Source organism: Pseudomonas sp. GW821-FHT07F05 (genome assembly GCF_059418765.1).
In genome coordinates this window covers 115344-173014 of record NZ_JBWKQL010000012.1, presented here as the reverse complement: position 1 = coordinate 173014, position 57671 = coordinate 115344, and the positions used below count along the sequence as shown (strand labels likewise).

At 62.9% G+C, this 57671-nt stretch carries 49 protein-coding genes and 1 pseudogene (2 of these 50 cut by a window edge); 28 read left to right on the top strand and 22 right to left on the bottom strand.

Annotated elements, in window-relative coordinates; all coding sequences use genetic code 11:
• The 7 genes from treZ to AC07RO_RS21780 form a co-directional block, all read left to right on the top strand.
• Positions 1-1313, top strand: partial view of a malto-oligosyltrehalose trehalohydrolase gene (treZ, locus tag AC07RO_RS21810; RefSeq protein ID WP_495087063.1) — the 3' portion only. Its footprint begins 514 nt before the window's first position; only the last 1313 of its 1827 coding nucleotides appear in the window; its start codon lies off the left edge, out of view; it ends in the stop codon at positions 1311-1313.
• On the top strand, positions 1303-3387 hold the full coding sequence (malQ, locus tag AC07RO_RS21805) for a 4-alpha-glucanotransferase (protein ID WP_495087062.1): 2085 nt from the start codon (positions 1303-1305) through the stop codon (positions 3385-3387). The genes treZ and malQ overlap by 11 nt, the downstream gene beginning before the upstream one ends.
• Positions 3384-6170 carry a malto-oligosyltrehalose synthase gene (locus AC07RO_RS21800; protein WP_495087061.1) on the top strand — a complete coding sequence of 929 codons (2787 nt, stop codon included), beginning with the start codon at positions 3384-3386 and terminating at the stop codon, positions 6168-6170. Before malQ ends, AC07RO_RS21800 begins: the two co-directional genes overlap by 4 nt.
• A gap of 16 nt (positions 6171-6186) precedes the next feature.
• On the top strand, positions 6187-6675 hold the full coding sequence (locus AC07RO_RS21795) for a DUF2934 domain-containing protein (RefSeq protein ID WP_192172128.1): 489 nt from the start codon (positions 6187-6189) through the stop codon (positions 6673-6675).
• A gap of 174 nt (positions 6676-6849) precedes the next feature.
• The gene (glgX, locus tag AC07RO_RS21790; RefSeq protein WP_192172129.1) at positions 6850-9036 is read left to right on the top strand and encodes a glycogen debranching protein GlgX; all 2187 of its coding nucleotides are present in this window, start codon (positions 6850-6852) and stop codon (positions 9034-9036) included.
• A 665-nt stretch (positions 9037-9701) separates the two neighbouring features.
• On the top strand, positions 9702-10031 hold the full coding sequence (locus tag AC07RO_RS21785) for a hypothetical protein (protein ID WP_282372688.1): 330 nt from the start codon (positions 9702-9704) through the stop codon (positions 10029-10031).
• Between the two features lie 221 nt (positions 10032-10252).
• Positions 10253-10558: a DUF6482 family protein gene (locus AC07RO_RS21780; protein WP_495087060.1), complete on the top strand. Its 306-nt coding sequence runs from the start codon at positions 10253-10255 to the stop codon at positions 10556-10558.
• Between the two features lie 159 nt (positions 10559-10717).
• Here the strand turns inward: AC07RO_RS21780 and adhP are convergent, their stop codons facing one another.
• The 5 genes from adhP to AC07RO_RS21755 all read right to left on the bottom strand — a co-directional run bounded on the left by adhP (position 10718) and on the right by AC07RO_RS21755 (position 15602).
• Entirely contained in the window at positions 10718-11749 is a 1032-nt protein-coding gene (adhP, locus tag AC07RO_RS21775; protein WP_495087059.1) for an alcohol dehydrogenase AdhP, read from the bottom strand.
• 381 nt (positions 11750-12130) lie between these two features.
• Positions 12131-12916 carry a sulfite exporter TauE/SafE family protein gene (locus AC07RO_RS21770; RefSeq protein ID WP_282372691.1) on the bottom strand — a complete coding sequence of 262 codons (786 nt, stop codon included), beginning with the start codon at positions 12914-12916 and terminating at the stop codon, positions 12131-12133.
• A gap of 146 nt (positions 12917-13062) precedes the next feature.
• The gene (locus tag AC07RO_RS21765) at positions 13063-13566 is read right to left on the bottom strand and encodes a cupin domain-containing protein (protein WP_495087058.1); all 504 of its coding nucleotides are present in this window, start codon (positions 13564-13566) and stop codon (positions 13063-13065) included.
• A gap of 71 nt (positions 13567-13637) precedes the next feature.
• Entirely contained in the window at positions 13638-14402 is a 765-nt protein-coding gene (gene tam / locus AC07RO_RS21760) for a trans-aconitate 2-methyltransferase (RefSeq protein WP_495087057.1), read from the bottom strand.
• 114 nt (positions 14403-14516) lie between these two features.
• Positions 14517-15602, bottom strand: a complete 1086-nt coding sequence (locus tag AC07RO_RS21755) for a glycoside hydrolase family 3 N-terminal domain-containing protein (protein ID WP_495087056.1) — start codon at positions 15600-15602, stop codon at positions 14517-14519.
• A gap of 301 nt (positions 15603-15903) precedes the next feature.
• Between AC07RO_RS21755 and AC07RO_RS21750 the strand changes: the two genes are divergently transcribed.
• The 4 genes from AC07RO_RS21750 to AC07RO_RS21735 all read left to right on the top strand — a co-directional run bounded on the left by AC07RO_RS21750 (position 15904) and on the right by AC07RO_RS21735 (position 19317).
• A complete protein-coding gene (locus AC07RO_RS21750) occupies positions 15904-16251 on the top strand; it encodes a hypothetical protein (protein ID WP_192172137.1) in 348 nt (115 codons plus the stop codon).
• Positions 16252-16461: 210 nt separating this feature from the next.
• Positions 16462-17025, top strand: a complete 564-nt coding sequence (locus AC07RO_RS21745; protein ID WP_192172138.1) for a type 1 glutamine amidotransferase domain-containing protein — start codon at positions 16462-16464, stop codon at positions 17023-17025.
• Between the two features lie 209 nt (positions 17026-17234).
• Positions 17235-17900, top strand: coding sequence for a glycosyltransferase family 2 protein (locus AC07RO_RS21740; RefSeq protein WP_495087055.1), 666 nt, complete (start codon positions 17235-17237; stop codon positions 17898-17900).
• A gap of 142 nt (positions 17901-18042) precedes the next feature.
• A complete protein-coding gene (locus tag AC07RO_RS21735) occupies positions 18043-19317 on the top strand; it encodes an Nramp family divalent metal transporter (protein WP_495087071.1) in 1275 nt (424 codons plus the stop codon).
• A gap of 263 nt (positions 19318-19580) precedes the next feature.
• Here the strand turns inward: AC07RO_RS21735 and AC07RO_RS21730 are convergent, their stop codons facing one another.
• Positions 19581-20066, bottom strand: a complete 486-nt coding sequence (locus tag AC07RO_RS21730; RefSeq protein WP_495087054.1) for a copper chaperone PCu(A)C — start codon at positions 20064-20066, stop codon at positions 19581-19583.
• Positions 20066-20674, bottom strand: coding sequence for an SCO family protein (locus AC07RO_RS21725; protein ID WP_495087053.1), 609 nt, complete (start codon positions 20672-20674; stop codon positions 20066-20068). The genes AC07RO_RS21730 and AC07RO_RS21725 overlap by 1 nt, the downstream gene beginning before the upstream one ends.
• Positions 20675-21114: 440 nt before the next feature.
• Here AC07RO_RS21725 and AC07RO_RS21720 point away from each other — a divergent pair, with 440 nt between their 5' ends.
• Genes AC07RO_RS21720 through AC07RO_RS21710 form a run of 3 tightly spaced genes read left to right on the top strand, consistent with a single transcriptional unit; the run spans position 21115 to position 23500 of the window.
• Entirely contained in the window at positions 21115-22146 is a 1032-nt protein-coding gene (locus AC07RO_RS21720; protein WP_495087052.1) for an acyl-CoA dehydrogenase family protein, read from the top strand.
• Positions 22143-22904, top strand: coding sequence for a PIG-L deacetylase family protein (locus AC07RO_RS21715; RefSeq protein ID WP_495087051.1), 762 nt, complete (start codon positions 22143-22145; stop codon positions 22902-22904). The genes AC07RO_RS21720 and AC07RO_RS21715 overlap by 4 nt, the downstream gene beginning before the upstream one ends.
• Complete coding sequence (locus AC07RO_RS21710) at positions 22901-23500, top strand: SAM-dependent methyltransferase (protein ID WP_495087050.1); 600 nt, start codon at positions 22901-22903, stop codon at positions 23498-23500. The genes AC07RO_RS21715 and AC07RO_RS21710 overlap by 4 nt, the downstream gene beginning before the upstream one ends.
• An 8-nt stretch (positions 23501-23508) precedes the next feature.
• Here AC07RO_RS21710 and AC07RO_RS21705 read toward each other — a convergent pair whose 3' ends face one another.
• Both AC07RO_RS21705 and AC07RO_RS21700 read right to left on the bottom strand, forming a co-directional pair.
• Complete coding sequence (locus AC07RO_RS21705) at positions 23509-24240, bottom strand: GNAT family N-acetyltransferase (RefSeq protein WP_495087049.1); 732 nt, start codon at positions 24238-24240, stop codon at positions 23509-23511.
• An 82-nt stretch (positions 24241-24322) separates the two neighbouring features.
• On the bottom strand, positions 24323-24670 hold the full coding sequence (locus AC07RO_RS21700) for a hypothetical protein (protein ID WP_192172147.1): 348 nt from the start codon (positions 24668-24670) through the stop codon (positions 24323-24325).
• Between the two features lie 550 nt (positions 24671-25220).
• Here AC07RO_RS21700 and AC07RO_RS21695 point away from each other — a divergent pair.
• The gene (locus AC07RO_RS21695) at positions 25221-27623 is read left to right on the top strand and encodes a glucose/quinate/shikimate family membrane-bound PQQ-dependent dehydrogenase (RefSeq protein ID WP_495087048.1); all 2403 of its coding nucleotides are present in this window, start codon (positions 25221-25223) and stop codon (positions 27621-27623) included.
• Between the two features lie 97 nt (positions 27624-27720).
• Here the strand turns inward: AC07RO_RS21695 and AC07RO_RS21690 are convergent, their stop codons facing one another.
• On the bottom strand, positions 27721-27969 hold the full coding sequence (locus tag AC07RO_RS21690) for a hypothetical protein (protein WP_346626323.1): 249 nt from the start codon (positions 27967-27969) through the stop codon (positions 27721-27723).
• Positions 27970-28445: 476 nt separating this feature from the next.
• Between AC07RO_RS21690 and AC07RO_RS21685 the strand changes: the two genes are divergently transcribed.
• A complete protein-coding gene (locus AC07RO_RS21685) occupies positions 28446-28991 on the top strand; it encodes a sterol desaturase family protein (RefSeq protein WP_192172293.1) in 546 nt (181 codons plus the stop codon).
• Here AC07RO_RS21685 and crtB read toward each other — a convergent pair.
• The 5 genes from crtB to fni are packed head-to-tail and all read right to left on the bottom strand — an operon-like array spanning position 28873 to position 34849.
• Complete coding sequence (crtB, locus tag AC07RO_RS21680) at positions 28873-29862, bottom strand: 15-cis-phytoene synthase CrtB (RefSeq protein ID WP_495087047.1); 990 nt, start codon at positions 29860-29862, stop codon at positions 28873-28875. The genes AC07RO_RS21685 and crtB overlap by 119 nt on opposite strands.
• Positions 29859-31349: a phytoene desaturase gene (locus tag AC07RO_RS21675; protein WP_192172151.1), complete on the bottom strand. Its 1491-nt coding sequence runs from the start codon at positions 31347-31349 to the stop codon at positions 29859-29861. Before AC07RO_RS21675 ends, crtB begins: the two co-directional genes overlap by 4 nt.
• A 1-nt stretch (position 31350) precedes the next feature.
• Positions 31351-32526 (bottom strand): lycopene beta-cyclase CrtY, encoded by a 1176-nt coding sequence (gene crtY / locus AC07RO_RS21670; RefSeq protein WP_495087046.1) that lies wholly within the window; start codon positions 32524-32526, stop codon positions 31351-31353.
• Entirely contained in the window at positions 32523-33797 is a 1275-nt protein-coding gene (locus tag AC07RO_RS21665; RefSeq protein ID WP_495087045.1) for a glycosyltransferase, read from the bottom strand. Before AC07RO_RS21665 ends, crtY begins: the two co-directional genes overlap by 4 nt.
• Positions 33794-34849, bottom strand: a complete 1056-nt coding sequence (gene fni, locus AC07RO_RS21660; RefSeq protein WP_495087044.1) for a type 2 isopentenyl-diphosphate Delta-isomerase — start codon at positions 34847-34849, stop codon at positions 33794-33796. The genes AC07RO_RS21665 and fni overlap by 4 nt, the downstream gene beginning before the upstream one ends.
• A gap of 198 nt (positions 34850-35047) precedes the next feature.
• Here fni and AC07RO_RS21655 point away from each other — a divergent pair, with 198 nt between their 5' ends.
• Entirely contained in the window at positions 35048-35977 is a 930-nt protein-coding gene (locus AC07RO_RS21655; protein ID WP_282373035.1) for a polyprenyl synthetase family protein, read from the top strand.
• On the opposite strand, the gene AC07RO_RS21650 is transcribed toward AC07RO_RS21655, so the two are convergent.
• Complete coding sequence (locus AC07RO_RS21650) at positions 35967-36443, bottom strand: hypothetical protein (protein ID WP_495007761.1); 477 nt, start codon at positions 36441-36443, stop codon at positions 35967-35969. The two genes, AC07RO_RS21655 and AC07RO_RS21650, sit on opposite strands and share 11 nt — an antisense overlap.
• A 238-nt stretch (positions 36444-36681) precedes the next feature.
• Here AC07RO_RS21650 and AC07RO_RS21645 point away from each other — a divergent pair, with 238 nt between their 5' ends.
• On the top strand, positions 36682-37497 hold the full coding sequence (locus AC07RO_RS21645; protein ID WP_495087043.1) for an alpha/beta fold hydrolase: 816 nt from the start codon (positions 36682-36684) through the stop codon (positions 37495-37497).
• Complete coding sequence (locus AC07RO_RS21640) at positions 37487-38683, top strand: PAS domain-containing sensor histidine kinase (RefSeq protein WP_495087042.1); 1197 nt, start codon at positions 37487-37489, stop codon at positions 38681-38683. The genes AC07RO_RS21645 and AC07RO_RS21640 overlap by 11 nt, the downstream gene beginning before the upstream one ends.
• A gap of 129 nt (positions 38684-38812) precedes the next feature.
• On the opposite strand, the gene AC07RO_RS21635 is transcribed toward AC07RO_RS21640, so the two are convergent.
• The 3 genes from AC07RO_RS21635 to AC07RO_RS21625 form a co-directional block, all read right to left on the bottom strand.
• The gene (locus AC07RO_RS21635) at positions 38813-39244 is read right to left on the bottom strand and encodes a RidA family protein (protein WP_495087041.1); all 432 of its coding nucleotides are present in this window, start codon (positions 39242-39244) and stop codon (positions 38813-38815) included.
• Between the two features lie 96 nt (positions 39245-39340).
• Positions 39341-40525 (bottom strand): DUF2252 domain-containing protein, encoded by a 1185-nt coding sequence (locus tag AC07RO_RS21630; RefSeq protein WP_192172160.1) that lies wholly within the window; start codon positions 40523-40525, stop codon positions 39341-39343.
• 137 nt (positions 40526-40662) lie between these two features.
• On the bottom strand, positions 40663-41580 hold the full coding sequence (locus AC07RO_RS21625) for a LysR substrate-binding domain-containing protein (RefSeq protein ID WP_192172161.1): 918 nt from the start codon (positions 41578-41580) through the stop codon (positions 40663-40665).
• Between the two features lie 224 nt (positions 41581-41804).
• Between AC07RO_RS21625 and AC07RO_RS21620 the strand changes: the two genes are divergently transcribed.
• The 5 genes and pseudogenes from AC07RO_RS21620 to AC07RO_RS21600 all read left to right on the top strand — a co-directional run bounded on the left by AC07RO_RS21620 (position 41805) and on the right by AC07RO_RS21600 (position 46813).
• Complete coding sequence (locus tag AC07RO_RS21620; protein ID WP_192172162.1) at positions 41805-42554, top strand: SDR family NAD(P)-dependent oxidoreductase; 750 nt, start codon at positions 41805-41807, stop codon at positions 42552-42554.
• A gap of 88 nt (positions 42555-42642) precedes the next feature.
• Positions 42643-43941: an MFS transporter gene (locus AC07RO_RS21615; RefSeq protein WP_192172163.1), complete on the top strand. Its 1299-nt coding sequence runs from the start codon at positions 42643-42645 to the stop codon at positions 43939-43941.
• 18 nt (positions 43942-43959) lie between these two features.
• Positions 43960-44808 carry a transketolase gene (locus tag AC07RO_RS21610; RefSeq protein WP_192172164.1) on the top strand — a complete coding sequence of 283 codons (849 nt, stop codon included), beginning with the start codon at positions 43960-43962 and terminating at the stop codon, positions 44806-44808.
• The gene (locus AC07RO_RS21605; RefSeq protein ID WP_495087040.1) at positions 44805-45812 is read left to right on the top strand and encodes a transketolase family protein; all 1008 of its coding nucleotides are present in this window, start codon (positions 44805-44807) and stop codon (positions 45810-45812) included. The genes AC07RO_RS21610 and AC07RO_RS21605 overlap by 4 nt, the downstream gene beginning before the upstream one ends.
• Before the next feature lie 57 nt (positions 45813-45869).
• A pseudogene (locus tag AC07RO_RS21600) lies at positions 45870-46813 on the top strand (alpha/beta hydrolase).
• Positions 46814-46823: 10 nt separating this feature from the next.
• On the opposite strand, the gene AC07RO_RS21595 reads toward AC07RO_RS21600, so the two are convergent.
• Positions 46824-49709, bottom strand: coding sequence for a sensor domain-containing phosphodiesterase (locus AC07RO_RS21595; RefSeq protein ID WP_495087039.1), 2886 nt, complete (start codon positions 49707-49709; stop codon positions 46824-46826).
• Between the two features lie 309 nt (positions 49710-50018).
• Here AC07RO_RS21595 and AC07RO_RS21590 point away from each other — a divergent pair, with 309 nt between their 5' ends.
• The 4 genes from AC07RO_RS21590 to AC07RO_RS21575 all read left to right on the top strand — a co-directional run bounded on the left by AC07RO_RS21590 (position 50019) and on the right by AC07RO_RS21575 (position 55373).
• Positions 50019-51083, top strand: a complete 1065-nt coding sequence (locus AC07RO_RS21590) for an NAD(P)-dependent alcohol dehydrogenase (protein ID WP_495087038.1) — start codon at positions 50019-50021, stop codon at positions 51081-51083.
• A 389-nt stretch (positions 51084-51472) separates the two neighbouring features.
• Positions 51473-52144: a (2Fe-2S)-binding protein gene (locus AC07RO_RS21585; protein WP_495087037.1), complete on the top strand. Its 672-nt coding sequence runs from the start codon at positions 51473-51475 to the stop codon at positions 52142-52144.
• Positions 52144-53127, top strand: a complete 984-nt coding sequence (locus tag AC07RO_RS21580) for an FAD binding domain-containing protein (RefSeq protein WP_495087036.1) — start codon at positions 52144-52146, stop codon at positions 53125-53127. Before AC07RO_RS21585 ends, AC07RO_RS21580 begins: the two co-directional genes overlap by 1 nt.
• Before the next feature lie 14 nt (positions 53128-53141).
• On the top strand, positions 53142-55373 hold the full coding sequence (locus AC07RO_RS21575) for a xanthine dehydrogenase family protein molybdopterin-binding subunit (RefSeq protein WP_495087035.1): 2232 nt from the start codon (positions 53142-53144) through the stop codon (positions 55371-55373).
• 145 nt (positions 55374-55518) lie between these two features.
• Here AC07RO_RS21575 and xylB read toward each other — a convergent pair whose 3' ends face one another.
• Positions 55519-57003 carry a xylulokinase gene (gene xylB, locus AC07RO_RS21570; protein WP_495087034.1) on the bottom strand — a complete coding sequence of 495 codons (1485 nt, stop codon included), beginning with the start codon at positions 57001-57003 and terminating at the stop codon, positions 55519-55521.
• Between the two features lie 27 nt (positions 57004-57030).
• A protein-coding gene (locus AC07RO_RS21565) for a LacI family DNA-binding transcriptional regulator (protein ID WP_495087033.1) crosses the window boundary here: on the bottom strand, positions 57031-57671 show its 3' portion. The gene runs 358 nt beyond the window's last position; only the last 641 of its 999 coding nucleotides appear in the window; its start codon lies beyond the right edge, outside the window; its stop codon occupies positions 57031-57033.

The following is a 57671-nucleotide window of genomic DNA, read 5'->3' as shown; positions in this document are numbered from 1 at the left end:
CCGCGCAGTCGTCCTATGGCACGCCCGACCAACTCAAGCACCTGATCGACACCGCCCACGGGTTGGGCCTCGCGGTCATTCTGGACGTGGTCTACAACCACTTCGGCCCGGACGGCAATTACCTCGGCGCCTACGCCAGTCATTTCTTCCGCAGCGACAAGAAGACGCCGTGGGGCGACGCAATCGATTTCCGCCGCCGTGAAGTACACGACTTCTTTATCGACAACACGATGATGTGGCTGCAGGACTACCGCTTCGACGGCCTGCGTTTCGACGCCGTGCACGCCATCGAAGACCCGACCTTTCTGCAAGACCTGGCAGAACACGTACGCGAGACGATTCCGTCGGAGCGTCACGTGTGGCTGACCCTGGAAAACGAATTCAACGAAGCTGGACGCATGGATCAGGGCTACGAAGCCCAATGGAACGATGACGGCCACAACACGCTGCACGTCCTGCTGACCGGCGAGACCGACGCTTACTACACCGACTTCGCCGAAAAACCCACGCAAAAGCTTGCGCGTCTGCTGGGCGAAGGCTTTGTCTATCAAGGCGAATCCACCCGTCATGGCCACGCCCGGGGCGAACCGAGCGGCCATCTGCCGCCGACCTCTTTCGTGCTGTTTCTGCAGAACCACGACCAGATCGGCAACCGGGCCTTCGGCGAGCGTCTGGTTCAGCTGAGCCCGGCCCCTGCATTGCAGGCGGCGACGGCGCTGTTGCTGCTGTCACCGATGATCCCGCTGATGTTCATGGGCGATGAGTGGGGCGCAAGCGAGCCGTTTCTGTTCTTCACTGACTTCCATGACGAGCTGGCAGATGCCGTGCGTGAAGGACGTCGTGGCGAGTTCAAGGATTTCGCCGCGTTCAAGGATCCGGCCAAGCGCGAGCAGATCCCTGATCCCAATGCTCTTAAAACTTTCGAGGCCTCGCGTCCGGCGTTCGATGCGCTGCTGCTGGAAACCGACAAGGGTCAGGACCATCGCAACTGGCTTGAGCTCTACAAAACCTTGCTGCAGATTCGCAAGACCGAGCTGTTCCCTCGCCTGCACGGCGCCAGTGCGTTGGGCGTGAAAGAGCTCGGCGACAAAGCCGTCAGCGCACGTTGGAAGCTGGGCGACGGCAGCGAGTTGCGCATTGATCTGAACCTCGGCAGCGAGGCGGTCGACACTGATGATCACACCGGCTACAGAGTGCTTCATCAATCCCGTGCCAAGTCCGCAGAACTTTCCCCATCCGCCACCCTCAATCCATACACGGCCATTGTCAGCCTGAAATCGAGTGACGTTGTGGAGGAACAGGATGAGCAATGAGCAACTGGAAAAACTGGCAGCCCAGGCGGGCCTGTCGGTTGACTGGAAGGACGCCAACGCCAAACCGCAACACGTAAGCCCCGAGGTCCTGCGCAAGGTCCTCAGCGGCCTGGGTTACCCCGCCGAGACAGAAGAAGACGTCGAAGCCAGCCTTAAACGCCTGAACGAAGAAAGTCAGCCCGCCACCCCGCCGCCGTTGATGACCGTCGACCATGGCAAGGATCTCGACCTGTCGAGCTGGTTCGCCCCAGCCACCGCGTTCACGCTGACGCTGGAAGACGGCTCGCTGCTTGAAGCGAAGCTCACCGACAAGGCTGGCCTGCCCGGCTTGGCCACAGTGGGTTATCACCAGTTGGACGTGGGCGGCCAGCAGTTGACCGTCGCCGTCGCGCCAAAGACGTGCTACAGCCTGAACATGGCCAGCAAGAAAGCAATCGCCCGCGACTGGGGCCTGACCACTCAGCTGTACTACCTGCGCCGTGAAGGTGATGGCGGTATCGGCGATACCCAGGGGCTGGAGGCTTTCGTACGCGCTGCAGGCACCCGTGGTGCCTCGGCCGTGGCGATCAGCCCGGTTCACGCGATGTTCTCCAACGACAGCGAGCGCTACAGCCCGTACTCGCCGTCCAGTCGCCTGTTCCTCAACGCGCTGTATGCGGCGCCGGGGACCATTCTCGGTGACCGCGCGGTTGAGCTGGCAATCGAGAAAGCCGGCTTGGCCGACGAGTTCAAGCGTCTGGAATCACTGGAGCTGATCGAATGGCCCGCCGCCGCCAAAGCAAAATATGCCCTGCTGCGCGAGCTGTATGCCGGCTTCATCGGCAGCGATCATCCCTTCCACGAGGACTTCAAGAGCTTCCGCCAAGCGGGCGGTGAAGCCCTGGAAAACCACTGCCGTTTCGAAGCCCTGCGTGATGCGGGCGACGAATTGGGCATTGGCGGCAACTGGCATGAATGGCCGGAGCAGTACAAGAACCCGCGTAACCCTGCCCTCGACGCGTTCGCCAAGGCGCACGGCGAAGAGATCGGTTTCCACGCCTTCGCGCAATGGCTGATCGCGCGTGGCCTCGAACGCGCCCAGACCGCCGCACGATCGAGCGGCATGAGCGTCGGTTTGATCGGTGATCTGGCTGTGGGTGCCGACGGTGCCGGCAGCCAGGCCTGGAGTCGTCAGGACGAGTTGCTCTCCTCGCTGACCGTGGGCGCACCACCGGACATTCTCAACCGCTCGGGCCAGAGCTGGGGCATCTCGGCGTTCTCGCCGACCGGCCTGAAGCGCAATGGTTTTCAGGCGTTCATCGAAATGCTGCGGGCCAACTTCGCCCACGCCGGTGGCCTGCGCATCGACCATGTGATGGGGCTGCAGCGCCTGTGGGTCGTCCCGTTGGGATCCCCGGCGAGTGAAGGCGCTTACCTGAATTACCCGCTGGACGACATGCTGCGGCTGTTGAGCCTGGAATCGTGGCGTCACGAAGCAATCGTTCTGGGCGAAGACCTCGGCACGGTGCCCGAAGGTCTGCACGAGAAGCTGTCCGAACGCGAGATCCTCGGGATGCGCGTGCTGCTGTTCGAACAGGACGACGCGACGTTCAAGCCCATCACCAAGTGGTCCAGAGACGCACTGGCCACCACCAGCACCCACGACCTGCCTACCCTCACCGGTTGGCTGAGCGAACTGGATGTCGACTGGAACAAAAAACTCGGGCTTGTCGATGACGACGCCGAGCAGAAGATGCGCGACGGCCGCGAACGGGAACGCAAGGGGTTGATCACGGCGCTCAAGCAGAACTACACCCTGCCGAGCAGCGGTGAAAGTGTGAGCGCCAAAGACGTCATCGACTACAGCATTGCGTACCTCGGCCACACCCCGGCGCCGTTGGTGCTGCTCCCGATCGAGGACGCCCTCGGCATTGATGAGCAGGCGAATTTCCCCGGCACCATCGACAGTCATCCCAATTGGCGACGTCGGCTCAACGGCGACAGCGGTTCTCTGCTGAACAACGCCGATGCAGCACGACGACTTGAAATTCTGGCAGCGGCACGGCAACAAGCCGCGGAGCGTGATCAAAAATGAGTACCCCTCTTAAATCCCTGCGCGCCACCCAGCGCCTGCAGTTTCACAAAGACTTCACGCTGGACGACGCCACCAAGCTGGTGCCGTACTTCGCCAGCCTGGGCATCAGCCACATCTACGCCTCGCCACTGCTGAAAGCCCGCGCCGGTTCCATGCACGGTTACGACGTGGTCGACCCGCGGGTGATCAACCCCGAACTGGGCGGTGAGCCGGCCTTGCTGCGTCTGGTCGCGGCGCTGCGTGAGCACGGCATGGGCCTGATTCTCGACATCGTCTCCAACCACATGGCAGTCGGCGGCAACGACAATCCCTGGTGGCTCGACCTGCTCGAATGGGGCCAGCGCAGCCCGTACGCCAAGTTTTTCGACATCCAGTGGAATTCCCCGGACCCGCTGCTCAAGGGCCAGCTGTTGTTGCCGTTCCTTAGCACCGACTACGGCACCGTGTTGCAGAAGGGTGAAGTGCCCCTGCGTTTCGATGCGGAGCACGGTACCTTCCACGCCGAGCACTATCAGCATCTCTTCCCGATCAACCCCGCCACGTACGCGCCGCTGTTGAAGGCAGCGAAGCGTTCCGAGCTGGATGAACTGGCCCAGCGCTTCGCCGACCTCGACAACTATCCGCAGGCCTACGAGCGTGCCCGTCAGGCCAAGGCTGAGCTGGCCGAAGCGGTGAAGGCCAAACCCGAGCTGGTCAAGGCCGTTGAAGAAGGTCTCGCGCAGTTTGATTCCAGCACCCCGGAAGGCTTCGACCGCCTGCACCGTTTGCTTGAGCAGCAGGACTATCGTCTGGCGAGCTGGCGCACCGCGGGTGACGACATCAACTGGCGGCGTTTCTTCGACATCAACGAGCTGGGCGGCCTGAAGGTCGAGCGTTCGCAGGTGTTCGAAGCAACCCACGGGAAGATTTTCGAACTCATCGCCAAAGGGCTTGTGGACGGTCTGCGCATTGACCACATCGATGGCCTCGCCGATCCGCGCGGGTATTGCCGCAAGCTGCGTCGTCGCGTCGACAGCCTGATGAAACTGCGCCCGGCCGGCACCGAACTGGAACGTCTGCCGATTTTCGTCGAGAAGATCCTCGGCCCCGACGAGCAACTGCGGACTGACTGGAACGTCGACGGCACCACCGGTTATGAATTCATGAACCAGGTGTCGCTGCTGCAGCACGATCCGAAAGGTGAAGCCGTACTGGGCGAGCTGTGGAGCCGCATCAGCGGACGCACGGCCGACTTCAATCAGGAAGTGCTGGAAGCCCGCGATCTGGTGCTCCATGGCACGCTGGCGGGTGATTTCGAAAACCTGGCCCAGGCACTGCTGCAGGTCTCGCGCAGTGACGTGATGACCCGCGACATGACCCTTGGCGCCATCCGTCGCGCGCTGCTGGCGCTGGTCAGCAACTTCCCGGTCTACCGCACCTACCTCACCGCCTGCGGCCGTTCTGCCGAAGACGAGCGCTTCTTCCAGCAGGCCATGGACGGTGCGCGGGAGATGCTCAGCGAAGGCGACTGGCCGGTGCTGGATTCCCTCAAGCTGTGGCTGGGTGGCGAGAAGCTGCGCGACTACCCGACGGGCCGGTTGCGCGAAATGCGCCGCAAGGCCGGCAACCGTTTCCAGCAGTTGACGTCGCCAGTGGCGGCCAAATCGGTGGAAGACACGTCGTTCTATCGCTCCGCCGTGCTGCTCTCGCGCAACGATGTGGGTTTCCACCCGCAACATTTCAGTGCGCCGGTGGAGGCGTTTCATGAAGTCTCCATCGAGCGGCACAAGAGCTTCCCGAACAACCTGCTGACCACCGCGACCCACGACCACAAGCGCGGCGAAGACACCCGCACCCGTCTGGCCGTGCTCAGCGAACTGGCGCCCTGGTACGCCGAGCAGGTCGAGCGCTGGCAGCAGCTGTCGGCGCCGCTCAAGGCGGGTGACACCCACATCAGCCCGGGTGACGAGCTGATGCTGTATCAAGCAATCATCGGCAGCTGGCCGCTGGACCTCGAAGGCGAGCCGGCTTTCGAAGCCTACGCCAAGCGACTGACCCAGTGGCAGGAAAAGGCCCTGCGCGAAGCCAAACTGCAGAGCAGCTGGAGCGCGCCCAACGAGCCGTACGAGACAGCGTGCCGCGAGTTTCTCCAGCACTTGCTGCTGAACGCCGACGGTCTGGCACTGCGTCAATCCATCGGTGCCACGGCCAATCGCATCGCGACGGCCGGCGCGCTCAACAGTCTGGCGCAAACTTTGCTGCGAATGACTGCGCCCGGTGTGCCTGATCTGTATCAGGGCACCGAGTTCTGGGACTTCAGCCTGGTGGATCCGGACAACCGTCGTCCGGTGGATTACCCCGCTCGCGAACGTGCGTTGCAGGCATCCGTGCCGGTCACCGAGCTGTTGAACCAGTGGCATGACGGCCGGATCAAGCAGGCGTTGATTGCTCAGGTGCTTAGCCTGCGCAATGAGTACCCCGCGCTGTTCAGTGAAGGCAAATATCAACCCCTTGAAGTGGTGGGTGAAAAAGCCGATCACGTCATCGCTTTTGCCCGGGTAACGAAAGAGATGCGGGCTATTGTTGTGGTTCCGCGCTTGCCGGCTGAACTATTGGGCACTGCGCAAACTCCATTCATCAATGCAGCAAATTGGGGCGATACACGAATCAACCTGCCGTTCGCTGATTCACATCCAAATTGGAAGGGACTTTTTTCTCAGGCTACAGTCACATCCAGCAAGGAAATGTTGCTCAGCGCAGCGCTCAAGGAAATTTCTGTAAACCTGCTTATACAAACCTTGTGATACCGGGAGTGTCGAGATGAGTGCCGACGATAAAAGAATCAGCGAGCTTGCCCACCAGATCTGGGAAACGGAAGGCAAGCCACATGGGCAAGATGCCCGCCACTGGGAAATGGCTAGCAAGTTGGCCGCCGCCGAGGCGAAGTCGCCTAAAAAACCGGCTGCTGCGAAGACGGCGAAGTCCAAGCTCGACGGCAAAGCGGAGCCCAAGGCTGCCGCTGCCAAACCCGCTGCGAAGGGTGCAGCCAAACCGGCGGCGAAATCTGCTGCCAAGCCTGCGGCTAAACCCGCAGCCGCATCAGCCGCAAAATCAGCAGGCAGCTCCGCTGATCAGGCTGCCAGCAAATCCGAGGCAAAAGCTGACGCCAAGCCTGCCGCTAAACCGGCAGCCAAGGCGCCCGCCAAACCCAAGGCTGCGGCGAGCGGTACCGATGCTGCCGCCAAACCGGCCAAGCCGGCGGCCAAGTCTTCTGCCAAGAAGCCTGCCGCAGCCAAGCCTGCGTCTTGATCAACTGCTTTAACGCGTCACTGTTGCGCCGCTAACACCCCTACCGCAGGGATCGCCTTAAAACGGTCGTCACCCTGCGGTAATTTTCAAACCTGTTGCATCGATGGCGCAGTCACGTACTGAGGCCACGGCTTTGTTCGCCTTCAGGAACTCATTCGAACGTCAGGAATACACATGAGCACGCAAGATAAAAGCACCGCTACACAGAATGAATCCGGCAACGCTGGCAGCCCCGAAGTCACGGCATCGCGCATTCGGGAAGGTCTGCCCTTCCCGCTCGGCGCCAGCTGGGACGGCCTCGGCGTCAACTTCGCCATCTTTTCCGCCAACGCCACCAAGGTCGAGCTGTGCCTGTTCGACTCGGCCGGTGAAGTGGAGCTTGAGCGCATCGAGCTGCCGGAATACACCGACGAGATCTTTCACGGTTACCTGCCCGACGCCCACCCGGGTCAGGTGTATGGCTATCGCGTCTATGGTCCGTACGATCCGAAGAACGGCCACCGTTTCAACCACAACAAGCTGCTGATCGACCCGTATGCCAAGCAACTGGTCGGCGAGCTGAAGTGGTCCGAGGCGCTGTTCGGTTACACCATCGGTCACCCGGACGACGACCTGAGCTTCGACGAGCGTGACAGCGCGCCCTTCGTGCCCAAGTGTAAGGTCATCGACCCTGCGTACACCTGGGGCCGCGAACAGCGCGTCGACGTGCCGTGGGACAAGACGATTTTCTACGAGACCCACACCCGCGGTTTCACCATGCGTCACCCGTCCGTGCCTGATGAAGTCAAGGGCACGTTCGCCGGCCTGATGGTCGATGACGTGATCAAGCACATCAAAGGTCTGGGCGTCACCTCGATCGAATTGCTGCCGATCCACGCCTTCGTCAACGACCAGCACCTGCTGGAAAAAGGCATGACCAACTACTGGGGTTACAACACCCTGGCGTTCTTTGCCCCGGATCCACGCTACCTGGCCCACGGCAAGATTTCCGAGTTCAAGGAAATGGTTGCGCACATGCACCACGCCAACCTGGAAGTGATCCTGGACGTGGTCTACAACCACACCGCCGAAGGCAACGAGCGCGGCCCGACCCTGTCGATGCGCGGTATCGACAACGCCTCGTACTACCGCCTGATGCCGGATGACAAGCGTTACTACATCAACGATTCCGGCACCGGCAACACCCTCGACCTGAGCCACCCGTGCGTGCTGCAGATGGTCACCGATTCGCTGCGCTACTGGGCGACCGAGATGCACGTCGACGGCTTCCGCTTCGACCTGGCCACCATCCTTGGCCGTTACCACGATGGTTTCAGCGAGCGCCACAGCTTCCTCGTGGCCTGCCGCCAGGATCCGGTGCTGCGTTCGGTGAAACTGATCGCCGAGCCTTGGGATTGCGGTCCAGGCGGTTACCAGGTCGGCAACTTCGCGCCGGGCTGGGCGGAGTGGAACGACAAATTCCGCGACAACATCCGTGCGTTCTGGAAAGGCGATGAAGGCCAACTGGCGGACTTTGCCAACCGCATGACGGCGTCGGGCAACCTGTTCAACCAGCGTGGCCGCCGCCCTTACGCTTCGGTCAACTTCATCACCGCCCACGATGGTTTCACGCTGCATGACCTGGTGTCGTACAACGAGAAGCACAACGAGGACAACGATGAGAACAACCAGGACGGCAGCAACGACAACCGTTCCTGGAACTGTGGCGTCGAAGGCCCGACCGACGATCCGGAAATCAACGCGCTGCGCCTGCGTCAGATGCGCAACTTCTTCTCGACGCTGATTCTGGCCCAAGGCACGCCGATGGTGGTTGCCGGTGACGAGTTCGCTCGTACCCAGCACGGCAACAACAACGCCTATTGCCAGGACAGCGAGATCGGCTGGGTCAACTGGGACCTGGACGAAGACGGCAAGGCCCTGCTGGCGTTCGTCAAGCGTCTGATCAAGCTGCGTCAGTCGTACCCGATCCTGCGTCGTAGCCGCTTCCTGGTGGGCGATTACAACGAAGAACTGGGCGTGAAGGACGTGACTTGGCTGTCGCCAAGCGGCGAAGAGATGACCATCGAGCAGTGGGAAGACCCGAACGGCCGCTGCCTGGGCATGTTGATGGACGGCCGCGCGCAGGAAACCGGTATCCGTCGTCGCGGCTCCGAAGCGACGCTGCTGCTGGTGGTCAACTCACACCACGACGGCGTCAACTTCACGCTGCCGGAGGTGCCGGAAGGTCTCAACTGGACCAGCCTGATCGACACCAATCAGCCGGAAATCGACGGCAAGGACCAGTTCGAGTTCGGCAGCGAGTACACGGTCACGCCGCGTTCGCTGTTGCTGTTTGAACTGCAGAAGGCTCCACAGGCGTAACTGTTCGCGCCTGGATTCATAGCGACACCTGCTTGCCCGCGATGGGGTCAGTCAGCCAGAGGTAATGGCTGGCTGATCCGGTCGCGGGCAAGCGTCGTTTCGGCACCACTCTTTCATGCCCCCCGCCCGACGCCCGCGCTGTCAACCCCGGATTCATTGACTTTGTAGTCACGAATCGACCTCCATGTTCTGAAACTACAAAATATGTAGTGCACGAAAATAATCACTACAAAACCGTTGACGACGCCTTTTGCCGACTGCATAGTGCAGGCGTCTCCCCGATCGGGAGAGCTGGCAAAAGTATTCCGGGCCCGTTCGACACAGCCGTCGAACAACCTCTGGATGTGTGCTGCCCACAAGGCAGATTGATGAAGCCGAACCGGCATGATCGACCCACCAGGCCGAGCGCTGGCGACACGTCCTCATGACACTTGTGGTCGACCACCCAGTCGCCCGTGTCTTCCAGGCGTCCGCCCTTCTCGCCCAGGGCCGATCTTTCCCCTCTGACTTCATCAATACCCACACGTTTGCGGCCCGGCACCGGCTCTGTGTACCGACGGACCTTGCTTGTCAGCGTTTGGAAGGACTGCGAATCGACGGACGATTCGCCATTGCGTTTGAACTCACTCGATAGATTAACCAGTGGTCAAAAAGGGGTAACAACCATGAACCTGAACAACCAACCTACCATTGATCAATTGGCTCGACTGTTCGCCGCACGCAAGGATTCCCTTGATAGCCACATCCTCTGGGTGTGCGAGGAAGGCAACGTGCACATGGACGGCCTGGGTGCCTGCACCGAGGAAGAACAATTCGAGAGTCAGCATCCGCGCATGCGTGCCCGGCTGAAGATGTACCGCAAGGGCCACGGTTATGTCGGCAAGAAGGCCGCGGCGGACAAGCAGTTCCTCGGCCAGGTACTGGAAACCCTGAGCAGTGAATGGGGCGCCGTGCAGCAAGCGCCTGGCCTGCGCGTTATTGACAAGCTCTGCTGATTGAAAAGCCGTTGCCTGCCTGTTTTCGATGGGCAGGCAACGGTGGTTTTTTTCGCGGCGCTGATCCCGTTGCAAGCCCCCGCCAACGCCCCCTCGTCCGCCTCCCCTGTTTACGTTGAACTTGGCACCGCCATCCTCTTCCAATGCAAGCGAACCGCGTCGACGGTTCCGCATCAATCCATGGAACAGACAACGCCCGCGTGCGTAATTAAGGTGCCGTAATGGATCTGGACAAGCTCAGCAAACACGTCAAGGCCGGGGAAGTCACCGAGGTCAATCTGGTGTCGATCGAAGGTGGCTCGTATGCCATCCATGCGCTCATGGACGGCAAGTCCAATGCCGTTAACAGCCCGGACGGCAAAGCGCTGCACGTGGCCTCGGTCGACGAAGCGCGCAAATGCCTGTCGTCCCTTCAGGACGTGAAGCTGTTCATCGTGCACCCGGTGGTCTACGACGAAATGGTCGGGCAGCCGCACACCACACCCGAAGCGCCCCGCCAGCCTATTCCGTTCCGCTCGGGGAACTGACCTGAATGCGCGCCGGTTCTTGCTGGATGCACGCGGTGCAGTAGGACCGGCTTCAGCCGGGAAGAGGCCAGTGAGACCACCCTCAATTCTGCGGCGTGACGACTGATGCCTTCCCGGCTAAAGCCGGTCCTAATGGGTGCATGGGGCAGTTATCGTCAATCACCCGCGAAAATCGATGACGATCCTCGACTGTACTTCGCCGTCCCCCAACTCCCTGAACACCTGATTGATCTCGGCCAACGGCCGCAACTCGATGTCGGCCTTCACCTTGCCTTCGGCGGCGAAGGCCAAGGCTTCGGCCATGTCCTGCCGAGTGCCGACGAACGAGCCGCGTACGGTGATGCAGTTGGCGACCACCTCGAACAGCGACAGCGGAAACTCGCCCGGCGGCAGCCCGACCAGCACGCACGTGCCACGTTTGCGCGTCATGCCCACCCCTTGTTTGAACGCCGCCAGCGAAGGGGCGGTGATCAGCACGCCGTGCGCCCCGCCATCGGTGACGTCCCTGACGGCCTGCACCGGATCACCCGCACGGACGTTCACCACCGCGTCTGCACCCAGCCTGGTGGCATGGGTCAGTTTGCCGTCGTCGACATCCACCGCACACACGCGCAGGCCCATGGCTTTGGCGTACTGCACGGCCAAATGCCCTAAGCCGCCAATCCCCGAAATCACGATCCACTGACCCGGCCTGACATCGGCCTCCTTGATGCCTTTGTAGGTGGTGACCCCGGCGCAGATGATCGGCGCGGCTTCATGGGGTGCGAGCCCGGCCGGAATGTGCGCCACGTATTCAGGGTCGGCGAGAATGTATTCGGCGAACCCGCCATTGCGGGTATAGCCGCCGAACTCGGCGCTGGCGCACACGGTTTCCCACGCGCTCAGGCAATACTCGCAGTGACCGCACGCTGAATACAGCCACGGCACGCCGACGCGATCGCCTTCGCCCACACTGGTCACGCCAGCCCCCAGGGCCACCACGATGCCGATGCCTTCATGTCCCGGAATGAAGGGCAGCGAAGGCTTCACCGGCCAGTCTCCCCGTGCCGCGTGCAAGTCGGTATGGCACACGCCACAGGCTTCAGTTTTGATCAGGATCTGCCCGGGGCCCGGCGTGGGAATGTCCCACTCGCGAAGCATCAGCGGGCTGCCGAATGCTTCTACAACTGCGGCCTTCATTTTGCCTTTCATGGCGTTTTCCTTTGCCTGAGACGGGCTAAGTTCGAGTAACGGGCGCGAATGATCAGTCATGGAATTGCCTCATGAGCCTCCCACGATCGCGATGTGCTTGGCGGTGGCTGACCTGAATCAACCGACGGCCAGTGTGCTCGCCTGAAGTGACCCGGTATTGATCTGGATCAACAAGTCCTGTTCATCGAGACGCAGCGCTATTGGGGGGCAGACAAGAAGTCAGCTCAGAGGTGCAGGCGCTGAATGTCCTGCAGCAAACACATACCTTGTGGGAGTGAGCTTGCTCACGAAGACGGCATTTCGGCCGCTGGAGAGACAGCGGATGCCCCCCAGCAAACCAGCGCCCATGACTGCTACGTCGACAGGCGCATCCATGCAGCGTTAAAACACCAGCTTGTACCCGATCGCCAGCAGCATCAGCGCCAGACATGGACGAAGAATGGCGTCGGGGATGCGGCCGGTCAGGTGGCTGCCGATGTAGATGCCGGGCAGCGAGCCCATCAGCAGGTAGCCCAGCATCGACCAGTTCATGTTGCCCATGCTCGCGTGGCCGATGCCGGCGATCAGGGTCAGGGGCACGGCGTGGGCGATTTCGGTGCCAACCAGGCGACGGGTTTCGAGGAAGGGATAAAGCAGGAACAACGCCACCGTGCCGAGGGCGCCGGCGCCGATGGACGTCAGCGCGACCATGGTGCCGAGGATGACGCCGGTCAGCACCGTCAGCCCGTTCAGCATTCTGCTGCTGAGGCGATAACGATCCCCGGCGTGGCGCTGAGCAAACGCCAGCAGGCGCTTTTTGAAAAAGATCGCCAGCGCGGTCAGCAGCAGCACCACACCCAGCGCTTGTTTGATCACCTGATTCATCGCGTCCGGCGCGGTGTGCAGGCTGCTCAGGAACCAGAGCGTCAGGCCAGCGGCCGGCACGCTGCCCAGAGTCAGCCAGCCGGTGATGCCCCAGTCGATGTTGTCGTTCTTTTTGTGAACCAGCACGCCGCCGCTTTTGGTGATGGCGGCGTACAGCAGATCAGTGCCCACTGCGGTGGCGGGATTGATGCCAAACCACAGCAGGATCGGGGTCATCAGCGATCCACCGCCCACCCCCGTCATGCCTACGATGAAACCGACCACCAGCCCTGCGACGACGAAACCTGCGTTGCCAAAATCCATTGCTCTGCCTGACTGCACATTCAAAAGCCGGCGGGCAGGATAGCGATTTTTGCTCTAAGGACTGCTGTTTTTCTTATATCGCGCCTAGATCGAGACGTTCTATGGTTATAACCAAATGGGTTACGGGCACAGGGCTGCCGATTGAATCAAGGCTCGCCCTCCCAGTAAGCCAGTGTCGCATCAGGACGCTGCACGGCCGCAAACGCACGTGCTCCGTTGATGGTGACCATCGCCTGATACTTGCCGGAGTCCGGGTATTCGCACACTTCCGGCGTCTCGCGGGTGCTGATGGATAAATACTTCAGCGGCGCGTCAGAGGTGTTGATGATCTGGTGGGGATACTCAGGCCCCGGCGGAATGAAGATCACATCGCCGCTGCGGATCGGGAGCATTTCACCCGCCACGCGCAAGGTGCCCTGCCCGTTCAGAATGACGAACATTTCTTCCTGCGCGTAATGAAAATGATAAGGGCACGAGCGCTTGCCGGGTGCGACGATGTCCACCGACGCGCCCAGTTTCTGCGCGGCGGTGCCGGTGCCCAGGCGGGCGGCATGGCTTTCGTACAGCGGGTCGCGGCGCTCGTGTTGCAGCGGCACTTCATTGAAATTGCGAATCAGCCGTGCGGCCAGTTCGCCGGGGTCATTGCTCATGCTCACTCCATCAGAAAAAGGCGGTGTCGATCACGGCTCGCAACACAGCGGCTTAACGCAAGCCGCAGGCTTCAACGTGTCGCAACGATGAACAAGCGCGGGAACGGCAGCAGCACCGTGCCGTCGTCCAGCGCGGGGTAGGCCTGGCTGATCGCCTGCAAATAGGTGTCGAGAAAATCCTGCTGCGCCGCTTCGTCGAGCTTTTGCAGATAGGGCCGCAGCGCCGAACCCTTGAACCACTCGACCACTGCCCCATGCCCGCCGGCAAGCGGATGGTGATACGTGGTGCGCCAGACATCGACCTCGGCGCAATGCCCTTGCAGCAGTTCGAAGTAATAGGCGGCAGGGTGTCGGTCGGGGTGCTTGACGTCGCCAATCCTGCTCGCCCACTCCGCACTCGCCGCGATGTCACGGGCCAGACGATGGGCAGGCTCCTCCAGGTTGTCCGGCGTCTGCACCACCAGCACGCCACCAGGGTTGAGCAGGCTGACCAGCCGCGGGTACAGCGTCGCGTGGTCAGGCACCCATTGCAGCGACGCGTTGGCGAGAATCACGTCGTAAGTCTGTGCCGGGTTCCAACTGCCGATGTCGGCGAGTTCGAATGCAACATTCGGCAGCCGCTGACGGGCGTCGCGCAGCATGTCGTCGGAGCTGTCCACCCCGGTCACCGTAGCCTCCGGGAAGCGCTCGGCCAGCACTTCGGTGGAGTTGCCGGGACCGCAGCCGAGGTCGACTGCGGTGTGCGCCGAGGCCAGAGGAATGGCGGCGACGAGGTCGCGGACCGGTCGGGTGCGTTGCTGCTCGAACATGGAATACTGCCTGGCGGACCAGCTCATCGTGCCTTCCTTCTGGGTGGACAGAGTGGCGAGAGTAGAACGCGCGGGCCGCGAGTACAAATAGGGTGAGCGATGAGCTGCAAGCTGCACGTGGTCGGCAGCAACAGCGGGTGTTCAGATCATGACTCGGCGGGTGAGATGACCGCCTGAGACCGGGTAGGACACGTACAGGCCTGAGTCCACTTGGGCTCTCGACCTTTGGGCGTGGGCGCGAACTGTGTGCGCGGCTGCAAGCAGGGTTTGCGCATCCAGTCCTCCATTGTTTACGGCATCGACGATGGCGCGCGAGATGTCGTCAAGCCCGGCCTCCGCCGACAGGAGCAACAGGTGCGCACCGGCATTCAGGGCGGCGACGGCGGTGTCGGCGATGCTGTTGCCGCGCAGGATGGAAACGGCGTCGAGGTCGTCGGACACGATCAGCCCTTCAAAACCCAACGCATCCCTTAGCAGGCCGATGATCGCCGCCGAGGTGCTGGCCGACTGCTGCGGATCCAGCGCCGGGAACACCGCAGGCCCGGGCATGATTGCGCCAACGCCTGCGGCAATGACCTGCCTGAACACCTCCAGCCCGTCGCTGAGCGCGGCGGCGTTGTCGGGCACAGTAGCCCGCGCCACCGCCGGGTCGTGCTCGACCTGGTAATGACCCGGAAAGTGTTTGGCCGTGGCAATCACGCCGGCACGCTGCACACCCCGGATGAACGCGCAGGCAATGCGCGCCACTTCGGCGGCATCGGGCACGAGGTTGCGCTGGTGCAGCCAGGGGTTGACCCCGCTGACCACGTCCACAATCGGCGCCAGGAACAGATTGACGCCCATGACCCTGGCCGAGCTGGCCATTTCATAACAGCGCGACTCGATGTCGGCGGTGCTCATGTGGGTCAGTTCGGTCGAGCTCGGCATACCGGGCACCAGACCGTGCAAGCGCTGGATGCCGCCGAGCTCCTGATCCACGGCGATCAGCACCGGCGCCGCCGCGCACAGTGCCGCCTCCCTGGCGATCGCGGAAAACTGCGCATCGGTTTCTTCCCGGCGGCGCTCGAAACTCATGTTTCGGGCCAGGTACTCATCACGCGTCTCACCCAGCAGGATCGATACGCCGCCAGCGTGTAGATGGCGGCGCACAGGTTCGTCCAGCGCCAGGCTGGCAATCGCCGGCATCAGGACTGACCGGGCAGCCCGTTGCAGTTCGTCGTGTGACATGTGTTCTCCGTCATTCAGGCCGTAACGAACGGGCACATGCTTAAGTGAGCGCTCGTTTTCGCTCACTCTATTCGTGGATCGAGCAATATGCAAACCAATCGAGCAATAAGCAGCGATCGACTGAGGGAACCCATTGATCAGGATGACCCGTCCAGAAGCTCGGTGACGGCAGCGCAAGCCAGGCTTTAACCCGCGGTGAAATATTTCAAAGCGTGCGCTTTTCATTTGCACGGTTGCTGGTCAACATAGGCGCCCATCGACCCGATCAAATTGTTTTCGTTTTCTAATTCAGGATGAATTGATGCGCCGTTTATCACCGTACTCGTTACTGGGCTGCGCCATCGCCGTAGTGCTGGCCGGTTGCAGCTCTACGCCGAACAACCCGTCGTTTAATTTCGATACCGCCAAGACGCCATCTGACTACGCCAAATGCATCTACCCCAAGTGGCAGCAGATCAAGCCGGGCACGACCATGACCGAGAGCAAGGGTCACTACAAACTGCTGATCTCCGGCAAGATCGCCTCCGATGAAATTCTCGAGGTCTACAAAGGCAACCCCAATACCCGGGTTTTCCTGTACCAGCGCGCCCCGCTGTCGTCGGCCTTTGGCCGCAATGCATTGGAAAAAGCGGTCCGCGAGTGCTTGTGACGACGGTGTCATTACGCTGCGCCGTTTCGTCGCACGGCGGTGATCCCGGCGCCCGAAATCCGGGTGCTTAGCCTGAGTCGTCGCCATCGACCTTCAGCCCGGCCACGCAATCAGGCTGAACTTTCGCTTTTCCGTTTCCCTCTGAAAGTGACACCGCCCGCTGATAGCGGGCGCAGTTCAGCACTTTTTATTTCAGAGGAAAGCGAAAACATGAGCAATCAACTGAACGGCAAGAAGGTTTTGATCATTACGTCCAACACCGGCATCGAGCGCGACGAACTGCTCAAGCCGCTGGAAGCGTTGAAGGGTCAGGGTGCTGCGGTGACCCACGCCTCCATCGAAGGCGGCACTGCGCAACTGTTCCTGAACGACACCGACAAAGACGCCGTCGTGACCTCCGACACCAAGCTGGCCGGCCTGTCTGCCAATGATTTCGATGCACTGGTCATCCCCGGCGGCACGGTCAACGCCGACACCCTGCGCCAGGACAGCGATGCCCAGAAACTGGTCAAGGCGTTCGCCGACGCAGGGAAGACCGTCGCGTCGATCTGCCACGGCCCATGGCTGCTGATCGATGCCGGCGTGATCAAAGGCAAAACCCTGACCTCTTACCCAAGTGTGCGCACTGACCTGGTCAATGCCGGCGCGGCCAATTGGGTTGATGCCGAGGTCAAGGAATGCCCGGCCAACGGCTGGACTCTGATCACCTCCCGCACCCCGGACGATCTGCCAGCGTTCAACGAGGCCATCGCCAAGGCACTGCTGGCGGGCTGAACCCTGATTCCCACGCCGTAGGGTCTCGCCGTAACGCAAAGCCATCGACGCCGCTATTCAGCGGCGTCGTTGCGTTTGGGATATGCCTCAACGCTGCCAGGCGAGTTGGTGGTCTTCGTAAACGAAAATACTTGAAACCAAATTTCCCTCGCTTCGGTCGACATCGAAGGACGCCGCGATCAGCGCAGGTGCCGAGACGAGACACTTCAATGATTGGAATTATTGTCCCCGCGCACAACGAAGAAGATTTCCTGGACGACTGCATCAAGTCGCTGATCGCCGCTTCTGTCCATGAAGACCTCCACGGCGAGCCCGTGGAAATCCTGATCATGCTCGATGACTGCTCCGACGCTTCGGCCCGGGTCGCCGCAGCCCACGGCGTCAACACGCACGTTTGCGCCTACCGCAACGTTGGCATGACCCGTGCCGAAGGCGTACGGCTGATGCTGGAACGTGGCGCGCGCTGGCTGGCGTTCACCGACGCCGACAGCGTAGTGCCCTATGCCTGGCTGGCGCATCAGGTCAGCCTGAATGTGGATGCGGTGTGCGGCATCGTCGAAGTCGATGACTGGTCAGGCCATCCCGACCATGTGCGCCAACGCTATGACGCGCTGTACCGCCCGGTGGATGACCATCGGCACATCCATGGCGCGAACCTGGGCGTCAGCGCCGATGCCTATCAGCGGGCCGGCGGTTTCAAGGCGCTGGCGGCCCATGAAGACGTGCATCTGGTCGCCGATCTGCAACGCATCGGTGCGTCCATCGCGTGGATTTCCGCGAACAGCGTCACCACCAGCGCACGAAAGGACTACCGGTGCAAGGAAGGCTTTGGGGATTATCTAAACTCACTGGCAGCGGCGTCGCTGTCGAGCTGATGGTTGCCGGGCGCACTCGCCAAAACCGCACAGCAGCCCCTGCCTGTCGCCACCTTTGATCACTCAGTGTCCAACGCCGGAATCCTTAATGCCGCCTATCGACCACCCTGCCCGCCCCGGCGACGACACACTCGGCGGGGGCATGCCCAGCGCCAGTGTCGCCATGCCCAAGAGCGGCAACTGGTTCAAGCGGCTGCTCGCGTTCACCGGCCCCGGCTATATGGTCGCCGTGGGCTACATGGATCCGGGCAATTGGGCGACTGACATCGCCGGCGGTTCGAAATTTGGTTACCTGCTGCTGTCGGTTATCTTGCTGTCGAATCTGATGGCCATCGTGTTGCAAGCGCTGTCCGCGCGTCTTGGGATCGTCACCGGTTGGGACCTGGCGCGAGCCTGCCGCGAGCGCTGCAGCCGGCCGGTGTGCATCGCCCTGTGGATTGCCTGCGAGATCGCGATCATCGCCTGCGACCTGGCCGAGGTGATCGGCACCGCCATTGCGCTGAACCTGCTGTTCGGCATTCCGCTGATCTGGGGCGCGGTGATTTCGGCGGTCGATGTGTTTCTTATTTTTCTGCTCATGGGCCGCGGGTTTCGGGCGCTCGAGGCGTTTGTCATCGCACTGCTGCTGGTCATCTTCGGCTGCTTCGCGATCCAGATGGTGCTGGCCCAGCCTGATCTGGCGGAGCTGTTCGCCGGTTTCATTCCCAAGGCCGAGGTGGTCACCAATCCCGAGGCGCTGTACCTGGCAATCGGCATCATTGGTGCGACGGTGATGCCGCACAACTTGTACCTGCACTCCTCCATCGTGCAGACCCGCGCCTATCCGCGCACGGATGAAGGCCGGCGCATCGGCCTGCGCTGGGCAGTGACCGACAGCACCATCGCGCTGACCCTGGCGCTGTTCGTCAATGCGGCGATTCTGATCACTGCGGCAACGGTCTTTCACAAGGCCGGCAAGATCGACGTGGTGGAAATCGAACAGGCCTACCATTTGCTCTCGCCGATGCTGGGCGTGGGCATGGCGTCGATGCTGTTCGGCGTAGCGTTGCTGGCGTCGGGGATAAACTCCACAGTCACGGCGACCCTGGCCGGGCAGATCGTCATGGAAGGCTTTCTGCGTATGCGCCTGCCGGGCTGGATCCGCCGCCTGCTGACCCGTGGGCTGGCGATCATTCCGGTGATTGTGGTGACCAGCATCTATGGGGCTCAGGGCACGGCTAAATTGCTGGTACTGAGTCAGGTCATCCTGTCGATGCAACTGCCCTTCGCCATCGTGCCGCTGGTGCGCTTCGTGTCGGACCGCAAGCTGATGGGCGATTTCGTGACCGGGCCCATTCTGACGACCCTGGCCTGGGGCATCGCGCTGTTGATCATCGTGCTGAACGTGGTGTTGCTGCTGGGGGCGTTTGGGGATTGAAGCGTGTCCAACAGGAGAACGCATTCTATTTGTGGGACCGGCTTTAGCCGGGAAGACGCCGGTTCGAACACCATCAATTCTGCGGCGTGGCACCTGAGGCCTTCCCGGCTGAAGCCGGTCCTACTGAGGTACGCGGTGTCTTCGTGGGACTGGCTTTAGCCGGGAAGACGCTGGGTCGAGCACCCTCTTTTCTGCGGCCTGGCACCTGAGGCCTTCCCGGCTGAAGCCGGTCCTACGAGAGGTTCGCAGATAAGCGCTCCTGCTTAATGCGTCATTCCGTGGTCATGGGCCATGTCCATCGGGGCTGTCGCGGCGCGGGCCGGTGCGGTGACGTTCACCACTTCGGTCTCGCCCTCGGCGTTCTTCACGGTCAGGGTCAGTGGCACCTGGTCGCCCTCTTTGATCTGACCATTCAGGCCCATTAGCATGACGTGGTAGCCATCGGGGTCCAGCGCCACGGTCTCGCCCGCAGGCAGCGGCACGGCGTCGACCGGGCCCATGCGCATGACGTCGTTGGTCATGCTCATCTCGTGGATCTGCACGTCCTTCGCCACCGGCGAGCTGACGCTGAGCAGCGTGCTGTCGGTGTCGGCGGTGATGTGCATGAAGGCACCGGATGAAGGCTGCCCGGCCACCGTTGCACGCACCCACGGATCCTCGACCCGCGTCTGCGCAACCGCACTCAGGCTGACGCCGGCCAACAGAGAGACAAGCAACGTGCGCGATACAGCATTCAACAAAGCATTCATCAGCAGACTTCCATGACAGTGAGCAAATCTTCCGCGCATTGCTTGGCGGAAAGCGAAGGCGACAGCCCCAGGCGCAGGTTACCCCGGGAGTCGAACACGAAGCTGATGGCGGTGTGGGACATGGTGTAGGTGTTTCCCGCCGGGACCTTTTCGTAGAACACGCCGAATTCTTTGGCGACGTGGGCGGTCTCTTCCAGCGTGCCGCGCAGGGCAACGAACGTCGGATCGAACTGTTTGACGTAGGCGTCGAGTATCTGCGGCGTGTCGCGCTCGGGGTCGACGGTGATGAAGATCACCTGCAGCGTCTTGCCGTCCTCGCCCATCATCTTTTTGATCTGCGCAGCGCGGGCCAGCGCCGTGGGGCACACCGCCGGGCACTGGGTGAAGCCGAAAAACACCATCGGCATCAACCCGCGATAACTCGACAGGGTTTTGACCTCACCGTCGGTGTCGGTCAACTTGAAGGTCCGGCCCATGATCTTGTTGCTCAGATCTTTGCCGTACTTGAAATCCAGCGCAGTGGTCGAACCGTCACAGCCGGCCAGCAGGCCCAGCCCCATCAGGCCCATGCCGGTGACCACCTGACGGCGGGTCAGAAACTCATTCATCTGGCAAACTCTCGAAAGCAGCGGCTGGCGCCAACGCCAACCCTTTTTTCGTCCACCTCGCCGGGCGCAGGCGTTGATTGGCAGTCGCACTGCAGCAGCGAGGGACGAAGCGAAAAAAAACAGGTGCCCGACAGTGTCGCGCAAAACCGGCTTGAATAGGTTACGAGCGGATTTTACGCAGGCCATCCGACGACGCTGCACGCCTTGACGCCCATGGGTCGGGAAACGCCCACTGCGACAAAACCGCGCACCTGACTGCAAGGCGCCGATCACCGCCCTCTTGCGTGCTCCCTGCCAGAGGCAACCGAACCGGCTGGCAGAAGAAATGTTTGAACCCCGCCCCGCCGGCGCTGCCGAATTCCATCAGCAGGCCGCGCAAGCGGGCCAGGCAAAAGCCCGCGCACCTCGCGTCGGCGTCAACGGGTCGGAGACAGTCAGCCATGCGGGACGATGCACAAGGACTTGAATCACTGCTGGCGGATTTCGCCCACCGTGACAATCCCCACGTGCCGGACGCGCCCCTGCGGCACGCCATGCAGCGCTGCCTCGACAGCGGAATCGATCAACTGCCGTTGCCCGGCAGCGGTCGCACCCTCGAACGCTGGCGCCAATTGGCAACCGTGGCGGGCCTGGATCTGGCGCTGCTCAAACTCTACGAGGGCCATACCGACGCCCTTGCCATTCTGAAAGAGCTTGGCGCCGCGCCTTTCGAAGCACCCGGCATCTGGGGCGTGTGGGCCGCCGAACCGCCCGACGCCAAGGTCGGCGTCAGCCAGCGCCACGGCGACAAGGTCCGCCTCAACGGCCGCAAGGCCTGGTGCTCCGGCGCCCAACAGCTGGATTACGCCCTGCTCACCGCCTGGGCCAGCGATGAGGCGCCGCAACTGGTGGCCGTCGATTTGAAGCAGCCGGGCGTTCGCTTCAGCAGCGAGACCTGGCAGGCCGTGGGCATGGCCGGGACCGCCAGCGGCGATGTGCACTTCGACGGCGCGGTCGGCATTTGCGTGGGCAACAACGGCGACTATCTGACCCGGCCAGGGTTCTGGCAAGGCGGCGCCGGGATCGCTGCCGCTTGGTACGGCGCGGCAGTGGCGCTGGCGAAAAGCTTGCGCGCGCACCGACACCACGGACGGCCAGAACCCCACGCCGACGCCCATCTGGGCAGCGTCGATGCAGCGCTGTGTGGCGCGGCGGCGGCCTTGCGCGAATGCGCGTCATGGATCGACGCCCATCCGCAGGACGACGCGAGCCTGAGGGTGCAGCGCCTGCGGGCGCAGGTCGAGATGGCGGTTGAACAGGTGTGCCGACATGTCGGCCGGGCGCTGGGCGCAACACCGTTCTGCCGCGATCCGCACTTTGCGCGGCTGGCCGCCGACCTCCAGGTGTTTATCCGACAAAGCCACGCCGAGCGTGACCTGGCGCATCTGGGCCAGCGAGTCGCCACGGTCGAACCCGAGGATTGGTCCCTATGAACGAAGCACAGCCATTCGGCGTCAGCGGGACACCGTTGAGCGCCTGGGAGAACAGCGTGGCGTTGCGCGGTGTGCGCCCGATCACCCTGGAAGAACTGGTTCCACCCGGCTCCCGCCTGATCGTGCTCGCGCCGCATCCCGACGACGAGGTGCTGACCTGCGGCGGACTGCTCGCAGCGATGGCCCAGCGGCAGAACGATGTGCACCTGGTTGCCGTCACCGACGGCGAAGGCAGCCATCCGCACTCGCCGCTGTGGCCCATGCAACGCCTGCGCACCGAGCGTCGGCGGGAAAGCCAGCAAGCCGTCGCGCACCTGGGCCTGGACGTGTCGAGGTTGTCTTGGCAACGGCTCGGCATGGGCGATGGTCAGGTTGCGGAGCATGCCGAGTCATTGATTGCGCTGCTCAGCGAAGACCTGCGTCCCTCGGATGTGTTGCTGACCACCTGGCGCCACGACGGCCACTGCGACCACGAAGCCGTCGGCCATTGCGCGGCCCAGGCGGTGGCCAACATCGGCGCGACACTGGTGGAAATTCCGGTGTGGGCCTGGCATTGGGCGGAACCGAATGACCCGCGTATCCCTTGGGAACAGGCCCGCAAATTCTGGCTCAGCGATGAGCAACTGCGGCGCAAGCGTGAAGCCATCGGTGCTCACTTGAGCCAGCTGGAAAACGACCCGAGCACCGGCGCGCCCGCGGTGCTGAACCCGCAAACGCTGGAGCGTCTGCTTCAACCCTTCGAACTGGTGTTTCTGTGAGCATCACAGGTGAGTATTTCGACGAACTGTTCGCCAGCAGCGACGACCCTTGGGCCTTTCGCACCCGTTGGTACGAGCATCGCAAACGCGATCTGACCCTCGCCTCCCTGCCGCGCCAGCGCTACGCGCGCATCTTCGAGCCAGGCTGCGCCAATGGCGAATTGAGCCTGCGCCTGGCCGAACGGTGCGACGCATTGTTGTGCATGGACCTCAGCCCCCGGGCCGTCACCCTGGCCCGCGATCGCCTGAGTGCGCACGCCCATGTGCAAGTGCTGGAAGGTTGTCTGCCCCAGGACTGGCCTGCCGGGCAATTCGATCTGGTGGTGATCAGCGAATGGGCCTATTACCTGACGCCGGATGCCTTTGGCGAGATCATTGAGCGCATTCGTGAAAGCCTCACGCCCGATGGCGCGGTGCTGGCGTGCCACTGGCTGCACCCCATCGAAGGCTGCCCCATGGAAGGCCGCGAAGTGCATCAGGCCCTCGCGCGGCACTTGGCGATGGAACGCACGCTGCATCACGCCGAGCGGGATTTCCTGCTGGAAATGTGGAGCAAGGACTCACGCGGAATCGACCTCAACGAGGCCGTTCGCTGAGCTTTGGATTAAACAAGCTGCGGGCCGATGAAGGCCTGCGCGCCTGACTCGCCCAGCAGTCCGTTGACGAACAGGCGCGCCTGCCGGGTCAACTGGTCAATGTGCCGATCGCGCTGTTTTTCCGCATCGGTCATCGCACGCTTGCCGTGCTGCTTCAACAGATAGCTGTGGATCTGCCGCACTTCCAGCGAGTTGTAGATCGGCGCGATGTCCAGCACGGCCAACAAGCCGTCGGTTTGCTGGTCACGGGTGTTCATCAACACCTGCGGCCCGCGTGCTCCCAGCACCTGAAAGCCCAGCGCCTCGAACACCGGCACTTTCGCAACGAAGCACGCCAGCTCGGCATGGGGATAGCGTTCGGTCATTTTCTCCAGCATGGCCCGCGCCACGCCCTGACGACGGCGCGCCGTCTGCACTGCCATGTACGCCACGGCGCACGCCTGCGGGTCCTGTTGAACCGGCAGATAGAGCAAGAAGCCGATGACGACCGAAGGGTCCTCGGCATCCAGCGCCACGATCAATTCCACCGCAATCCCCCGCGATCCGTCCATCGCCTGCACGTACTGATGCACCTCATGGCCGACGCCGTATTGATACAGCGGGTACAACGGATTGCTCGGGGCGATGGCGACCATGCTGAGCTCGGTGACGTAGTCGATCACCATCTGCATAATCTGGCTCTTGATCGATTCCGGCGGCATGGCGTCGAGGCGCATGACGGTAAACGTGGGGCTGGGCATTGTGATCCTGAATCCGGGGTCGGGCGGTGGGTTCGAGCCGTGCATGATACCCGCGCACTGCCTCAATTATCGAACCCTGCCGCTAATGCGAAGCCCAGTGGGACAGTTTGCGCTGGACGTCAGCGGCACCTGCCAGACACTGGCTGGCGGAGTGACCCGGTGCGCTGCGTTCCAGCGTGGTGACCGGCCTGCCGGGAGGGGAATAAATGGTGATCTGCCGTGCCCCCACCGGCTGAAATTCGATGCGGGTGCCGTCTTCCAGATACAGCGCCTCATCGGCGTATTTTCCGTCCATCGCGTGGTAATAAGGCGGAGCGCTCAAGCAGGTGCGCAGGTCGCCGTCGTCGAAGATTTCCACGTAGAACGTGCCGCCGGCATGGGGGCCGGCCCAGAGTCCGGTAAGGTGCTCGGGTGGGGAAGACGCGCTCACGGAGGTGTAATCCACTAACGACAGTCCGGTTGTTTTGGTATTACTGGCGGTGCCACTGCAGCCAGACGCGCACAACACAAACGCCGCACATAATAGCGTTAGTGTGGTTCGCGCTCTGCTAAAACGTTTATGCATAGCGAACTTACTTCCAGCTTGTTATTGACTCGCAGGCTTGATGGAAGTGCAAAGACTTCACTCGTTCATGCGCCTGCGGTAACAAAGTTAGGTGGGGCTGTTTCCGACTCTAGTCTGCCCCCACAACCCCCGCAACTTTGAGCGATGGGATGCACCGGCGCGTGCATGACCTGGCCCCTCTCCAACGCACTCTGTAGCCGCCTTTCCGCCCTCGTCATCGTGAGCCGATCTCGCCCAACGCCGCGCCGTTCGCCATCTGAATGCTTTTCCCCCGTGATCAGATTGCAAACACGGCCTATGCTTCGAAAGAGTGGATGGTCAGTGGCGCTGAAAATTTTATCCAGACTCCAGGTTCCGGAGTTGAACCCCCTATAAGGCGCACAGTCCATGCACTACATCCCAAGGGGGAACATCGATGAATGACTTATCAAAAGCTTCAGGGCTGAGGCGTTTTACTTCCATCATTGCAGGCATCTTTGCCCTGTTTCTGGTGGTTGGCGGTATCTGGCTGCTCTCATTGGGCGGCTCTTTTTATTATCTGTTCCTGGGCGTCGAGCTGCTGGTGTTCGCCGTCCTGTTGTGGCGACGTTCCGCTGCATCGCTCTGGCTCTACGGCGCGCTGATGCTGATCACCGTGGTCTGGGGCCTGTGGGAGGCCGGCACGGATTTCTGGGCGCTGGTACCGCGTTTCGACATCCTCGGGGTGCTGGGTCTGTGGCTGCTGATCCCGGGGGTCACCCGTGACATTCCGGAGCGTCTGAAGCCGGGCAAAACCTTTTTATCCGCGACATTGGCCCTGGCGATCGTGGTGATGGTGTATTCCATCTTCAACGACCCGCAGGAAATCAACGGCAGCATGGCGACGGCGCAACCCGCGCAGCATCAGCCTGTCGAAGGCATCGCCAACGGCGACTGGCCTGCTTACGGCCGCACGCAGTCGGGCACGCGTTATTCCCCGCTGACTCAGATCAACGAAGGCAACGTCAAAGACCTTCAGGTGGCCTGGACCTTCAACAGCGGCGAATCGAAAACCGCCAATGACTCCGGCGAAACCACCAACGAGCTGACGCCGATCAAGGTTGGCGACAACATGTACATCTGCACCACTCACCAGATTCTGGTGGCGCTGGATCCGGCCACCGGTAGAGAGAAGTGGAGATTCGATCCCAAGCTCAAATCCGATCCGTCTTTCCAACACTTGACCTGCCGTGGCGTCGCGTACTTCGATCAGGCTGACACCACTCAGTTTGCAAAAAGCCTGGAAGGCACCCAACCGGTCGCCACCAGTTGCCCGCGCAAGGTGTTCCTGCCGGTCAACGACGGTCGCCTGTTCGCCATTAATGCTGACAACGGCACACCGTGCGCCGACTTCGCCAAAAACGGCGAGCTGGACCTGCTGCACTTGCAGCCCTACCCGTATCCGGGCGGCCTCGAACCCACCTCCCCGCCTGTCGTGACCGGCACCACCGTGATTATCGGCGGTTCGGTGACCGATAACCTGTCGGTGCACGAGCCGTCCGGCGCGATCCGTGGCTACGACGTCAACACCGGCGCGTTGAAGTGGATCTTCGACACTGGTGCCGAAGACCCGAACGCGATTCCGGGCGATGGCAAAACCCTGGTCAACAACTCGCCGAACGCTTGGGCTCCGCTGGCCTATGACGCGAAAACCGACGTGGTCTACGTGCCAACCGGTAACCCGACGCCCGACATCTGGGGCGGCAACCGCACCCCGGTGATGGAGCGTTACGCCAGCTCGATCGTCGCGATGAACGGTTCCACCGGCAAACTGGTGTGGAGCTTCCAGACCACGCACCACGACTTGTGGGACATGGACGTACCGGCCCAGCCTACCCTGGCTGACGTCAAAACCGGCAGCGGCGAAGCCGTCCCTGCGGTGTACGTGCCGACCAAGGCAGGCAACCTGTTCGTGCTGGACCGTCGCGATGGCAAGCCGATCGTGCCTGTTCACGAAATGCAGGTGCCTGCCGGTGAAGCGGCGCCAGGCGATCGGGTCAGCCCGACCCAGCCGCGCTCGGACCTCAATCTGACGTCCGTTCAAACCCTTTCCGACAAGGAGATGTGGGGCGCGACGATGTTTGACCAGCTGGTCTGCCGCGTGATCTTCAAGCAGCTGTCCTACAACGGCCAGTACACGCCGCCGTCCGAGCAAGGGACGCTGGTGTTCCCGGGTAACCTGGGTGTCTTCGAATGGGGCGGTATCTCGGTGAACGCTGACCGTCAGGTCGCGCTGATGAACCCGATGGCCCTGCCGTTCGTGTCCAAGCTGATTCCCCGTGGCCCGAACAACCCGCTGTGGCCTAAAGAAGGGGCCACCGGCAGCGGTACCGAAATGGGCATTCAGCCTCAGTACGGCGTGCCTTACGGCGTTGAAATCAACGCCTTCCTGTCGCCACTCGGCCTGCCGTGCAAAGAGCCGGCGTGGGGCTATGTGGCCGGCGTGGACATGAAGACCCACGACGTGGTCTGGCGCAAACGCATCGGCACCATCCGCGACAGCCTGAAAGGCATCCAGCTGCCGCCGCTGAAAATCGGTGTGCCAATGCTGGGTGGGCCGATCTCCACGGCCGGCAACCTGATGTTCATCGCCGGTACACAGGACAACTACCTGCGCGCCTTCAACGTCACCAACGGCGACCTGCTATGGGAAGCGCGCTTGCCAGCGGGCGGTCAGGCCACGCCGATGACCTATGAGAGCAATGGCAAGCAGTACATTGTGATCATGGCCGGCGGGCATGGCTCGTTTGGTACGAAGATGGGTGACTCGCTGATCGCCTACGCCCTGCCGTCGAAGTAATCAGCGGCTGAGCGGCAACAAAAAGCCCGAGTGATCGGGCTTTTTGTTGTTTGCGATTCAAGTCATGGGCTGGCCATTTCTGGCGAACGCCGATGGCTTACTCGGTCTTGATCACACCCGTCATCGCCGTATAACGACTCTGCGGATTCTTGAGCTTGTCGAGCACCTCATCCGGCGTGGACTCGCGGAACACCACCATGTGCCCCACCTCCTCGCCGCCCTCAGTGACCCGCTCGATGTCGTTGATCATCCAGGTTTTCAGCTCTTCCACGCTGATGCCCAGTTGCTCGGCGACCTGACCGTGGAAGCGCTCTGCGTCGTATTGATTGAATTCGTCGTGGTTCATGGCCTTGGCCTCCTTTAGCGGGTGTAAGTCTGAGGCCGCACGTGGCGCGCACAGTTCAGTCCACGTGGACGCGCGGTGCCAAGCACCGGCATCGGCAGAAGACCGAGGGCGCACGAACCGGCCCCTTCCCGGCTGAACCCGGTCCCACGAAAAGCATCACGCTCGACGTGTAGGACTGGCTTCAGCCGGGAAAGCGTCGGGCGTTACACCGCAAGATTGAGAGTGTTAACACCGGCCTCTTCCCGGCTGAACCCGGTCCCACGAAAAGCAATGCAGTCCACTGGAACACCGCGGACTGATAGTGGGACCGGCTTCAGCCGGGAAGGCGGCAGACGTCACGCTACAAAAACAACGGACGGTGACGCCCAAACCAGCAACTGACAAACCGACCTCCGCCTTCAGCCATCGGCATGCGACAATCACGCACCGAACACCGTCGGCCCTTTTACGGTCTGACGTTGAGACTTTCCCCGCGGATGAACCCGATGATCAATGCCCTCGTCTTTTTCGCAACCGTGATCGGCATGGAAGGCTTTGCCGTGTTTGCGCACAAGTACATCATGCACGGTTGGGGCTGGGGCTGGCATAAGTCGCACCATGAGCCGAGAACCGGCTGGTTCGAGAAGAACGATCTGTATGCCGTGGTGTTCGCCGGGTTTGCCATCGTGCTGATCGCGCTGGGCACTGCAGGCGCCCATCCCCTGGAATGGATCGGCGCGGGCATGACCGCTTACGGCTTTCTGTATTTCATCGCCCACGATGGTCTGGTGCACAAGCGCTGGCCGTTCAAATACGTGCCGCGCAATGGCTATCTCAAGCGCCTGTATCAGGCGCATTTGATGCATCACGCGGTGTCGGGCAAAGAGCGCTGCGTGTCGTTCGGCTTTCTCTACGCGCCGAGCGTCACTCGGTTACGCGCCCAGCTTCGACGCTTGCATGACGGCCCGTTGCACAAGTCTGACCCGGACGTTGCCAAAGGTGCGCCGGTCGCGCCGGCCAGTGCCGACCTCGAGACGCGCTAGCCTTCCACGCCCCCACCAACACCAGTCGCAGCTTGTCCAGCTTGCTGGTCGAGACCCGCGCATCCCACGCCCGGGCGCCACGCTCCCTGACCTTCACGCCGATCTCCCGATAGACGCAACCCGCCGTCGCCACCGCCCACGCCGATCGCCATGGCAGCGCGGTCAGGCCGGCATTGGCGCTCTCGTAATACGGCTCGGCCATGTCCACCAAGCGCTTCGCCAGCACCGCCAATGCCGGACGATGCTCCGGAGCTGCAAGGCGATCATGGGGAATGCCCAACTCATCCAGCCAGTCCCCCGGCAAGTAGCAGCGTCCCACCGAGGCATCTTCGACGATGTCCCGGGCGATGTTGGTCAGCTGAAACGCCAGGCCCAGATCGCAGGCCCGGTCGAGGGTAGCCTCGTCACTCACGCCCATGATCTGCGCCATCATCAACCCGACCACCCCAGCCACGTGATAGCAGTACTCCAGCGTGTCGTCGATGCGCCGATATTCGCGCTGGCTGACGTCCATCGCGAAGCCATCCAGATGCTGCAGGGCATAACGCTGCTCGATGCCATGGCGCAGGACAACCTCCCTGAACGCCTCGAACGCCGGACTGTGGGTCGGCGTCCCGGCGTACACGGCGTGGGTCTGGGCGATTAGCCGTTGCAGCCGCTCGGTGACTTCCTGCTGACTGACCACCGTCGCCGAATGCCCTGCTTCCTGACCGTCAATGACGTCGTCGCAATGCCGGCACCACGCATAAAGCATCACGGCGCTGCGCCGGGTCACCGGGTCAAACAGGCGTGACGCCGCCGCGAAGCTTTTCGAGCCGACTTCGATGCTCTGGGTGGCGTGGTCGAGCAGCGCCTGATCGGCGACGCTCATGAGTGCAGGTCCTCCAGCATCAGCCCGGCCGTGGCTTTGGCCGAACCGATGACGCCCGGCACGCCCGCGCCCGGGTGTGTGCCGGCGCCGACCAGGTACAGATTGCTCAGGCTCGCGTCGCGGTTATGGGGGCGGAACCACGCGCTCTGGCGCAGGATCGGCTCAAGGGAAAACGCCGAACCGAGGTGCGCGTTGAGCTCGCCCTTGAAATCCTGCGGCGTGAAGATGCGGCTGGTGACCAGATCTTCGCGCAGCCCCGGCATGTAGTGCTTTTCCAGGTACTCGAAAATGCGGTCGCGATAACGCGGCCCTTCCACTTCCCAGTCGATATCGGCATTGCCCAGGTGCGGCACCGGCGACAGCACGTAATGGCTCGAACAGCCGGGTGGCGCCAGGCTCGGGTCAGTGATGCACGGCGCGTGCAGGTAGAGCGAAAAATCTTCGGCCAGCGCCGCGCCCTTGAAAATTTCCTGTATCAGCGCCTTGTAGCGCGGGCCGAAGCACACGGTGTGGTGCTGCAACTGGGGCTGCGGGCGCTTGAGCCCGAAGTGGATGACGAACAGCGAATTGCTGAAGCGCTTGCCTTTCAGCCGTGCGCCTTCCTTGACCCCGCGGGGATGGCCGCCGAGCAGCTCGGCGTAGGTGTGCATGACATCGGCGTTGGAGGCCACGCAGTCGGCATTAATCTGCCGACCATCCTTGAGCCGCACGCCGGTCACTCGCTGACCACTCGTGTCAATGCTGGCGACATCGGCGTTGAGCTCGACACGCCCACCGATGTCTTCGAACAGCTTGACCATGCCCTGCACCAGCGCGCCGGTCCCGCCCTTCGGGAACCAGACGCCCCATTGCCGTTCAAGGGCGTGAATCAGCGTGTAAATGGAGGACGTTGCAAACGGGTTGCCACCGACCAGCAGCGAGTGAAAGGAAAACGCCTGGCGCAGTTTGTCGTCCTCGATGAACTGCGACACCATCGAATACACGCTGCGCCACGCCTGCAACTTCGCCAGCTGCGGGCCGGCCTGGACCATGTCGCGGAAGGACAGAAACGGCACCGCCCCGAGCTTCAGATAACCCTCTTGAAACACCGCTTTGGAGTACGCCAGAAAGCGCTGATAGCCGGCGACGTCCTTGGGGTTCATCGCGGCAATCTGGGTGTCCAGGGACTGCTGATCGTTGGCGTAATCGAACTTCGTCCCGTCTTCCCAGCACAGGCGATAGAACGGCGACACCGGCAGCAACTCGACGTAATCCTTGATGGATTTGCCGGCGGCGGTGAACAGCTCTTCGATGGCCGTCGGGTCGGTGATCACCGTCGGCCCCGCGTCGAAGGTGAAACCCTGATCTTCGTAGACGTAGGCGCGGCCGCCGGGCTTGTCGCGTTTTTCCAGCAGCGTCGTCTGCACGCCCGCCGCCTGAAGCCGGATGGCCAGGGCCAGGCCGCCGAAACCGGCACCAATCACAATTGCGGTTTTTGCTTGGGTCATGTCAATTCTCATGATGCTTAGGCAGGTAATGCTTGGGTAAGTAACGGGCAGCGGCTGTGACAGCCTCGTTGATCGGCACGGGCGGTTTGCCGGTCAGCACGCGCAGCTTGTCGGCCAGGGTGCTGCGGCCTGCGTAGAAACGGCTGATCAGGCCTTCGGACAGGCCGTAGAACCGCTGCATCACCTGCCAGCGATTCGACGGACGTCCGGCCAGAAACAGCATGCGGTTCAGCAGCCGATAGAAACGCTGGGAGTGCCAGGCTTTCTGCGCGATGGCGCGGATGCCTGCGTCCAGTGAGTCGGCATCCAGCGTGGGTTGAGCGGCGATCCACTCCGCCAGCCGCACGGCATGGGGCAGCGAATAGCCGGTGGTGCAATGAAAAAGTCCGGCGCGCAAACCGGATCGCGGCTGCCCCGCCGCCTCACGCCAGAACCCGGCGAAATCCCCGGCCAGGGTGATCGGCAGCACGCCCTGTTCTTCGCGCAGGCACTTGGCAATCTCCCAGCCATGGGCGGCAGCGTAATCGGCGATGTGCTGACGAAGCTGCTCGGTGGAAAACGAGTGGTGATCGACGTAGTGGGTGTCTTCGATCAGCAGGGTGTCGGCCGAAAAAGGCAGCACGTAGACGAAGCGATAGCCCTCACTCTGCGCGACGCGGGCGTCCATGATGATCGGCGCGGTCAGGCCGTGGGGTGCCTTCACGCGCAGCAACTGTCCCAGAAACGCCTGCTGCCCGAGCACCATGTGCGCCGTGGCCTGCACGCCGCGGCCGTCGATCACCGCGCGGGCCTGAAGCCGCTCGCCGCTGTCCAGCACGACGGTGCGCGGGGTCAGTTCGGTGATGCGTCGACCGGTCAGCAGCGCATCGCCCAGGGCGGGCTCGATGACCTCGGCAAAGCGTTCCGACGTAATGCTGGCGTAGCCGCTGTTCAGCCGCCGCGAACGTTGCGGGAAGTGCACGTCATAGGTCGCCCAGCGCTGCACCACCAGCGGCTGCAGCCATTGATGCTGCTCGGCCGTGAGGTCGCCTTCGTGGTAGGACCAGGTGTGGTTGCCGCCCAGGTGCGTCTGCTCTTCGATGCACAGCACGGACAGCTCCGGCCGCAGCTGCTTCAGGCGCCAGGCGATCAGCCCGTTGGCCAGTCCGCCGCCGGCGAGAATCAAGTCATACGTCATGGCAACTGCCTCGCCAGCACCGGCTCGCCCGTGCGCACCATGGCTTCGACAATGTCGGCGGCGCGAGACGTGCCGCCGGCCTGGGCCAGTTCGGTCGCCAGTTGATCAAAAGGTTCGGTGGACAGCCCGCGCAGTTGCGTGAGCCGCTCACGAATCTGCCCTGCCCGGGCGCCGCGCCGCAGTTGCAGGCCAATGCCGGCGTGGGTAACCCGGGACGCCACGCCCGGCTGATCGAAGGCGATGGGCATGACCAGCATCGGCGTGCGCGCGACGATGGCGTCCATCACCGTATTCAAGCCGCCATGGGTCACCACCGCGTCAGCGTGTTGCAGCGCCCATTGTTGCGGCGCGAAATCGGTCACCCAGGTCGCGCCGGCCTTGATCAGCCGCTGCTCTTGCCGTGCATCGAGCCCGCCGCAATGGGCCACCAGCAACTGCGCGTTCAATTGTCGGCTGGCCGTGGCGATGCGCTTGAACATGTCAAAACGACTGCCCTGCAGCGTGCCGAGGCTGGCGAAGATGAACGGCCGGTCAGGGTCAATCGGCCACTCGCCCTGTTGTTCGGCTTGAGGCGCCCGCAGCGGCCCGACCGCGTGAAAATTCACAGGCGGATGCTGACGGGGGAAATCGAAACCGGGGATGGTCTGGCTGATCTGCGCGTAGGGTGAAAGGCATTCATGCAGGCCGTCGCGGGGCTCGATGGCCAGTCGGCGTGACGCATCACGCAGCACCTTGCTCAACGGCCTCATCAACCAGTCGTACACCTTGCGGCTGCCTTCATACATATGCTGACTGCGTTCATCGGTGGCGTAGACAAATGGCATCACCGCCAGCGGCAGTTGCGGCTCGCGGTTGACCGGCAAGGCGCAGGCCACCGAGACATACGGCAAGCCCAGCCCTTCGGCGACCATCCCGCCCGCTGCTTCCATCTGGTCGCAGAGCAAGGCCTCGATCTGCCGCACCGCCAGCGCAGACGGCAGCTCGGCGCACAGCATGCGGGTGGTGTCGCACAGGTCGCGAATCACCCGTCGCAGGCGCAGGGGATTATTCGAACAGGCGGCACGGCGCAGCGCCGCTTCGAGGCTGCCCGGCGGATGACTGAGGGCGCCGAGGGCATGAAAGCCGATGCGCGGGTCGGTCAGCCAGCGCCGTGCATCGGCCTGCTGGAAAAAGGTCACCTGATGACCGCGGTCGATCAATGTCCCGGCCAACGCCTGAAACCCTTGAAAGTGGCTGTAGAACGCTGGCGCCACAACGGCAAAATGCGTCATGAGAGCAACGTCTGCAGGGTGTTGGGCGCCAGCAACCGGGCGCTGCGCAACGCGCGAAGGTCAGCCGAGCCGGTGCAGAAACAGGCGATGCGCAGCTGGCGGATGACAATGTCGAAGTGTTCGATGACTGCAGCCGTCGACAGGGTCGCGTTGCGCAGCACGCCTGCGGCCTGACCGACGACGTCCGCGCCCAGGCGAATGGCCTTGGCCACGTCGATGCCATTGTGAATGCCGCCGGACGCGATCAGCGGGGTGTCCGGCAGTGCCTGGCGGACCATGGCCAGGCTGACTGCAGTCGGAATGCCCCATTGCGCAAACGCCATGGCGACTTCGCGATCGGCCGGGTTCTCGGCGCGCTCGGCCTCGACCGCCGCCCAACTGGTGCCGCCGAGCCCGGCGATGTCCAGCACGTGCACCCCGGCTTGCACCAGCGCCTGCGCCACATCGACAGACAGGCCCGCGCCCACTTCCTTGACCACCACCGGCACGCCGACATCCAGCACCACGCGGTGGATCGCTTCGAGAATGCCCTGCCAGCGCCGGTCGCCGCCGGCCTGAACCGCTTCCTGCAACGGATTCAGATGAATGATCAACGCATTGGCCTGAAGCATGTCGACCGCACGGCGGGCCATGTCCAGGCCGTCAGGCTCGATCAGCTGCGCGGCGCCGATGTTGCCCAGCAGCGCGATGTCCGGCGCCAGACGCCGCAGTTCGCGGGTCAGGCCCTGATCACTGCCGCTTTGCAAGGCCACCCGCTGCGACCCGACGCCCATGGCGATGCCCAGCTCCTGGGCGGCTTCGGCCAGATGACGGTTGATCGCGGTGGCCCGGTCGGCCCCGCCGGTCATGGAACTGATGAGCAGCGGCGCGCGCAAGGCGATGCCCAGCAGTGAGCTGCTGACGTCAACGTCGTCCAGATTCAACTCCGGCAGCGCACAGTGTTCGAAGCGGATGTCGTCCAGTCCGGAGAAGGAGGAACGCACGCTGGCGCGTCGGTCCAGCACGATATCAAGGTGATCGTCTTTGCGACGACCCATATCGCTGTGAGTCATACTCGCTCCCTGCAGCTGAATTATTGAACGGGCTATACGGTCTTCTGCATACGGAATCTTGTACAAAGCCGATTTTCCTGTACAACCTTGCCGTATCTTGAGGCATTAAGAAACAGCAGTCGTTCCGTGATGACCGGTCTCGCACGCCGAACCGCTCCGCGACGAACAGTTTTACCGCTAAAGCATAGGGAAAGACCGATGGCAGGTAACCTCGACACAACAATCAAATCGGGCTTTGCCGGGCGACTGGGAGACGTCCGGGCGGCCATCGAAACGCGGCTCTCCGAGCTGCTGCCCGAGTCCGGCAACGAGCGCGACCTGGTGGCGCTGGCCATGCGCGAATCGACTTTGGCACCGGGCAAGCGCATGCGCCCGGTGCTGTTGGTGCTCGCTGCCGAAGGACTGGTTGAGGACGGCCGCGAAAACAGCCGCACGATCAGGCGACAGGCCGTGGACCTAGGCTGCGCCGTCGAGATGATCCACGCCGCATCGCTGGTGCTCGACGACATGCCGTGCATGGACAACGCGTCGCTGCGGCGCGGTCAGCCCACGGTTCACCTGAAGTTCGGTGAAGACGTGGCGATTCTGACCGCCATCGCCCTGCTCAGCCGTGCGTTCGGTGTCGTTGCCACCATCAGCGATCTGGCCGCCACCACCCGCACCGAGCTGGTCGAAGTGCTGGCCAATACGGTCGGCATGCAAGGCCTGGTGCGCGGGCAGTTTCAGGACCTGCGCGACGGCCAGCACAGCCGCGACGCGGACGAGATCGCCCTGACCAACAACCTGAAAACCGGCGTGCTGTTCGGCGCGATCATGGACATGGCCTGGCTGATCAGCGGCGCCCGGGAAGACCAGCGGCCGCTGCTACAGAATTTCGCCATGGAGCTGGGCCAGGCCTTCCAGATGTACGACGACCTGCGCGACCGCTGCGCCGACAGCGACAAGGATCAAGGCAAGGACGACGGCAAATCCACGTTCGTTTCGCTGTACGGCGAGGACAAGGTCAGGCGCCAACTGGTGCTGCACCTGTCCAGCGCCGAGCAGGCCTTGCGTGAGGTCTACGGCGACGCCTCGACCATCGCCGGCTACCTGCGGCTGATCTTCGAGAAAGCCGCGGTCAACGGCTAGCCGACTGCGAACCCAGTTTTGCGATGGCCTGCTTGAGTTGTTCGCCGTCGGAGAATCGTTCCTGGCGGATGACCGCGCCGTTTTTCAGCGTCAGCCACTGCACGGTGTCGCGGTCGCCGTCGTACGCCGAGGCGACACGGGCGTCGCGGTCCAGCAGGATTCGGTACTTGGCCGAGCGCATCGCCGGGACCGCCACCATCTTCACCAGCGAGGGCATCTTCTCGATGTCCGCCACGTACACCACGTGGCGCTGCTCCAAGTAACCTTCGGGACCCTCTTCAAGGGCGGCGTTGACCATTTTCGCCGCCGACATGCTGCGGGCGATCAACAGCACCTGGGCCTGGTCGTCCAGCGTGTAGGCCTTGTCGAACTGGTCGAGCAGCGTCCATTTGGCGACCGGCTGGGGCGCGTCCTGAGCGAAGGCATTGAGACTGAGAAACAGAGCGAGGGCCGCAAATTGCCGCATGGTGTAAATCCCTTCAGCAGGAAAGATTGAACAAGAATAAGCGTCGGGGATAAGGACTGGCCTGCCCGCGCGAATTACCCTTTTTGGCGCCAATAATGGCTCAACAAATGAAGCGTGCGCCAATTTACCAGCAAGCGGTCCGGCCGGTCCGCCTGTTATGGGTTTTGCAGGTGATTTATCCGGGATAACCCTATAGGCTCGGCACCACTCGCGCCCACCGCCATTTTCCGGACACTCAATGAACCTTCAGCAGCGCAACAACGTGCACGTCATGGGTGACGGCCGGGCGACCCTGATTTTTTCCCACGGCTTTGGTTGCGATCAGGCCATGTGGCGCTTGATCAGCCCCCATTACGCCGACCGCTTCAACGTCGTACTTTACGATCTGGTGGGCGCTGGCAATTCGGCCATCGAGGCCTACGATCCCGAGAAATACGCCACGCTGAACGGCTACGCCCACGACCTCGCGGAACTCGTCCGCGAATTCGGCACGGGCCCGGTGATCATCGTCGGCCACTCGGTCAGCGCAATGATTGGCGTACTGGCGGACCGACAGGCCCCAGGGCTGATCGCCGCCCACGTGATGATCGGCCCCTCCCCGTGCTACGTGGACTCCGGGGATTACGTCGGCGGCTTCTCCGAAGAGGACGTGCATTCGCTCCTCGATACCCTCGACAGCAACTACCTGGGCTGGTCGAGCACCATGGCCCCGGTGATCATGGGCGCGCCGGGGCAACCGGCGCTGGGCGAAGAGCTGACCAACAGTTTCTGCCGCACCGACCCGGAGATCGCCAAGCAGTTTGCCCGCGTCACGTTTCTCTCGGACAACCGCAAGGACGTCGCCGGCCTGACCACGCCGACGCTGATCCTGCAATCGACCGACGACCTCATCGCTCCGGTTGCCGTCGGTGAATACCTGCACGCCGCGTTGCCCAACAGCACCCTGAAGCTGGTCGATAATGTCGGCCATTGCCCTCACTTAAGTGCGCCCGCCGCCTGTTCCGATGCGATCGATGCGTTCCTCGGGCGGTGGGTCAGCCTCAATGCCGAGTGATTTCGCGGCAGCACCGGACGTCGTCGAACTGTTCGAGGGCGCGCCGTGCGGTCTGGTGGTCACCGACGAAGACGGGCGGATCCTGCGCGCCAACCGCACGTTCTGCGACTGGCTGGGCTACACCGGCGACGAGCTGAGCGGCAGGCTTTTCCAGAACCTGCTCACGGTCGGCGGGCGCATCTTCCACCAGACCCACTGGGCGCCGTTGATGCGCTTGCAGGGCTCGGTGGCGGAGGTCAAGTTGAGCATCGTTCATCGCGACCGTCGCCAGATCATCATGCTGCTCAACGGCGTGCGCCGGGAGCATGAAGGCAAGGTCTACAACGAACTGGCGTTTTTCGGCACCGCTGACCGAGACAAATACGAGCGCGAGCTGCTCAAGGCACGCAAGGCGGCGGAAGAGCTGCTGCAGGAAAAAACCGCCGCCGAAGCTGCGTTGCGTCAGGCCCAGGCGGAACTCAACGAGGCTTACGAAACCGCTCAGCGACGCGCCACGTTTGCCGAACAGATGGTGGCGATCGTCAGCCACGACCTGAAGAACCCCCTCACCGCGATCAAGATGGCCACCGACCTGCTCGCTCGCGGTGAACGCACGGCCCAGGAAACCCGGCTGTTCAAGCACGTCGGCGATTCGGTGCAGCGCGCCACCCGGATGATCGCCGACCTGCTCGACCTGACGGTGATCCGGGTCGGGCGCGGCATCAGCGTCAACCCCACGGAAGTCGATCTGCACACCTTCATCGGCCATTGCGTTGATGAACTGCGTGTTGCTTTCCCCCGCGCGGAGCTGGCGCACTGCTCGGATGGCACGGGGCTCATGGCGCTGGATAACGACCGTCTGTTTCAGGTGATCGGCAACCTCACGGCGAACAGCGTGGGGTATGGGGACATTGCCAGACCGGTGACCATTACTTCCGCGCTGGAGGCCGGGACGGTGTTGATTGCCGTGCATAACTTCGGCCCGGTCATTCCGGAAGCGCAGCGCACCCGTCTGTTCGAGCCGCTGACTCGCGGCGTAGATGTTGACGCCGAGCTGCGAAGCGTGGGGTTGGGGTTGTTTATCGTCCGCGAGATCGCCCGGGCCCATGGTGGTGATGTGTCCGTGGTTTCCGACGCGGCGGAAGGCACGACCTTCACGGTGAGGCTTCCGCGGTGTGCCGGTGAAGCCGTGGCGTCCGGGGATTGAGCATTCATCTGTAGGAACGGCTTCAGCCGGGAAGGCGTCGGCAGTCACGCTGCAGAATTGAGGGTGCTCACATTGGCCTCTTCCCGGCTGAAGCAGGTTCTACGAGCGTGCATTCTGACGAACTATCGTTCACCCGTTAGGCATGCGCGCTGCCACCGCTTCGATCTCGATCAGCATCCCGTCCAATGCCAGGCGGGGTACCGGGATCAGTGTGCACACCGGCTTCATATGACCGGCCCATGCCCGATCCGCCTGCTCGACCCACATGCGCAACCGTTCCTCCGTGTGATCAACGATCAGCAGCGTCAGTTTGAAGATGTGCTGAAGGTCGGCCCCGCGGGATTGCAGGCCGGTGCGGACGTTGGATATGGCTTGGGCTGCCTGTTCGGCGAAGACCGGGGACAGCTGACCTTGGGCATCCTCACCGCCCTGCCCAGCGATGAACAGCCACTCGGCGTTGGGGCGCACGGCGGCGAGATGGGAATAAGCGTTGGGGGCCGGATCATACAAGCCTGGCGGGTTGGACAACGCGAAGGGTGAAGCAAGGTGGGTTTGCGGCATGGGAATGATCCTGAACGTGGGAGCGCCCAGTCTCGAACCTCCACCTAAGTCGAGGTCAAGGGGGCGCTCCCGTCCGAATCGATTTTCCAGGGCGAATCAATTCTCCAGCGCATACCGCCGGCAATGCTCCAGATAGCCCTGTTCGTGGCTGCCCACCAGATGCACGACGTTGCTCCACAGCCACGACGGCGCATCCAGGGTCTGAGAGCGGTTGAGTTGCAGTTCGCGCATCCACGAGGAGCGCGTGGCGAGGTCCATCTGCCGGGCGTGGGCCAGGCCGACGACGCGGGCCAGGTAACCGGCGGCTTTCATGGCTTCGCGCTCGCTCAACTGATCGAGCTCAAGCTTCATGTCTTGGGGCAACAGCTCGCGGACGAAGAAACCGTGATCGAGCATGCGCGTAGCGATCATGCGATTACCCAGCCCTGGCGACAGATGCCGAGCGCCTTCCACCACGCGCTTGCCGTTGTCCCGAGGCATGCCCGCGCGAGGGGTGCGCGGTGCGGCAGCAGCGACGGCTTCCTTGACGTCGAGCAGGCAATACTCCTGATCTTCGTCATCGCCCACGCTCAACAGGACCGCATAACGCAGCAGACCCAGCGAACTGCAACCCTTCACCCAGTAGGCACAATCGAGCATCTCGACGCGGTCATCCTTGGATCGGCCCTTCAGCGAGGTGACCAGCGCATGAATCTCTGGCGTCGCGCACAGGTCTTTCAGGCCATGACGCTCATCGCGGGACAACGACCAGAAATGCTTGCCCAGCGGAATGGTCGGCCGGGTGTCTTCGATACGCTCTTGAGCAAGGTGCTTCCAGGTCCGCTGCACCGCGCTGCGCATCCCTGCCTTCACCTGCGCCGGGCGTGCGGGCTCCTCATCGGCGCCATCTTCGAACGCCAGCTCGTAACCCTGCATCATCTCTTCGAGCATTCTGGCGGTGGCGACGCCGGGCAGATCGGAACCCCGGGCCGCAGTGGCCAGGGACAGCGCCAGACGCACGAGGTCGTGGGCCGGGTTGCCGATCACCGTCTGATCCAGATCGCGGATATGAATGTCGATGCGCCCTTTGGAATCCCCGGTCGGCCCGAGATTACCGGCGTGGCAGTCGCCGCAGATCCACACCGGCGGACCGCTGGGCAGACGTCGGCCTGACTGGCTGTGCAGCCATTCGTAAAACTGCACCGTGCTGCCGCGCACATAGGCGTGGGCGGAACGGGCCATTTTCAGATTGCGTAATTCGTTGAGTGGCTTGAGGCGTGCGGACGGTCGAGGAGTCTTCATGAATAATTCTTTGCAGGGAGATGTAGCGTTGACTCGCGGCAAAGAGAAATGTTGCGGAATGTTTCATCGTACTGCGATGAGAGGCGCGATCACAGATACACATTACAGACGTGTAGCCGCGGTCAGCAGTTGACCTCTCAAAACACAAACCCATGCCCCAACTCCTTCTCCATCCACTCCAGAAATCGCCGCACCCTGGGAAAGCCGGAGTGCGCTTTCGGGAACACCAGATGATGCGCTGCGACCGGCGCTGACAGCGCTTCGGGCGCCACCTCGACCAATGCCCCGCTCGCCAGGTATTTCTGTGCCAGCAGCGTGCTCTCCAGCGCGAAACCCAAACCGTGGCTGGCGGCCTCGAGCGTCATGTAAGAGCGATCGAAGCTCAGCGCGTAGGGTTTTTCCGGACGCGCCAGACCATGCTGGGCGAACCAGGCCGGCCAGCGCAGCAGCGTCGCTTCCGAGAGAATCAAATCGCGGTCCAGCAGATCGGAGGCCTGAGCGACCGGACGCGTTTCAATGAGCTTGGGTGAAGCCAGTACGGCGAAGGTTTCGTTGCGCACCGTGCGCACTTCGAAGCTCGGCCAGTTGGGCTCGCCGTGGCGAATGTCGACGTCGATCTTGTCGCGACTGAAATGTAGCGACTCGTAGGAACACGACAGATTGATCTGAATGTCGGGGTGGCTCAGGCGAAAGGCTTCCAGTCGCGGCATCAACCAAAGCAGCCCGAAGCTGGGTGAGGAATGCAGCCGCAGGCAGTCGAGGCTGACGTCGCTGCCCGCCCGCTCTGTGGCGATGGCCAGGCTGTGCAACAACCCGGAAATATCCTTCAGGTATTGCTCGCCCACCGGGGTCAGGGTGACGCCGCGCGCCGCGCGCACGAACAGCTGACGGCCAATCATCGCTTCCAGCCTGGCGAGTTGATGACTGACCGCCGAGGGCGTCAGGTCCAGCACTTCCGCCGCCCGTGCAACGTTGCCAAAGCGCGCGGTCTGCTCAAAGGCCTGAATGGCTTTCAGCGGTGGCACGCTGGGCGGGGCTTCGTCGATACGCTTCATGGGGACATGGCTCCACGTTTGTTGTTGTTATCTCCAGACCCGCCATTCAATCACCCGGCACAGGCCGTGACGAGTGCTGAATTTTTTTCAGCATCCAATGACTTTTGCGTCATTGCTCACCCCTGGCACGGAGCACAAGCTGACCTGGCCAGAGAAGTCGGACAGCGAAAAAGTTCGCTTCCCGCTGATCCAGCCCATAACAATAATCACACGAGATCACGCCCATGCTCCTTCAAGGCAAAATTGCAATCATCACCGGCGCTGCCTCTGCTCGCGGTATTGGCCGGGCCACCGCTGCCACCTTCGCCCAACACGGCGCCCGCGTGGTCATCCTCGACCTCGACGAATCCGCCGCCCGCGACGCCGCCGCTTCACTGGGCGAAGGTCATCTGGGCCTTGCCGCCAATGTCGCCGACGAAGCGCAGGTGAAACAGGCCGTCGCGCGGGTCATCGAGCACTTTGGCCGCATCGACGTACTGATCAACAACGCCGGCATCACCCAGCCCCTCAAGACCCTCGATATTCGCCCCGGCGACTACGACAAAGTGCTCGACGTCAGCCTGCGCGGTACCTTGCTGATGTCCCAGGCGGTGATTCCGCTGATGCGCGAGCAAAAATCCGGCAGCATCGTCTGCATGTCGTCGGTCTCGGCACAACGTGGCGGCGGCATTTTCGGCGGGCCTCACTACAGCGCAGCAAAGGCCGGCGTACTGGGCCTGGCCAAAGCCATGGCTCGGGAACTGGGCCCGGACAACGTGCGCGTGAACTCCATTGCGCCGGGCCTGATCCACACCGACATCACCGGCGGCCTGATGCAGGACGAGCGCCGCCACGCCATCATCGACGGCATCCCGCTGGGCCGACTGGGCGCGGCGCAGGATGTCGCCAACGCCGCGCTGTTTCTGGCAAGCGACCTGTCGTCCTACCTGACCGGCATCACCCTGGACGTGAACGGCGGCATGCTCATTCATTGATGTTTTCTGCGCCGGCCGAGGTCGTCGGCGCTGTTCTGAATCGACGTTTCAGCCGCAGCTGACCATAAAAACAAGAGATCAGACCATCATGACTACCCTCTCCCTGGATGCGGTCGTTTCCGTCCGCACCACTGCCTACCGCAAAACCGCCTGGCGGCTGATGCCATTCCTGATGCTGTGCTATCTGTGCGCCTACCTGGACCGGGTCAACGTCGGCTTCGCCAAGCTGCAGATGATGAACGACCTGGCCCTGAGCGAAGCGGTGTACGGGCTCGGCGCCGGCATGTTCTTCCTCGGCTACTTTCTCTGCGAAGTGCCGAGCAACCTGATCCTGCACCGGGTCGGCGCCCGCCGCTGGATTGCCCGCATCATGATTTCCTGGGGCATCATCTCCGCCCTCTTCGCCTTCGTTGAAACCGCTTGGCAGTTCTACGGCCTGCGCTTTCTGCTGGGCATCGCCGAAGCCGGCCTGGCGCCGGGTCTGCTGTTGTACCTGACCTACTGGTTTCCGTCCTATCGCCGCGCACGAATGACCGTGCTGTGGTTCATCGCCATCCCGCTGTCGGGAATGATCGGCGGGCCACTGTCCGGGCTGATCATGACCCGTTTCGCCGGCGTGCACGGCTGGGCCGGCTGGCAATGGATGTTTGTGATCGAGGCCATTCCCACCCTCATCGTCGGGCTGCTGGTACTGAGCTACCTCAAGGACGGCGTGCACCAGGCCACCTGGCTCAACGACGAGGAAAAGGAGTTGGTCAACAAGGAGCTGGCCGAGGATAACAGCCAGAAAGTCACCCACAGCTCGGTCGGGGAGTTCATTCGCGACAGGCGTCTGTGGCTGCTGGCCTGCATCTATTTCTGCGTGGTCATGGGTCAGTACGCGATCACCTTCTGGCTGCCGACGCTGATCCGTAACGCCGGCGTCGCTGATCCGCTGCACATCGGCCTGCTCACCAGCTTGCCGTACATGTGCGCCATCGCGGCCATGCTGTTGATGGGCCGCAGCGGCGACAAGCACCGCGAGCGACGCTGGCATCTGGTGGCCCCGATGATCGCCGGCGCCGTTGGCCTGTCGCTGGCGGCGTTACTGGGCGGCAATCTGCTGCTGTCGGTGCTCAGCTTGTGCCTCGCCGCCTCCGGGGTGCTTTCGGCGTCGTCACTGTTCTGGATGCTGCCGACCACGCTGCTGGGCGGCGTTTCCGCCGCCGCAGGGATCGCCGGGATCAACAGCTTCGCCAACCTCGCCGGCTTCTGCTCGCCGTACCTGATCGGCTGGATCACCACCTCCACCGGCTCAAGCGCCATCGGCATGTACCTGATTACCGGCGTGTTGTGCATCGGCGCCCTGCTGGTGTTGCGCATCCCCGCCGCGTCCGTCAATCGCTAACAAAGAGAAGCCACTCACATGAACATCAGTCCATCACATCAACCGGCGCTGTCGCTGGCCCAGCGCGCCTTCAATATCCGACGCCACGCCCTGCGCATGGGCCAGGTTCAGGGCCAGGGTTATGTCGGGCAGGCATTGGGCGCGGCCGATCTGCTCGCCGTGTCTTACTTCCACGCCTTGCGCTACCAGCCCCGGGACCCGGAATGGGAAGGCCGCGACCGCTTTTACCTGTCCATCGGTCACTACGCCATCGCGCTGTACGCCGCGTTGATCGAGGCCGAGATCATCCCCGTGGACGAGCTGGAAACCTACGGCGCCGACGATAGCCGCCTGCCCATGTCGGGAATGGCGGCCTACACGCCGGGCATGGAAATCACCGGAGGCTCGCTGGGCCACGGACTGGGCATCGCCGTCGGCGCGTGTCTGGGGCTCAAGCGCAAGCAGGCCGCCTCCTTCGTCTACAACCTGCTTTCCGACGGCGAACTGAACGAAGGCTCGACCTGGGAAGCGGCGATGTCCGCATCGCACTGGAAGCTGGACAACCTCATCGCGATCATCGACGTCAACAATCAGCAAGCCGACGGCCATTCCAGCGAGGTGCTGGCGTTCGAACCTATCGTTGACCGCTGGCAGGCCTTCGGCTGGTTCACCCAGCGCGTGGACGGCAATGACATCGAGGCATTGGTCACCGCCTTCGATGCCGCACGCAACCATGTCGGCGCGCAACCGCGGGTAATCATCTGCGACACCAAAATGGGCAAAGGCGTGGAGTTTCTGGAGACGCGCGAGAAAACCCACTTTATTCGCGTCGATGAAAACGAGTGGGACCTGGCACTGGAAAACCTGCAAATCGGGAGAACGGCATGAGCGCACTGACCCACAACGAGCCCGGCAAGAAACGCCTGACCACGTCGGCGATGATTGCCTCGATCGCCTCCGAAGGCCAGGCCACGCGCCCGGCACCCTTCGGCCACGCATTGGCCGCCCTCGCCGAGCAACGCGCAGACATCGTCGGGCTCTCCGCCGACCTGTCGAAATACACCGATCTGCACATTTTCGCCAAGGCCCACCCGGAGCGCTTCTACCAGATGGGCATGGCCGAGCAGTTGCTGATGAGTGCCGCAGCCGGCATGGCCCGCGAAGGCTTCGTGCCCTTCGCCACCACGTACGCGGTATTCGCATCGAGGCGGGCCTACGACTTCATCTGCATGGCCATCGCCGAAGAAAACCTCAACGTCAAAATCGTCTGCGGATTGCCCGGCCTCACCACTGGGTACGGCCCGAGCCATCAGGCAACCGACGATCTGGCAATCTTCCGGGCCATGCCCAATCTGATGATCGTCGACCCCTGCGACGCGCTGGAAATCGAACAAGCGGTGCCAGCCATCGCAGCGCATCAGGGCACGGTGTACATGCGCCTGTTGCGCGGCAACGTTCCGCTGGTGCTCGACGAATACGGCTACACCTTCGAGATCGGCAAGGCCAAGACCCTGCGCACCGGCAACGATGTGCTGATCATCTCCACGGGGCTGATGACCATGCGCGCGCTGGAAGCGGCGAAGGCGTTGCAGGCCGATGGCATCGACGTAGCAGTGCTGCACGTGCCGACCGTCAAGCCGCTGGACGAGCAGACCCTTCTCGCCGAAGCGCGAAAACCCGGGCGGTTGGTGGTGACGGCGGAAAACCATTCGATCATCGGCGGGCTGGGTGAAGCGGTGGCGACGGTGCTGTTACGTAACGGAGTCACCCCGACGTTCCGGCAGATCGCCCTGCCCGACGCCTTCCTCGACGCCGGCGCCCTGCCGACGCTGCATGACCGCTATGGAATTTCCACCCCGGCGGTGTGCTCGCGTATCAAGGCGTGGCTGTAAGCGCAGAACAACGGGGGGGGGGCTTTCCAGTCCCCCGTCTTCGCTCAGGAGGTTTGTGTGGACCCCGATCAGTTGCTGGATCCCGAGTACCGTTTCTTCCGCGACGAGGTGTCCAGCGAATGGAGCCGGGACAACCTCGCCGCCATTCGCACACGCATCCACGCTGCGTTCAAACCCGCGGACCTCGCTCGCGGCGAACAGCGCTGGGTCCGTGAACCTGCAAACGGCAACGACCTGCGCCTGTGCCTTTACCGCCCTGACCACAGCGCCGACGCCCATGACCTCCCTGCGATTCTGTACGTGCACGGCGGGGGATTCGTGTTGGGGTGCCCGGAAATGGCCGACGACTACCTGGCGGATCTGGCCAGTGAGTCAGGCGCGCTGATCGTCGCCGTCGATTACCGGCTCGCCCCCGAGCATCCCTTTCCTGCCCCGCTGGAAGACTGCTATCGCAGCCTCCAGTGGCTGCTCCACCAGCAGGCTGCGCTGAGCGTGAATCCGAACGCATCGTGATCATGGGCCACAGCGCAGGCGGCGGACTGGCGGCGGCGCTGACCCTGCTCGCCCGTTACCGTGGTGACATTTCCATCGCCGGCTCGGTGCTCATGTATCCGATGCTCGACCACCGCACTGGCCCCCCTGGGGCTCCCGTGCAAAACCCTGGCGCGGGCAGGTTCAGCTGGTCCCGGGAGGCCAATCAATTCTGCTGGCAGTGCTACCGGGGCGAGTACCTCTGCGACGATGACCGCGCGCTGCTGTTTTCCCCCGCGCTGGCTGATGACCTGAGTCACCTGCCGCCGAGCTTTATCGCCGTCGGTGCGCTGGACCTGTTCCTGGATGAGGACATGGCGTGGGCCGGCAAGCTCTCTCGCAGCGGAGTTCCAGTCGAGCTGCACGTTTACCCCGGCGTGCCACACATGTTCGACTTCCACCCCGGCGCCCTGACGGAGCAGTGCAAAAGGGATGTCGTGCGCGCACTGAGGAAAATGCTGAAACGTTAATTCGCGCCGTTTACCGCAACGCGCTCAAATCCAGCCTGTCCTGGGGCACCGGCATCGAGAAGTAGTAACCCTGAGCCTGACCTGCGCCCATGTCCCGCAGAAGGTCCAGGGTCGCGGCGTCTTCCACGCCCTCCGCCACCACCGTCAGCCCCAGGGATTCGGCCATGCGCACAATGGCGCGAACGATGGCCCGGCTGCGCGAGCTGGTGGTCAGTTCCAGGGTGAAGGACTTGTCGATTTTCAGGCCGCTGAAGTGGTACTGGTGCACGTAACTGAGGGACGAGAACCCGGCGCCGAAGTCATCGAGCACCACCGAGACGCCGTTGTCCGCCAAATGCTTCATGGCTTGACGCGCCAGTTCAGGCTCGGCCACCAGCGCGCCTTCGGTGAGTTCCAGGCAGATGCGCGACGGCGCCACCCCGTGCTGGCTCAGCAAACCGAGGACTTCGCTGGAGAACTCCGGGCGGGTGATGCTGTAGCTGGAGCAGTTGACGTGCACCGTCGGCCAATGGGCGTGGTCGGGATGGGCGAGGATCACTATCACCTGCTGCAGCATGTAGAGGTCCAGACGGCCGATCAGGCGCAGGCCTTCCAGCGCCGGCAGAAACTGACCCGGCGCGACGATACGGCCATCGGCCTGACGCCAGCGAATCAGCGCTTCGAGGGCCAGTATCCGGCCGCTGGCCACATCGATGATCGGCTGGAAATACGGCAGCAGTTCGTCGGTGCGCTTGAGGGCGTTGCGCAGCGCGGTCTCCTGCTCCATCTGGTCGGACACCTCGCGGCGCACTTCCTGGTTGAACACCGCGTAGCTGTCTCGCCCGGCGTTCTTGACCCGGTACATCGCGGTATCGGCGTCGCGAAGCAAATCCGCCGGCTCGCTGTGAAACTGCAGGTCGGCGCCGACCACGCCGATGCTGCACGACGAAAACACCGCGTGGCCGTCGATGTAGAACGGCACGTCGAAGGCCAGGAGGATGCGCTCGGCAATCGCCACGGTGACATCCGGCGGCGCGGCGTACGCCAGCACCGCGAACTCATCGCCGCCCAGCCGGGCGAGCAAGTCGCTGTCTCGCATGCAGTGGCGCAAGCGGTCGGCGGCCTGAATCAGCAGCAGATCGCCCGAGTGATGGCCGAGGCTGTCATTGACCATCTTGAAGCGGTCGAGGTCGATGAACATCACCGCCAGTTCCTCGCCCTTCTGGGAGAATTTCTCCCACGCGTCTCTCAGGCGCTGCTGCAAATGGCTGCGGTTGGGCAGGCCGGTCAGCGCGTCGTGGGCGTTTTCGTGTTGCAGCTTGGCGTTGGCGTAGTCCAGCTCCCGGGTGCGGTCCTGAACACGCGCTTCCAGGCGCAGGTTGGCGGTGTGAATGGCCTCGGCGGCGCTGCGCCGGGACAGTGCGGTGTCAATGTGGCGGGAGACGAAGGTCAGCAGCTCCTGATCGCGCAACGAGTAGCTGACATGGGAGGTGTAGCTCTGCACTGCCAGCACACCGCGGACCACATCGCCGTCGAACAGCGGAATGCCCAGCCATGAACTGGACCGGTTGACCTCGTTCTGCAGGGTGATCTCGCCGATGCTTTCCAGCCAGCGCGCCTCCGGGCCATCGATCAGGCACGGCCGGCGCTGGCGGATGACGTATTCGGTAAAGCCACGCTCGCCACGGCGCGGATCGGGGCGGCGGGTCAGGCGTTCGTCCACGTAGTACGGGAAGGTCACCTCGCCGGTGGCGTCGTCGAACAGCGCGATATAGAAGTTCAGGGCAAACAGCAGTTCGCCGACGATGCCGTGCAGGCTTTTGAACAGGTCGGTCATGTCACCGGGTTGACTGGACAGCTCCGTGATCTGGAACAGCGCGCTCTGCAAGTGCTCGGCGCGCTCGCGGTCGGCCACTTCATTGCGCAGGGCGTCGTTGAGGCGGGACAGCTCAAGGGTGCGGCGGGCGACGGTTTCTTCCAGTTGCGCGCGGTGCAGAATGCGGTCCAGGGCCATGGCCACGTGGCGGGCTACCACCAGAAACAGCTCCTGATCCTCGACGCTGTAGACCCGGGCGACGTCATAGACCTGCATCGCCAGCATGCCGAACACGTCGTCAGAGGCGTTCTTCAGCGGCGCGCCCATCCAGAATTCCGGGCGATGGCCCACGCAGTGGAAGCGATCCAGCGCCCGCGCCCGCTCGATGGCGGCGGCATCGACGAACAGCGCCTGCTCGGTGGTCAGCACATAACCGGTCATGGACAGCCGCTCGGGATCGAGAAACTCGTAGGTTTCCGCCTCGAGAGCGTCGAGGTCGGTGATGTCGATGTAATAGGGGTAAGTGATTTTGCCGCTGTGGCTTTCGTACAGCGCCAGGTAGAAGTTTTCCGCGTCGATCAGGGTCGAGAGCTGCTTGTGCACGCCTTGCAGAAACGCCGAACGGTCACGGGTCGAGCTGGCCAGGTAGGTGATTTCATAGAGCACCCGCTGGGTGGCCTGGGCCCGGGCCAGCGCATCGGTCTGCAGGCGCAGGCCCAGACGCCCGGCCAGTTCGGCGAAAAACGGATCGCCGGCGTGCGCGTCCGGCATCAACAGCCAGCCCAGCGCGGACTCGCCATGGCCGGTCACCCAACGCTGCAAATGGTGCTTGCGGCAGTAGCCGTCGAATTCTTCACGGGGTATCAACGTCGGCCAGTCCGTGGCGGAACTGCCCTGCCCCAACAGGTGCATTTGCTGGCCGGCACGGTAAGCGGCCCAGCTCAACTCCGGTGCAGCCTCGCGTGCGGCGCGCAGTAGGGCGTCCAGCGAACTCTCCTCGGTCAATCCCCCCACGGCCGACAGGCCGTTATCGCCGGGTGCGGAGATCCGCTCGTCGGCAATCGGCGTGTACCCGGAGAGGGTGGAAAGTGGGGAATTCATAGGCGCTCCATTGCCAGCGTCGGACTGAGCTATCTTCATGGGGTGTGACAGAAGGTTGCAAGCGGCATATTCGGATTTGCGGTCTATTCGCGACGAAAAAACTGTATTCCACGACATTTATTGAAATCACACGCTGCACAGCCCTATAGCGGCCCGCAAACGGAAAGATTTAACCCGGCACTCTATTCACACGGCTCGTCAAACAGCCCGGCAGTGACGGTTTCATGTTTCGGCATTGACCTTTGCGCGCCCTCGCCTGTCACTGATTGCTGTTACCCGTCTTTTTGCCCCACTGGAGATGATCACCCCATGATCAAGACTTACAGCTACGCCGCGCAAAAACCCACTGACAAGCTGGCTCCGTTGCAGATCGAACGCCGCGAGCCGGGCGCCGATGACGTGCAGATCGACATCCTGTTCTGCGGCGTCTGCCACTCGGACCTGCACACCGCGCGCAACGAGTGGAACAACACGCTGTATCCGTCGGTGCCGGGCCACGAGATCGTCGGCAAGGTCACCGCAGTCGGCGCCAACGTCACCCACTTCAAGGTCGGCGATCTCGCTGGCGTCGGCTGCATGGTCGACAGCTGCCAGCACTGCGCGTCCTGCACGGAAGGCGAAGAGCAATACTGCGAAAACGGCTTCACCGGCACTTACAACGGCCCGGTATTTGGCGGCGAGAACACCTTCGGCGGCTACTCCGACAAGATCGTCGTGAAAGAGAAGTTTGTCCTGAAGATTTCCCACAGCGACAACCTCGCCGCCGTCGCGCCGTTGCTCTGCGCCGGGATCACCACTTACTCGCCGCTGCACCACTGGAAAGTCGGCCCGGGCAAGAAGGTCGGCGTGGTCGGGCTGGGCGGTCTCGGTCACATGGCGGTGAAGATCGCCCACGCCACGGGCGCCCACGTGGTGCTGTTCACCACCTCGCCGAACAAGCGCGAAGACGGCCTGCGCCTGGGCGCCGATGAAGTCATCGTGTCGAAAAACGCCGATGAAATGGCGACCCAGACCAATCAGCTCGACTTCATCCTCAACACCGTGGCGGCACCGCACAACCTTGACCCGTTCCTGAACCTGCTCAAGCGCGACGGCACCATGACCCTGGTCGGCGCGCCGGATCAGCCGCACCCGTCGCCAGGGGTGTTCAACCTGATCTTCAAGCGCCGCAGCATTGCCGGCTCGCTGATCGGCGGGATTCAGGAAACCCAGGACATGCTGGATTTCTGCGCCAAACACGGCATCGTCTCGGACATCGAGATGATCCATATGAAGGACATCAACGAAGCCTACGAACGCATGATCAAGGGCGACGTGAAGTACCGCTTTGTCATCGACATGGCGACCCTGAAAGAAGAGGCGTCAGCCGCCTGATGCCTGGAGTTCCCGGGTGCGGTTTCGCCGCCCCGGGCACTCGTAACATGCTGTGATTTTTCCGCTCGTGAAATATCCGCAACCATCCCCCGGTGCTTCGGTCACAACCCTTGAGCCATGGCCAACACCGCCTGCTTTCCTGAGCCGACAAGGCGCCAGCCCTCGCTGCTGACACAAGCGCCACGGATTAGAGAGCACGACTCACAAGTGCATGCACGGATTCAACCGAATGCAGTGCCTGCGCATTGGTTATCGTTGAAGACTGCCGTCTTTTGAAGACTGCCATTGGCCCCAGCCATACCGGATACCGTTCCACCTGCCGTCCCTGCCCGCGCGTCCGCCCACCGTCGGCCGCCAGGTCTGACCCAACGCTGACGAGGAACCCGCTCATGACCGATCAGCCTGATCGCCCCAGCAAAGAAGAACTGTCTTGTGACCTCAAGGCCTTTACCGTCCCGTCCCGCCGCAACTTCCTGAAGTCCATCGGCGTGTCCAGCCTCGCTGCCGCGACGGCGCCGATCTGGACCCAGGCGCTGGCAGCCCAGGCCGCCGTCGCCGATGACATTGATCCGCCCGCGCCGGACGAGCGGCGCATGACCCTGAAGGTCAACGGCCAGGCCCACACCCTGAACCTGCCGGCCAACGCGGCGCTGCTTGATGTGCTGCGCGATCGCCTGCAACTCACTGGCACCAAGAAAGGCTGCGACCACGGCCAGTGCGGCGCCTGCACCGTTCACGTCAACGGCGTGGCGATCAATTCGTGCCTGTCCCTCGCGGCGATGCACGAAGGCGATGACATCACCACCATTGAAGGCCTGGCCCAGAACGGCAAGCTGCACCCGGTGCAGGAAGCCTTCTGGGAACACGACGCCTATCAGTGCGGCTACTGCACCTCCGGGCAGATCATGAGCGCGGCGGCGTTGTTGAAAGACAAAAACATCGGCACCGACGATCACAGCGTGCGCGAAGCCATGAGCGGCAACATCTGCCGTTGCGGCGCCTACAAGAACATCCTCGCGGCGATCCAGTCGGCGCGCATCAACGTCCAGGAGGTGAGCTGATGAGAGCCTTTGATTACGTGCGCGCCAACAGCGTCGAACAGGCGGTGGCCACCCACGCGAAAAGCCCGACCACGTTCTTCCTCGCCGGCGGCACGACGCTGCTCGATCTGGTCAAGCTGGACATCATGCCGGCGGATCAGGTGATCGACGTCAACCACCTGTCCCTCAAGCAGATCGAGGTGCAGAAGGACGGCAGCGTGCGCATCGGCGCGCTGGTCAGCAATACCGAACTGGCGCATCACCCGCACATCGTCGAGCACTACGCCGTGCTGTCCCAGGCGTTGCTGTCCGGCGCCACCACTCAGCTGCGCAACAAGGCCACGACTGCCGGCAACGTGATGCAACGGGTGCGCTGCAACTATTTCCGCGACGGTTATTCACCGTGCAACAAGCGCGAGCCGGGCTCGGGCTGTGCGGCCATTGACGGCCACAACCGCAGTGTTCACGCGGTGCTCGGCACCAGCGACCAGTGCATCGCGACCCATCCTTCGGACATGTGCGTGGCGATGGTCGCCATTGGCGCGACCGTCGAGGTGCAAGGGCCGAAGGGCAAGCGCAGCGTGGACTTCGCTGACTTCCACCTGCTGCCTGGTGCGACGCCGTGGAAAGAGCACGCACTGCTGGACGATGAGTTGATCACCCACGTGGTGCTCGCCGCGCCGCTGGCCGGCAACAAGTCTGCGTACCTGAAGCTGCGAGATCGCGCCTCGTACCAGTTCGCCCTGGCATCCAGCGCGGTGATCGTCGTCATGGATGGCAACACTGTGCGTGACGCGCGGGTGGCGCTGGGCGGTGTCGGCACCAAACCCTGGCGCTCGCTTGAAGCCGAGCAAGCGCTCAAAGGCCAGACGTTGACGCCGCAGACCCTCGAGAAAGTCGCCGCCATCGCCCTCAAGGGCGCCAAAGCCTATCGCCACAACGCCTACAAGATCGCGTTGGGGCAGCAGGCCATCGTGCGCAACCTCGGCACCTTGAACGCCTGACCGGAGGATTCACCATGACTGATGCAATGATTGGCTCGGCACCCCGCCGCATTGATGGCCAGCGTAAGGTCACCGGCAGCGCGATGTACGCGTCCGACCATCACCTGAAAAATATGGCTTACGGCTACGGCGTGTTCAGCACCGTTGCCAGCGGCAAGATCACCGAACTGAAGCTGGACGACGCGCGCAAGTCCCCCGGCGTGCTGGAAATTCTGCACCACGGCAACTTCCCCTCGCTCTACCACAACTCGACGCTGCCGATGTCCTTCGCGCAAATCCTCAAAGCGGCCAAGTCCGACGAAAGCCGCCTGCCGTTTGAAGACGACACGGTGCATTACGCCGGGCAGTTCGTTGCCCTGGTGGTGGCCGATACCTTTGAGCACGCGCGGGCCGCGGCCTACAAGATCAAAGTCAGCTACAGCAAGACCGACGCCGTGGCCAATCTCGACCAGGGCCTAAAAGCCGGCGCCTTGCAGGACGGCAGCCCGAACCACACCCGGGGTGATGCCGCCGCTGCGTTCGACAGCGCCGCCCACAGCATCGACGCCACCTACTCGACGCCGGTCGAAACCCACAACCCGATGGAAATGCACGCCACCGTTGCCAGTTGGGAAGACGGGCGCCTGATCGTTTATGAAGCCACCCAGGGCGTGGTCGCTCACCGCAATTCCCTGGCGAAAATCTTCGGCCTGATCCCGGAGAAGGTCGAGGTGCGGGCGCCGTTCATTGGCTCCGGCTTCGGCAGCAAGCTGTGGATCTGGCCCCATTCGGTCGCCGCCTGCGGCGCGGCCAAGGTGCTCAAGCGCCCCGTGCAACTGGTGGTGCCGCGTCAGCAGATGTTCACCACCACCGGCCACCGCCCGGAAACACGGCAGCGCATGCGCCTGGCGACCGATGACAAAGGCAAGCTGGTGTCGGTGCGCCACGAGTCCATCAACACCACCTCCTTCACCGACCCGTACAAGGAAAACTGCGGCACCTCGACCAAGAGCCTTTATAGCTGCGCCAATGTGCTGGTCACCCACAAGATCATCGAGGTCAATCGCGGCACGCCCACCTCCATGCGCGCGCCGGGTGCAGCGCCGGGGCTGTTCGCGCTGGAATCGGCCATGGACGAGATGGCCGATAAAGTGGGCATGGACCCCCTTGAGTTCCGCAAGCTCAACGTTTCCGAGCGCGACGAAAGCCAGAGCCTGCCGTGGTCGAGCAATCATCTGCAGGAATGCATCGACAAGGCCGCCGAACGCTTTGGCTGGAGCAAACGCAACCCGACGCCGGGGTCGATGAAGGACGGCACCGAGATCATCGGTTATGGCATGGCCGCCTGTAACTGGGACGCCTATCGCACCCCGGCGGAAGCGCAAGTCGTGCTGCGCGCCGACGGCACGGCCTGGGCCATTTGCGGTGTGCAGGACATCGGCACCGGCACCTACACCATCGTTGCTCAAGTGGTCAGCAGCATCACCGGCATTCCGCTGGACAGGATCGAAGTGGAGCTGGGCAATTCGTCGTTCCCGCCGGCGCCGGTGTCCGGCGGCTCATGGGCAACGGCGAGCGTGCTGCCAGCCATCGCCGAAGCCACCCGCCAGGCCGTCGAACAGCTGAAGGCGTTCGCGACCGCGCCCAAGGGCGTGTTTGCCGGAGCCGAGGCCGATCAAGTGAGCTTCGAGCAGGGTCAGTTGAAAAGCGGCGACAAGACCTTTGCCATCGCCGATGTGCTCAAGGCGCAGAAGCAGGGCAGCGCCTTTGGTGAAGCGAAAACCGGCATGAACGACACCAGCAAGCACTCGTTCCGCTCCTTCGGCGTGCATTTTGTCGAAGTGCGCTGGGACCCGGGCATCTCACGGCTGCGGGTGTCGCGGGTGGTCAGTGCCATCGACGTGGGCAAGGTGATCAACCGGAAAACCGCGCTCAATCAGGTTGAAGGGGCGATCGTCATGGGCGTCGGCATGGCGCTGTTTGAGGCGACCGACTTCGACGAGCGCAACGGCATGCCGGTGAACAACAACTACGCCGAATACGTGGTGCCGGTGCACGCTGACCAGCCGGAGATCGATGTGATCCTGCTGGACTACCCGGACTTCGAGCTCAACGAGTTCGGCGCTCGCGGGATTGGCGAGATCGGGATCACCGGACTGGCTGCAGCGGTGGCGAATGCTGTCTCACATGCCACGGGTAAGCGGATTCGGGACCTGCCGATCACGCTGGACAAGCTGATGGAGTTGCCGCCCACGATGAGGGTCTGAGCCGGAAATTCCAGCGGGCTGAGCGCCCTCTTCCCGGCTAAAGCCGGTCCTACTCACCGCGTGCAGTCAGTAGGACCGGCTTTAGCCGGGAAGCCTTTGATTTTGATTGATCGTTCCCACGCTCCGCGTGGGAACGATCATCTTGTCAGGCACGCAATCCCTGCGCGGCACCCAGCAAGCCTTTGAATTTCCCGTAACGCGCGCTCAATACATCCTGCACCGCCGGCATCGGCTGATACCGCGCCTTCTCCGCCATCCCCTGCCCCAACAGCTCAGCCCCCTCACTGATCGACAGCAACCCCAGTTTCGCGGCACCAATGCACGCGCTCAGTTCGCTGCCGTGCAAGGTGTAGACCTCGCGATCAAGAATGTTGGCCAGCAACTGCGCCCAGTATTCGCTGCGTGCGCCACCGCCCACCAGGGCGCAGGCGTTGACCGTGGCCCCTGCGGACAACGTAGCGTTCATCGCGTCCAGCAGCCCGAAACCGACGCCTTCAAGCACCGCGTAACCCAACATCGCCGGCGTGCTGTCGTGCCCCAGGTTCATGAATCCCCCGCGCAACAGCGGGTCGTTGTGGGGCGTGCGCTCGCCCGCCAGGTACGGGAGAAACAGCGGACTGGACACCGCCACCGGCTGATCGACCGGCCATTGCGCGTGAACCAGATCGAGCAAGGCCTGCTCACTGGGCTGACCCAACAATCGGGTGACCCAGCGCAGACAGCTCGCCCCCGCCAGCATCGCGCCCATGGTGTACCAGCGCTGCGGCAGGGCGTGGCAAAAGCTGTGCACGGCGCTGGCCGGATTGCCCGCCGGATGATCGGTGATCGCGACGATCGCCGCGCTGGTGCCGAGGGTGACAAAGGCATCGCCGGCGTTGACCGCGCCGATGCCCACCGCCGAAACCGGGTTATCACCCCCGCCTGCGGCCACGGGCAGACCCAGCGGCAAACCCAGCGCATCCGCCGCCTCGGCACTCAGCCGGGCAGACAGTTGATCGGCTTCCAGCAACCGAGGCATGTGCTCGACCGTCAGCCCGGTGGCGTGGAGCATCGGCGCGTACCACTCGCGCTTTGCCACATCCAGCCACACCGTGCCAGCGGCGTCGGACATGTCACTGACCTGCTCGCCGGTCAGCAGCAAACGCAGGTAATCCTTCGGCGACAGCACGCTGGCAATGCGCGCGAACAGCTGCGGTTCGTGCTGCTGCATCCACAACAGCTTCGGCGCAGTGAGCCCGGCCATGGCCAGGCTGCCGGTGACCTCGGCGTAATCCGGGAAATCCTCGTTCAGCCGCGACGCCTGAAGCACCGCGCGGGAGTCGTCCCAGAGAATCGCCGGATACAGCACTTGCTCCGCCGCATCCAACATAACCGCGCCGTGCATCTGTCCCGACAAACCCATGCAGCCGACCCGCGCCCATGCCTGGGGGTTAGTCGCCCGCAACTGGCCCAGCGCTGACAGACAGGCCTGCCACCAGTCAGCCGGATTCTGCTCCGACCAACCCGACTGCCGGCGGCTGACTTCCACCCGGGCACCGGCCTGGGCCAGCACTTCGCCCTCGGCGCTCAGCAAAATGGCCTTCAGCTCGGACGTGCCGAGGTCGATGCCCAGGGAAACAAGCTGCTTCATGAAGGTGTCATTCCTGTCAGCGGACGCCTAAAGGCATCCGCACGAATTGCGAATGCGTAACGTCGGCGCCAGTCGCTCCGACAGTCGTTTGCCCTCGGGTTTATCGATGCGCTGCAACAGCAACTGCACCGCCCGCGCGCCCAGGGCCTGCACCGGCTGAGCGATCACGCTCAAGCGCGGCAGGAAAAAGTCCGCCCAGTCGAAATCATCGAAACCCACCAGCGCCATCTGCTGCGGCACCTCAATGCTGGCGTCGCGCAGCGCGTGCATGGCGCCGATGGTCATCAGGTTATTCGCCGCCAGAATCGCCGTGGGCGGCGGGTTCAGGCGCAACAGCGCGGACGTGGCGACCCGTGCCGATTCGCTGTTCGACTCGCCGTCGATCAGCAACTGCGGATCCCACGGCAGATCAGCCTCGACCAGCGCCTGCCGGTAGCCCTCAATACGCTCCTCCGTCGTGCTCAGCCCGCGATGCCCGGCAATCATGCCGATGCGCCGATGACCGTGGCCGATGAGGTGGGTCACCAACTCAGCGGTGGACTGGCGATTCTCGACGCCGACCTGATCGAAACCCTCGACTGCCATGCGGTCCACCAACACGCTGGGAATGGCGTTGCTGCGCAAGTACGCCAACGCTGCCTGCTGCGGATCGCTGGACGGCGCAAGCA

Excerpts from the sequence above, each read along its gene's own strand:
- AC07RO_RS21650 (WP_495007761.1), bottom strand. The coding sequence starts at position 36,443 with ATGCGGCAATTTGCGGCCCTCGCTCTGTTTCTCAGTCTCAATGCCTTC.
- AC07RO_RS21590 (WP_495087038.1), top strand. The coding sequence starts at position 50,019 with ATGATCAAGACTTACAGCTACGCCGCGCAAAAACCCACTGACAAGCTG.
- glgX (WP_192172129.1), top strand. The coding sequence starts at position 6,850 with ATGAGCACGCAAGATAAAAGCACCGCTACACAGAATGAATCCGGCAAC.
- AC07RO_RS21745 (WP_192172138.1), top strand. The coding sequence starts at position 16,462 with ATGAGCAATCAACTGAACGGCAAGAAGGTTTTGATCATTACGTCCAAC.
- AC07RO_RS21725 (WP_495087053.1), bottom strand. The coding sequence starts at position 20,674 with ATGAATGAGTTTCTGACCCGCCGTCAGGTGGTCACCGGCATGGGCCTG.
- AC07RO_RS21720 (WP_495087052.1), top strand. The coding sequence starts at position 21,115 with ATGCGGGACGATGCACAAGGACTTGAATCACTGCTGGCGGATTTCGCC.
- AC07RO_RS21580 (WP_495087036.1), top strand. The coding sequence starts at position 52,144 with ATGAGAGCCTTTGATTACGTGCGCGCCAACAGCGTCGAACAGGCGGTG.
- AC07RO_RS21770 (WP_282372691.1), bottom strand. The coding sequence starts at position 12,916 with ATGGATTTTGGCAACGCAGGTTTCGTCGTCGCAGGGCTGGTGGTCGGT.
- crtB (WP_495087047.1), bottom strand. The coding sequence starts at position 29,862 with ATGAGCGTCGCCGATCAGGCGCTGCTCGACCACGCCACCCAGAGCATC.
- AC07RO_RS21795 (WP_192172128.1), top strand. The coding sequence starts at position 6,187 with ATGAGTGCCGACGATAAAAGAATCAGCGAGCTTGCCCACCAGATCTGG.
- AC07RO_RS21765 (WP_495087058.1), bottom strand. The coding sequence starts at position 13,566 with ATGAGCAATGACCCCGGCGAACTGGCCGCACGGCTGATTCGCAATTTC.
- adhP (WP_495087059.1), bottom strand. The coding sequence starts at position 11,749 with ATGAAAGGCAAAATGAAGGCCGCAGTTGTAGAAGCATTCGGCAGCCCG.
- AC07RO_RS21635 (WP_495087041.1), bottom strand. The coding sequence starts at position 39,244 with ATGCCGCAAACCCACCTTGCTTCACCCTTCGCGTTGTCCAACCCGCCA.
- AC07RO_RS21605 (WP_495087040.1), top strand. The coding sequence starts at position 44,805 with ATGAGCGCACTGACCCACAACGAGCCCGGCAAGAAACGCCTGACCACG.
- AC07RO_RS21610 (WP_192172164.1), top strand. The coding sequence starts at position 43,960 with ATGAACATCAGTCCATCACATCAACCGGCGCTGTCGCTGGCCCAGCGC.
- AC07RO_RS21690 (WP_346626323.1), bottom strand. The coding sequence starts at position 27,969 with ATGAACCACGACGAATTCAATCAATACGACGCAGAGCGCTTCCACGGT.
- AC07RO_RS21735 (WP_495087071.1), top strand. The coding sequence starts at position 18,043 with ATGCCCAGCGCCAGTGTCGCCATGCCCAAGAGCGGCAACTGGTTCAAG.
- xylB (WP_495087034.1), bottom strand. The coding sequence starts at position 57,003 with ATGAAGCAGCTTGTTTCCCTGGGCATCGACCTCGGCACGTCCGAGCTG.
- AC07RO_RS21585 (WP_495087037.1), top strand. The coding sequence starts at position 51,473 with ATGACCGATCAGCCTGATCGCCCCAGCAAAGAAGAACTGTCTTGTGAC.
- AC07RO_RS21685 (WP_192172293.1), top strand. The coding sequence starts at position 28,446 with ATGAACCCGATGATCAATGCCCTCGTCTTTTTCGCAACCGTGATCGGC.
- AC07RO_RS21595 (WP_495087039.1), bottom strand. The coding sequence starts at position 49,709 with ATGAATTCCCCACTTTCCACCCTCTCCGGGTACACGCCGATTGCCGAC.
- tam (WP_495087057.1), bottom strand. The coding sequence starts at position 14,402 with ATGAGCTGGTCCGCCAGGCAGTATTCCATGTTCGAGCAGCAACGCACC.
- AC07RO_RS21695 (WP_495087048.1), top strand. The coding sequence starts at position 25,221 with ATGAATGACTTATCAAAAGCTTCAGGGCTGAGGCGTTTTACTTCCATC.
- AC07RO_RS21675 (WP_192172151.1), bottom strand. The coding sequence starts at position 31,349 with ATGACCCAAGCAAAAACCGCAATTGTGATTGGTGCCGGTTTCGGCGGC.
- AC07RO_RS21640 (WP_495087042.1), top strand. The coding sequence starts at position 37,487 with ATGCCGAGTGATTTCGCGGCAGCACCGGACGTCGTCGAACTGTTCGAG.
- AC07RO_RS21615 (WP_192172163.1), top strand. The coding sequence starts at position 42,643 with ATGACTACCCTCTCCCTGGATGCGGTCGTTTCCGTCCGCACCACTGCC.
- crtY (WP_495087046.1), bottom strand. The coding sequence starts at position 32,526 with ATGACGTATGACTTGATTCTCGCCGGCGGCGGACTGGCCAACGGGCTG.
- AC07RO_RS21705 (WP_495087049.1), bottom strand. The coding sequence starts at position 24,240 with ATGCCCAGCCCCACGTTTACCGTCATGCGCCTCGACGCCATGCCGCCG.
- AC07RO_RS21655 (WP_282373035.1), top strand. The coding sequence starts at position 35,048 with ATGGCAGGTAACCTCGACACAACAATCAAATCGGGCTTTGCCGGGCGA.
- AC07RO_RS21755 (WP_495087056.1), bottom strand. The coding sequence starts at position 15,602 with ATGTCACACGACGAACTGCAACGGGCTGCCCGGTCAGTCCTGATGCCG.
- AC07RO_RS21740 (WP_495087055.1), top strand. The coding sequence starts at position 17,235 with ATGATTGGAATTATTGTCCCCGCGCACAACGAAGAAGATTTCCTGGAC.
- fni (WP_495087044.1), bottom strand. The coding sequence starts at position 34,849 with ATGACTCACAGCGATATGGGTCGTCGCAAAGACGATCACCTTGATATC.
- AC07RO_RS21625 (WP_192172161.1), bottom strand. The coding sequence starts at position 41,580 with ATGAAGCGTATCGACGAAGCCCCGCCCAGCGTGCCACCGCTGAAAGCC.
- AC07RO_RS21800 (WP_495087061.1), top strand. The coding sequence starts at position 3,384 with ATGAGTACCCCTCTTAAATCCCTGCGCGCCACCCAGCGCCTGCAGTTT.
- AC07RO_RS21715 (WP_495087051.1), top strand. The coding sequence starts at position 22,143 with ATGAACGAAGCACAGCCATTCGGCGTCAGCGGGACACCGTTGAGCGCC.
- AC07RO_RS21575 (WP_495087035.1), top strand. The coding sequence starts at position 53,142 with ATGACTGATGCAATGATTGGCTCGGCACCCCGCCGCATTGATGGCCAG.
- AC07RO_RS21780 (WP_495087060.1), top strand. The coding sequence starts at position 10,253 with ATGGATCTGGACAAGCTCAGCAAACACGTCAAGGCCGGGGAAGTCACC.
- AC07RO_RS21630 (WP_192172160.1), bottom strand. The coding sequence starts at position 40,525 with ATGAAGACTCCTCGACCGTCCGCACGCCTCAAGCCACTCAACGAATTA.
- malQ (WP_495087062.1), top strand. The coding sequence starts at position 1,303 with ATGAGCAATGAGCAACTGGAAAAACTGGCAGCCCAGGCGGGCCTGTCG.
- AC07RO_RS21620 (WP_192172162.1), top strand. The coding sequence starts at position 41,805 with ATGCTCCTTCAAGGCAAAATTGCAATCATCACCGGCGCTGCCTCTGCT.
- AC07RO_RS21645 (WP_495087043.1), top strand. The coding sequence starts at position 36,682 with ATGAACCTTCAGCAGCGCAACAACGTGCACGTCATGGGTGACGGCCGG.
- AC07RO_RS21665 (WP_495087045.1), bottom strand. The coding sequence starts at position 33,797 with ATGACGCATTTTGCCGTTGTGGCGCCAGCGTTCTACAGCCACTTTCAA.
- AC07RO_RS21785 (WP_282372688.1), top strand. The coding sequence starts at position 9,702 with ATGAACCTGAACAACCAACCTACCATTGATCAATTGGCTCGACTGTTC.
- AC07RO_RS21750 (WP_192172137.1), top strand. The coding sequence starts at position 15,904 with ATGCGCCGTTTATCACCGTACTCGTTACTGGGCTGCGCCATCGCCGTA.
- AC07RO_RS21730 (WP_495087054.1), bottom strand. The coding sequence starts at position 20,066 with ATGAATGCTTTGTTGAATGCTGTATCGCGCACGTTGCTTGTCTCTCTG.